Annotated in this window: 31 protein-coding genes; 18 read left to right on the top strand and 13 right to left on the bottom strand. The window is 46.9% G+C overall.

Annotated elements, in window-relative coordinates:
• Positions 1-282: hypothetical protein (locus JNN12_07635; GenBank protein ID MBL7978198.1), on the bottom strand; the 282-nt coding region annotated here is incomplete at its 3' end.
• A gap of 64 nt (positions 283-346) precedes the next feature.
• Here JNN12_07635 and JNN12_07630 point away from each other — a divergent pair.
• A complete protein-coding gene (locus JNN12_07630; protein MBL7978197.1) occupies positions 347-523 on the top strand; it encodes a hypothetical protein in 177 nt (58 codons plus the stop codon).
• A gap of 93 nt (positions 524-616) precedes the next feature.
• On the opposite strand, the gene JNN12_07625 is transcribed toward JNN12_07630, so the two are convergent.
• A complete protein-coding gene (locus JNN12_07625) occupies positions 617-2,551 on the bottom strand; it encodes a cation:proton antiporter (protein MBL7978196.1) in 1,935 nt (644 codons plus the stop codon).
• A 204-nt stretch (positions 2,552-2,755) separates the two neighbouring features.
• Between JNN12_07625 and JNN12_07620 the strand changes: the two genes are divergently transcribed.
• Complete coding sequence (locus JNN12_07620; GenBank protein ID MBL7978195.1) at positions 2,756-4,318, top strand: choice-of-anchor B family protein; 1,563 nt, start codon at positions 2,756-2,758, stop codon at positions 4,316-4,318.
• Positions 4,319-4,324: 6 nt separating this feature from the next.
• Positions 4,325-4,675, top strand: a complete 351-nt coding sequence (locus JNN12_07615; protein MBL7978194.1) for a DUF971 domain-containing protein — start codon at positions 4,325-4,327, stop codon at positions 4,673-4,675.
• Here the strand turns inward: JNN12_07615 and JNN12_07610 are convergent.
• Complete coding sequence (locus tag JNN12_07610; GenBank protein ID MBL7978193.1) at positions 4,662-5,657, bottom strand: DUF4249 domain-containing protein; 996 nt, start codon at positions 5,655-5,657, stop codon at positions 4,662-4,664. The genes JNN12_07615 and JNN12_07610 overlap by 14 nt on opposite strands.
• 211 nt (positions 5,658-5,868) lie before the next feature.
• Between JNN12_07610 and secA the strand changes: the two genes are divergently transcribed.
• The 3 genes from secA to lepB (JNN12_07595) all read left to right on the top strand — a co-directional run bounded on the left by secA (position 5,869) and on the right by lepB (JNN12_07595) (position 11,583).
• Complete coding sequence (secA, locus tag JNN12_07605; protein MBL7978192.1) at positions 5,869-9,267, top strand: preprotein translocase subunit SecA; 3,399 nt, start codon at positions 5,869-5,871, stop codon at positions 9,265-9,267.
• A 244-nt stretch (positions 9,268-9,511) separates the two neighbouring features.
• Entirely contained in the window at positions 9,512-10,471 is a 960-nt protein-coding gene (lepB, locus tag JNN12_07600) for a signal peptidase I (GenBank protein MBL7978191.1), read from the top strand.
• A gap of 74 nt (positions 10,472-10,545) precedes the next feature.
• A complete protein-coding gene (gene lepB, locus JNN12_07595) occupies positions 10,546-11,583 on the top strand; it encodes a signal peptidase I (protein ID MBL7978190.1) in 1,038 nt (345 codons plus the stop codon).
• Here the strand turns inward: lepB (JNN12_07595) and JNN12_07590 are convergent.
• Together JNN12_07590 and JNN12_07585 are read right to left on the bottom strand one after the other, a co-directional pair.
• The gene (locus tag JNN12_07590) at positions 11,580-12,965 is read right to left on the bottom strand and encodes a hypothetical protein (GenBank protein ID MBL7978189.1); all 1,386 of its coding nucleotides are present in this window, start codon (positions 12,963-12,965) and stop codon (positions 11,580-11,582) included. The two genes, lepB (JNN12_07595) and JNN12_07590, sit on opposite strands and share 4 nt — an antisense overlap.
• Before the next feature lie 10 nt (positions 12,966-12,975).
• On the bottom strand, positions 12,976-14,760 hold the full coding sequence (locus JNN12_07585; GenBank protein ID MBL7978188.1) for a S8 family serine peptidase: 1,785 nt from the start codon (positions 14,758-14,760) through the stop codon (positions 12,976-12,978).
• Between the two features lie 320 nt (positions 14,761-15,080).
• On the opposite strand from JNN12_07585, the gene JNN12_07580 reads away from it, so the two are divergent.
• Together JNN12_07580 and JNN12_07575 are read left to right on the top strand one after the other, a co-directional pair.
• A complete protein-coding gene (locus JNN12_07580; GenBank protein MBL7978187.1) occupies positions 15,081-15,731 on the top strand; it encodes a C40 family peptidase in 651 nt (216 codons plus the stop codon).
• Between the two features lie 126 nt (positions 15,732-15,857).
• On the top strand, positions 15,858-16,475 hold the full coding sequence (locus JNN12_07575; GenBank protein ID MBL7978186.1) for an FHA domain-containing protein: 618 nt from the start codon (positions 15,858-15,860) through the stop codon (positions 16,473-16,475).
• Between the two features lies 1 nt (position 16,476).
• Here JNN12_07575 and JNN12_07570 read toward each other — a convergent pair whose 3' ends face one another.
• The 7 genes from JNN12_07570 to JNN12_07540 all read right to left on the bottom strand — a co-directional run bounded on the left by JNN12_07570 (position 16,477) and on the right by JNN12_07540 (position 24,298).
• A complete protein-coding gene (locus JNN12_07570) occupies positions 16,477-17,343 on the bottom strand; it encodes a DUF547 domain-containing protein (protein MBL7978185.1) in 867 nt (288 codons plus the stop codon).
• Positions 17,344-17,374: 31 nt separating this feature from the next.
• Positions 17,375-17,923: a dihydrofolate reductase gene (locus JNN12_07565; GenBank protein MBL7978184.1), complete on the bottom strand. Its 549-nt coding sequence runs from the start codon at positions 17,921-17,923 to the stop codon at positions 17,375-17,377.
• Complete coding sequence (locus JNN12_07560) at positions 17,923-18,870, bottom strand: alpha/beta hydrolase (GenBank protein ID MBL7978183.1); 948 nt, start codon at positions 18,868-18,870, stop codon at positions 17,923-17,925. Before JNN12_07560 ends, JNN12_07565 begins: the two co-directional genes overlap by 1 nt.
• Positions 18,871-18,897: 27 nt before the next feature.
• Positions 18,898-19,353, bottom strand: coding sequence for a GatB/YqeY domain-containing protein (locus JNN12_07555; protein ID MBL7978182.1), 456 nt, complete (start codon positions 19,351-19,353; stop codon positions 18,898-18,900).
• A 90-nt stretch (positions 19,354-19,443) separates the two neighbouring features.
• A complete protein-coding gene (locus JNN12_07550; GenBank protein ID MBL7978181.1) occupies positions 19,444-20,205 on the bottom strand; it encodes a hypothetical protein in 762 nt (253 codons plus the stop codon).
• A gap of 5 nt (positions 20,206-20,210) precedes the next feature.
• The gene (locus JNN12_07545; protein MBL7978180.1) at positions 20,211-21,413 is read right to left on the bottom strand and encodes a PQQ-like beta-propeller repeat protein; all 1,203 of its coding nucleotides are present in this window, start codon (positions 21,411-21,413) and stop codon (positions 20,211-20,213) included.
• A gap of 11 nt (positions 21,414-21,424) precedes the next feature.
• Positions 21,425-24,298, bottom strand: coding sequence for a PD40 domain-containing protein (locus JNN12_07540; protein ID MBL7978179.1), 2,874 nt, complete (start codon positions 24,296-24,298; stop codon positions 21,425-21,427).
• Positions 24,299-24,649: 351 nt separating this feature from the next.
• Here JNN12_07540 and JNN12_07535 point away from each other — a divergent pair, with 351 nt between their 5' ends.
• The 3 genes from JNN12_07535 (at position 24,650) to JNN12_07525 (ending at position 28,954) form a co-directional block, all read left to right on the top strand.
• Positions 24,650-25,558 (top strand): universal stress protein, encoded by a 909-nt coding sequence (locus tag JNN12_07535; GenBank protein ID MBL7978178.1) that lies wholly within the window; start codon positions 24,650-24,652, stop codon positions 25,556-25,558.
• 256 nt (positions 25,559-25,814) lie between these two features.
• Positions 25,815-26,462: a hypothetical protein gene (locus tag JNN12_07530; GenBank protein ID MBL7978177.1), complete on the top strand. Its 648-nt coding sequence runs from the start codon at positions 25,815-25,817 to the stop codon at positions 26,460-26,462.
• 83 nt (positions 26,463-26,545) lie between these two features.
• The gene (locus JNN12_07525; GenBank protein MBL7978176.1) at positions 26,546-28,954 is read left to right on the top strand and encodes a TonB-dependent receptor; all 2,409 of its coding nucleotides are present in this window, start codon (positions 26,546-26,548) and stop codon (positions 28,952-28,954) included.
• 160 nt (positions 28,955-29,114) lie between these two features.
• On the opposite strand, the gene dnaK is transcribed toward JNN12_07525, so the two are convergent.
• Positions 29,115-31,013: a molecular chaperone DnaK gene (gene dnaK / locus JNN12_07520; protein MBL7978175.1), complete on the bottom strand. Its 1,899-nt coding sequence runs from the start codon at positions 31,011-31,013 to the stop codon at positions 29,115-29,117.
• A 257-nt stretch (positions 31,014-31,270) separates the two neighbouring features.
• On the opposite strand from dnaK, the gene pgsA reads away from it, so the two are divergent.
• The 7 genes from pgsA (at position 31,271) to ccsA (ending at position 41,691) form a co-directional block, all read left to right on the top strand.
• Entirely contained in the window at positions 31,271-31,861 is a 591-nt protein-coding gene (pgsA, locus tag JNN12_07515; GenBank protein MBL7978174.1) for a CDP-diacylglycerol--glycerol-3-phosphate 3-phosphatidyltransferase, read from the top strand.
• A gap of 151 nt (positions 31,862-32,012) precedes the next feature.
• Positions 32,013-34,235 carry a PEGA domain-containing protein gene (locus JNN12_07510; protein ID MBL7978173.1) on the top strand — a complete coding sequence of 741 codons (2,223 nt, stop codon included), beginning with the start codon at positions 32,013-32,015 and terminating at the stop codon, positions 34,233-34,235.
• Between the two features lie 74 nt (positions 34,236-34,309).
• On the top strand, positions 34,310-34,948 hold the full coding sequence (locus JNN12_07505) for an orotate phosphoribosyltransferase (GenBank protein MBL7978172.1): 639 nt from the start codon (positions 34,310-34,312) through the stop codon (positions 34,946-34,948).
• Positions 34,949-34,972: 24 nt separating this feature from the next.
• Positions 34,973-36,250, top strand: a complete 1,278-nt coding sequence (locus JNN12_07500; protein MBL7978171.1) for a competence/damage-inducible protein A — start codon at positions 34,973-34,975, stop codon at positions 36,248-36,250.
• Between the two features lie 46 nt (positions 36,251-36,296).
• Positions 36,297-36,803, top strand: coding sequence for a hypothetical protein (locus tag JNN12_07495; GenBank protein MBL7978170.1), 507 nt, complete (start codon positions 36,297-36,299; stop codon positions 36,801-36,803).
• A gap of 544 nt (positions 36,804-37,347) precedes the next feature.
• Positions 37,348-39,033 carry a ribonuclease Y gene (gene rny, locus JNN12_07490; protein ID MBL7978169.1) on the top strand — a complete coding sequence of 562 codons (1,686 nt, stop codon included), beginning with the start codon at positions 37,348-37,350 and terminating at the stop codon, positions 39,031-39,033.
• Positions 39,034-39,186: 153 nt separating this feature from the next.
• Positions 39,187-41,691 (top strand): cytochrome c biogenesis protein CcsA, encoded by a 2,505-nt coding sequence (ccsA, locus tag JNN12_07485; protein MBL7978168.1) that lies wholly within the window; start codon positions 39,187-39,189, stop codon positions 41,689-41,691.
• Positions 41,692-41,972 lie beyond the last annotated feature (281 nt).

Raw genomic sequence — 41,972 nt, 5'->3', positions numbered from 1 at the left:
AACCACGTCTAATTTGGGCTTCCGGCCCTGACCCGCCTTGTTATGCAAAACCTGAAGACCTTCCGTTTCGTAACCTTCTTTGTAACGCCGAACCCATGCATTAATCTGGGTTTGGCTTTCAATCCCTACCATCGCTGCGATGTCTTTGCTAAAACGACTTTCCGATTTTAACAAAACCATCTGGCAACGCTGACGAAATGCGTGGCTCTTGCCATTTCGATAGCCATGTTCCAGTTCTGCACGCTGTTTTGCGCTTAAATTGATCTCTAATTTTCTACCCATGTATTTTTAGGGGTATTAAAATAGTAGTCAATTATTTTTGTCCCCGTACTTAGACAAAAACATCATGGATAAAAGCGAAGTCATCGAAATGCTTAAAATGTATCGTTTCAATTCTTTGGTGCAAAAAGCGGAGCTTAGCGATGATTTTGAAGCACTTAGCGAAGAAATTAACGCAACATGGTGGGAAAAGAATAAAGCACGGCTTTTGGGTGAAGAAAGATTCCAGGGTTTGGGCGCATAAACAAAACGGCAAATGGGGAACAATTTGTGATTTTGTGTCCAATTTATACCAATGCAGGCATATGGACAAGTCATCCAGATAAACCAAAAGCGATCAATACCCCAGCCGCATCGTCACCAAATCCAAGTCTTCTGGATGGCCAATAACCGTCATTTCATCTCCGACGCGGATGCGGGTGTAGCCATTGGGAACCATCACGGCCTCCTCACGGATCACATCCAGCAACAGCACATCTGCTGGGAGGCGCAAATCCCTTACCAAGGTATTGTCTATATTGGTATTGGTTACTTTTATTTGCCGGATTTGCCGCTGTGTGTCTTCGTGCATGAGCAAGGCGGTGGACTGAGGGGCCACGACTGCTTGTTGGATAAGGTTTACCATGGCCGAGGTCTGATCCAAAACAAATACATTGAGCGAGCGGAATTGTTCTGCCACCGAAGCAGAGTGTAGGCGGACAATGAGCCGGAGTTCAGATTCTTCGCGCACCCATTTGCAAGCCCGTAAGTTCTCTCGGTCGGTCTCTAACATCACCACAAAGGCATCTGGGGCTTTGGAAAGAAGCCGCTCGATGGCCTGTTTGCTTAAAAAAGACATGTGCTGCGCTTCGATCCCGGGTTGGATGGATTTTCCCGACACCAATTGCACCCGAACCGAATCGGCATCGCACATCACAACTTGCCATCCACTTTGTACCAACTGCCGCGCCAACGTGATAGATTGCCCATCAATCCCCAGAATAGCGGCCCGTCTTTGGGTGGGCTTTTCCTTCACATCCGAAGGTTCGTTGGCCTCGCCCACCATCCGAAGTACATTTTTAAGGAAAAGTGGGCCAAAAATTTCATTCAGCAAAATCACCGAGACAATCAGGGTTTGGAAAGCAATGCCCAATCTAGGGAAGTGCATGGCGGCTTCTGCCGAAAGCCCCAGGGCAATGCCTGCTTGCGTGATAAACGCCATCCAAGACAAGGCGCTAAACTGCTTCGGCGCGTTGGCCAATCGCCCCCCAAGGTTCGATCCTATGTAAATGCTCAATGCACGGGTAACGAACAATAGGGCTGCAAAAGGCAACATGGCCCAAAGCAAGGAGGCTTCGAGTACCAAGCCCGTTAGCGTAAAAAATGCCACATAGACCGGCACACTGAGGTCGTGCAGCAATTCCTCAAATAAATCGCGGTGCGCCGTAAAGTTGGTCACATAAATCCCCGCAATCATCGCCGTCAACAGCGGCTCAATATGTATTGGGAAAGGTCCCTGAGCAATGGTATAGCCCTTAATGGTTTTCGACATCCAAAAAATGGCATAGCCCAAGAACAAAATGAGCGCCATTTTACTGGCATTCGGAATTCGGAATAACAAGACTTGTTTCAAGACAAATCCGGTCAAATATCCAACACCCAGAGCAAGCATTAAGTCCAGTATAATCAATAAAATAAACCGAAGATCAATACCCTTACTTGCATCCAACAGCGGTTCTACAAAGTTTACACTAAGGGCAAAACAAAAAACGATGGCCACATCTATTACCACCGTGACACTTAGTGCCGTCCGTGTAAAGGGTCCTTTTGCACGCACTTCCTTTATCACAGCAATGGTTGATGGGGGCGACAAAGCCAGCAAGATGGTGGCCCCCAATAAAGCAACAGCCCATTTGGAAGAGGCATCAAAACCTTGTGTAAAAGGAATATAGTGACTGAGCAAAAAGATGAGCGGGCTTCCCACCAAAAGCATCACACTGATGATGCCCGCCGCAATCAGAACGATGGTTTTGACCTGTTTTCGGAGTTCTCTTAGATAAAGCTCGCTCCCTGCAATAAATGCAATCAACCCTAAGGCCGCTTGATTGATAAAGAGTAATGATGCATTCGCTTCGTGGGGCAACAGACCCAAGCCCGAAGATCCTACCAAAGCCCCGGCAAATAAATAACCCGTGATATAGGGCAAACGGAAAGCCGAAAACAACTTTCCGATATAGTGTGCAGAAAAGCACAATACAACAAAGGATAAAATGTATTGGAGGTTGATCGGCATGGAAACATCGTGAGGTTGGCGAAAGATACGTCAAATTTGCTGGTAAAGCATCTTCCGTTAAGGCAATGTTTTTAGCGTACCGCCCGCTATAAAACAAAACAGCAAGGGGGATGTCCAGAAAATTTGGCAACCTCTTTGGAAACACCGTAGTTTATGGGTTTGATACAAAAATAACAAAACCGATCCCCGATTCACGTTGCCGCTATGAACAAATTCCGATTTATTGCCATTATTCTCTTGTGCTTCGGCGCACATCGCCAAACCCTACCCGCCCAGGGCCTTACCAGTCCGATTCTTGGAAAAGTTTCCTGTAACAACGAATTTGCCTCTGGATACCCATGTAAAAATATAGACCTACTTGCTTATCTTCCTAGACATGCAGTGGGACTAAAGGTAAAAGATGGCACTGTGGAGGGCGAATTGTCTGGTAGTTGGGGTTGGACCGATCCTGGGTCGGGAAGAGAGTTTATGCTGGCAGGAACGTCTGACGGGACCTCTTTCATCGAGATTACCAATCCGGAAAAGCCTGTTTATTTGGGTATGTTGCCTATTCCCACTGGTACGATACCCAATATTTGGCGGGAAATCAAAACCTATCAGCATTATGCCTTTATCGTGGGAGATGCAGCAGGGCCACATGGAATGCAGGTTTTCGATTTGCATCAATTGCTTGGCGTGCTAAGCCCACCGGTAACCTTTAGCGCGTCTGCACATTACACCGGAGCCGCCAATGTACATGACATTGTGATCAATGAAACTTCTGGATTTGCTTATCTGGTAGGAACGAATGGTTCCAGCCCCAGTTGTGGAGGCGGTTTGCATATGGTGGATATCCGAAACCCACTCCAACCCCAGTTTGTGGGGTGTTTTTCGGAACCCAGAACCGGAGGGGCGGGAACGGGGTACATCCATGACGCCCAATGTATCCATTACCATGGACCGGATACCCGCTATACTGGACGAGAGCTATGTTTTGCTTATGCCGAAACGGCTGTCAATATCATTGATGTTACAGATAAATCCAACGCCAAATCCCTCTCTGTCACCACGTATCCGAACGTCGGATATGTTCATCAAGGCTGGATCACCCCAGACCACCGATATATTTTTATAGACGACGAGTTTGATGAATCGAGAGGTTATACGGGCAATGCCACCCGAACCATTATCATGAATGTAGAAGACCTCTTGCGGCCGGTTCTCGCAAAGGAGTACTTTAGCTTTTCATCTGCCATTGACCACAATCAATATGTAAAAGGCCGTTATTTATATCAGGCAAATTATACCGCAGGGTTAAGAATTTTGGATGTCATAGATCCAAACAATCCCAAAGAAATAGGTTATTTTGATTGTGTACCGGAAAATGATTCCCCCGTTTATGATGGCGCTTGGAATGTGTATGCTTTTCATAAAAATGATGCCATCACCATAAACTGCATCAACCAGGGCGTCTTCATTGTCCGACCAAAGAGCAATTTGGTTGACAATGAACAGGAGGTTCCATCATCGTTTGGTCAAATTTCGGTCTTCCCCAATCCTTTTTCCACACAAGCACAACTGCGGCTGACCCTTGATCAGGCGCAGCACGTTGGTGTGGCAATCTTTGATGTACTTGGCCGCGAAGTCGGCACACTTCAAACTGGCTATATGCCCTCGGGTACACATGAATGGCCGATTCGCGCCCAAAATTGGCCTGCCGGACTATACCTATACCGTATTCAGGCAGGGCCCACAGTACGTACAGGCACGTTTCAGGTTCGTAAATAGATGCATATGACAACATTCACTCCCCGATCGGTAAAAGTTAAAACTTCGGATCAAGTATTAGAAATTATCTGGACAGACGGCCATAGCAGTGTTTACCCATTAGATGGCTTACGGCGAGAGTGTCCTTGTGCCGGATGTCGTGGCGGGCACGAAAACATGCGTGACTCGTTTGACGTGATACTCTTCCGGTTGCCCGCACTACAAGTTCATTCTATTTCAAAAGTAGAACCCATCGGTCATCACGCGATGCGGATTACTTGGGAAGATGGACACAATGCAGGCATGTATCGCTGGGATTTATTACGAACGGCTTGCCCCTGCGACGCCTGTTTTATACCTCCGGCTACTGAACCGTGATAGACGTTCCAGCATAACCAGCAAAGACACCAATTCCATCACTTATATTGGAATATATTGGAACAGGTTCTACGATAGGAACATCCGAGAACGTCCGCTGGTCTATCACCGAGCGCTCATACAAGTACAACTCAGGGGAGAGACGGGCAATCATTATCCGGTATTTCATGCGGTCGGTAAACAATTTGGCTCCATCGGTGGTCTGGGCTTCCCGATATCGCAGGGTATAACCAGAAAATGTAATAGGAATTTTGATTTGCTGCCCTTCCATCCCCGTATCTAAAAAGGGCGCGATGCGCCTTCGGTCTTCGTCGCCGGATAGTTCGTCGTTAAACGCACCAGAGGTCGCCAACCATTCACTGGTTGTTTTAAAACGATAACCTGTAACCACTGTCGGAAACGTATGATTCCCCGATGCGGTGTCTGTTTCCTGCGATATGGCAATCATATACCGATCACCCACCACAGGCGAATCGGTAAAGGTCATAGCGACCAAAGCCGATAATCGCCGATTTACGGTATTTTGTGGCCCCCGTTCGGTCGAGTGGCTCATAACAACCGTCTCTTGGTCTAACGTCAACCGTTGTGGAAGTTGGCTAAAGGCTGTTGCGGTAGGATATCCCGAAGCGGACACTTCCAGACGATACCCCACTCCGGGCTGCGGTTTTTGGGAGGAAGAACGATAACACGCACAGGATACGACAAAAGGAAGCGTTTCTACCAATTGGTCATTCCCAAAAATCCGAACGGTAGCATCTGCAAAATACGACGTGGCGGTATCGTCTTCAAACCGCTCCTTCGGAAGAGTGACAGATACTTCCCAAAACGTATCTGGAGAAAAAATACTATTGATAATCAATAACTTCGGCAAAGGCAACGCATCGAGCGTCACCGGCTGATTAAATTGTTCGCACCCCATACTCCCCCCAATGAGACAAGCCAACCCAACCAGTTGAACCATGTATAACAATACCTGTTGCATCAATTTTAGGGGTTAAACGGTGGAGCCTCCCGCCTGCCACACATGAAAAAACCGTCTATTTCAGAAGGCCGCGCCGGAAGAATGGAACGTATCGGCTAAAATTACGTCTTATGGGCTTTATTTGAATCCAAATTTGGTTTCATTTTTCTTATTTTAAAAGACTGTATTCAAAATAATCGCTCTGGCGATGACCATTCGATAAAGATTCAACATGTTAAAATTCATTCAAAAGGTTTTTGGCGGTTCGCCAAATGAACGGGAACTCAAGAAACTTTGGCCCCTTGTGGACGAAATTAACGACCACTATAATACACTCCAAAACCTAACCGATGAGGAATTGCGGGCCAAAACCGTCGGGTTCAAATCCGTCATCCGAAAGGCCCTTGAAGAGATTGAAGCCGACAAACAAGCCATTGAGTTGCGCCTACGCGGGATGCTGGATAGTAGCGGCGATGGCGCTCCCGTAGCAGAATTGTCTTTGGAAGACCGAATGGCCTTGTATCAGGAAATCGAGAAATTAGACAAGGAATGGCAAGATACCTTGCAAATAACCTTAGATCAGATCCTACCCGAGGCCTTTGCAGTGATTAAAGAAACCTGTCGGCGTTTTGTGGGGAAAGAATGGATGGCTGGCGGCACCATGATCCGGTGGGACATGGTACCCTACGATGTTCAGTTACTCGGTGGTATTGTCCTTCACAAAGGACGGATTGCAGAAATGAAAACGGGTGAAGGCAAGACCTTGGTTGCCGTTGCTCCTGTTTATTTAAATGCACTTTCGGGGCGTGGAGTACACCTTGTTACGGTTAACCCATATCTGGCTCAACGGGACATGGAGTGGATGCGTCCCATTTTCGAGTTCCATGACCTTAAGGTTGGATGTATTGACCAAAGTGAGCCTCATTCGGAAAGCCGTAAAGCGGCCTACGATGCGGATATCACCTATGGAACGAATAACGAATTTGGTTTTGACTATCTACGGGATAACTCTTTTGTGGTTGAGCCCGAACACTTGATGCAGCGAGCGCACAACTTTGCCATTGTGGACGAAATTGACTCAGTATTGATTGATGAGGCAAGAACACCACTGATCATCTCCGGACCAGTTCCTCAAGCCACCGAAGGCCAATTTGCGCAATATAAACCTTTTGTACAAAAACTTGTAGATGCCCAAGTCCGATTGGTAGCACGTTTTGTGGCCGATGCCGAAAAACACCTCGCAGCCAATAAAACCGATGAGGCTGGCTTGGCCTTGTTACGTGCGCACCGAGGATTTCCCAAAAACAAAGCCCTCACCAAGCTAAAGACAGAATCTGGCGTTTCTCCACTTCTACAAAAAACCGAGTATTTCTACTTGCAGGACAATGCTAAGCGCATGCCAGAGGTAGATGAAGCTCTATATTATGCCGTTGACGAGAAAAACCACTCGTTAGAAATGACCGAAATGGGTCGGAAGTATGTGGCACAATTGGCCAATCACGACGAGAACTTCTTTGTACTCCCCGATGTAGGCGAAGGCATTGCCCGTATTAAAGCCGAAATTGAGGTTGAAATCGCTGCCGCCGACAAAGACTGGACCGATCTCGAGGGCGAAGAACGGGACAACGTCCGACGAGAAATCCTGCGGCGGGCCGAACTAAATCGTCAGGAAAAGGAACGTCAATTGTATGCCGAGGTCTCGGAAAAGGCAGACCGCATACATGCCATTAACCAATTACTCCGCGCATATACCTATTACGAAAAAGACGTTGAGTACATTGTAGAAGAAGATAAAATCCTGATTGTAGATGAACAAACCGGACGGGTTTTGCCCGGACGCCGTTACTCCGATGGATTACACCAAGCAATAGAGGCCAAAGAGAATGTGAAGGTACAGGCGGCTACCCAAACCTATGCCACCATTACGCTGCAAAACTATTTCCGGCTCTATGCCAAACTTGCGGGTATGACAGGTACCGCCGAGACCGAATCAGCTGAATTCTTCTCTATTTACAAGTTGGAAGTAAATGTTATCCCGACCAACCGCAACATTACCCGTAAGGATTTGGAAGACTTGGTTTTCCGGACCAAACGCGAGAAGTATAACGCGGTATTAGACAAAATTGCGGAATACCAACAACGCGGGCAACCCGTTCTTGTCGGTACCACTTCGGTTGAAGTTTCCGAAATGCTTAGCCGTTTGCTTACGCGTAAAGGCATTAAACACAATGTTTTGAATGCAAAAGTGGATCGGGCCAAAGCGGAAGCGCTCATTGTTGCAGAGGCTGGCCAGCGTGGTGCAGTAACCATTGCCACCAACATGGCGGGACGGGGAACGGATATAAAATTGGCACAAGGTATTTCCAATTTGGGTGGATTGGCGATTTTGGGTACCGAGCGCCACGAAAGCCGTCGAATAGACCTCCAATTACGCGGACGTTCTGGGCGCCAAGGCGATCCGGGGGAGAGTCAGTTTTATGTCTCGTTAGAAGATGACCTCATGCGGCTTTTCGGACACGACCGAACGGCTAAGGTGATGGACAAAATGGGCATGGAGGAAGGAGAGGTCATTACGCACCCTTGGGTGACCAAGAGCATAGAGCGTGCACAGACCAAGGTGGAACAAAACCATTTTTCTACCCGGAAGCGTCAGTTGGAATTTGATGATGTTTTGAATGCACAACGCCATGTAATCTATGACCGTCGGATGCACGCCTTAAAAGGGGAACGGCTACGAGGCGATGTTTTGCAGATGCTTCAAGATACCTGTGACGAGATTGCCCGCCAATATGTGCCCTCGAAAGACTTCGATGGCTTGCGCGATGAAGTCTTGCGACAGTTTGCCCTTATCTTGGAGTTAGACGCGGCTACATTCCAAAGCATTACCGAAAAAGCCCTCGCGCAATCTGTCTATAAACAAGCAGAAGCGGCCTACCATGCCAAACGCCAACTGCTAGCCGAGAGTTTTCATCATGGCGTTCAGCAAATGATTAAAAATGCGGTAGAACCACCAGAAAAGATTGTGGTGGACTTTACCGACGGGCTAAAAATCCTGCGGGTGGTGGTGGACGTAGCACAAGTGCTGGCTACTGGTGGCCAAGAAGTGAACGATGCACTGGAACGTGCTGCCATTCTTTCCACCATTGATGACCGTTGGGTGGAACACCTCCGAGAATTGGATGACCTGAAAGAAGGCATTTACCTTCGTGCCTATGGTCAGAAAGACCCCTTGGTTGAATATAAAGTGGAAGCTTTTAGCCTCTTTTCCGACTTGTTAAACGACCTGAACAAACAAGCACTCAGTATTGTATTCCGTTCTGGCCTGTTGGTACAAGAACGGGAACGCGCCGAAACGATTAGGAAAACATCCCGTCTCGATAGTAAACGCGCAAAGGCAACGCAAGCAAAAGCAGAAAGCGGCTTTGGGGTAGGCGCCGATGATGTGTACAAGGAAGGTCAGGCAAAAGAAGACCCAACCGTTAAACAAGCCCCTATTGTTCGGAACAAAGAAGAAAAAATCAGCCGAAACGACCAAGTGAAGGTTATGAACCCGACAACCGGTGAAGTAGTAGAAGTGAAGTACAAAAAGGCCCAGCAAATGATTCAGAAAGGATGGAGCTTAGTCCGGTAAGCCCTTTATTAACATGCAAAAGGGCGTACTTGTGTGCGCCTTTTTCTTTGTTACACGCGGCTACTCTATCAAGAAAACAGCCCAGACGATCCATCTTGTGCAATAGGTCTGTCGGTCTGGAATTTACGGAGCGGCCTACCGATTATAACGCCCCTATATGCTAACCCACAAAACCGAACCACCTATTCCAAAGAGGCCCTTCCTGAGGGATCTTCGCAGATCCTTCAGGATAGCCTTGTTTTTTTTGCTGGTGTCTTTTCTAGTGCGGTTGTTCCTGTTTGTCCCTTTTGGCGTTTCCTCTTCTTCGATGTCTTATAGTTTGTTAAGTGGAGACCTGATTCTGGTCTCGAAGGTGGCGTATGGTGCCAGACTTCCCCAATCCCTGTCGGTTCCTTTTACCAATTGGGTGTTGTCGGAGGATGTTTTGCCTTATTTCCGTTTGCCAGGCTTAGGCAATATCCAGCGTAATGACATCATTGTCTTCAATTACCCGCCCGAAAACCGCACCACAGACCTCAAAACGGCCTATGTTAAACGGGTGGTGGGGATGCCCGGCGACTCGCTACAGATACGTGAAAAGCAACTAAGCATCAACGGAAAGCCTGTTCCACTTACGTCTCTACAAACGCAAGAATGGCTCGTCACACTTATTGACGAAGAAACGGTCCTTCCTCCTGCACGTATCGAAGCGTTGGACCTAAAGATTCGTTACCGCATTTCGCCCAATGTTTTACTGGTCTCGGCATCGGTGGCCGCCATCGAATCCCTCAAAAGATTGCCCTATGTCTCGATGGCCGCTCCATACATTCGAAAAGCCTTGCCAGACCAGATTTTCCCCGCACATTCGGGGTTCTCATATGATGAATATGGACCCATCAATATCCCACGTAAAAATCAACAAGTAGAAGTAGATAATAATAATTGGCCCTTGTATCAAGCCATAATTACTCGGTTTGAGAGAAACAAGAAGGTTGTTTGGAAAAACCAACAACTGTGGATCAACGGCAAACACATCCGAACATACACCTTCCGTCAAAATTATTATTTTGTCTTGGGTGACAACCGCGACGCTTCTTCTGATAGCAAGTCTTGGGGATTTGTTCCGGAAGATCACCTTATCGGAAAAGCAACACGGGTATTGTATTCGTCAGATTCGCAAACAGGAATCCCTCGAATGGAGCGTATCTTCCTGAAAATCGAGTAACCGAATGTGCAACATTCTCGTTCGTTTGCGTAAGCCGAACCATTGTTTAATGTACATAAAACTTTTTTCTTCTGATGTCAACCCCAAATAAGACCAAAACCCCAACCATCTCCCGCCGCCAATCAAGGGAAGCGGAAAAAAACCAACCCAAGAAAAGTGTTCTACGCGAGTGGGTTGAGACCATTGTTTTTGCCGTTACGTTTGTGGTGATTTTTCGAAATCTGCTCTTCGGCTTTTTTGTCGTCCCGACTCCCTCGATGGAAGGTGAGGTAATGGCGGGCGAGTACATCATTTCCTCCAATTTGCACTATGGCCCACGCCTGCCCATGACGTTGGGAATTCCCTTGATAAATATCCCCATAAAATCCATCACGTTCCCCTATTACCGTTTACCCGGCTTCAGTAGCATCAAACGGGGTGATGTGGTGATTTTCAACCTGCCCCCTGAAGAAAATGTTGTGGACTACAAAACGCCCTACCTTAAACGCCTGATTGGTATGCCCGGAGATTCCCTGAAAATCGAAAATAAGCAGGTGTTTATTAATGGCAAGAAATTGAACCAGCCCTTAAATATGCAACAAAAGTGGACCATTAATTATCAAGACGGCAATAAAACCACTTTGGACGACAACATGACGTGGAATGAAGCACAAAAAATGATTCAGGATGGTTACATCACCTCGGTGACACCTGCGTTATACGAAAAAGATGTGGCCATGCCCTCCATCATGTTTCCCAAAGGCAATAACTGGAATCCACACCAATTTGGTCCAGTCTGGATTCCTAAAGCTGGCTCAACCATTACCCTGACGGAGGAAAATTGGTTGATGTTCTACCGCGTCATTACAACATATGAAGGCCATCAACTTAAATACCTTGGCAACAACACCTTCGAAATAGACGGGGTAAAAACCAATCGTTATACGTTTAGCATGAACTATTACTGGATGATGGGGGATAACCGCGACGACTCGGAAGACAGCCGTTTCTGGGGATTTGTCCCAGAAAACCACATCGTGGGGAAAGCTATTTTCATCTTGTTCTCTTGGGATATCGAGAAAGCCCGCCCTCGATTCGACCATTTCTTCCGCATCATTCGGAACGAGCTTTAGGACGAACGGGGGACGTCCTCATACCACGAATTAAAGGGCAAGGGCTTTCGTTCTTGCCCTATTTTTTTATCCTTATGTAGGGTAACCCGCACCCCACCAAACAAGACCGCTAATTCCGACACCAGCCCCGAAACATCTGCGGGCGGATGTTCTAGCCAGCGAATAGAAATCTGTACGTCCAAATGTTGGTTTTGGTATAATGAAAAAGCCACCACTGGCCAATAACGGATAATTTTAGAGACATCCACTTCGTTCACCAATGTTCCGTTTTTATGGAAAAGCGGAACGGCTTTGCGACCTTGTAACCCATATAGTCGGGGCAAGTGACTGCCACAAATACACCTTCCCGTCACGTACTGCGCCCTATCTCCCGTTCGATAACGCAATAGCGGCAAAAAATCATTCCCGCCACCCGTAACCGTCACTTCGCCGCATTCCTCCTCCCCCACAGGCACACCCAAATCATCCAAAACTTCCACAAATAGATCCGGCATACATACATGAAATCCTTGATCATTCGGACAAGCAAAGGCAATCGGCCCTGTTTCGTTCATCGCATAAAAATCAATCACAGGGCATCCATAGCGATCGGTAAGAGCATTTTTGAGGGAAGAAGACATCTGGAGCGCCGTAGAAACAAAGACCTTGGGACGTAAAGGTATCGCTAACCGCAACAACTCGGCAAAGGAAATGGGGTCTCCGGTCAAAACAGGTGGATCATATTCGGTCAAAAATGCGATGCGGTCAGAAGGGTGTCGCCAAGCATTATCATGGAGGTTAACCTTCATATGAATGCTGCTTCCCCATGTTGATAGCGGAGCCGCATACATAATGGTATTTCGCTGTGCGCACAATAGCGCATTGCCCACCGTTCCTGCATGAAATGTAAGATCTATTCCATATGCCAAAAAGGCGCATTGAAGGGCCAACTGATAGCGAGCAACAGCATAAGGCGTCTTAGGGATCAATAACGGCGTACCCGTTGTACCGGAACTTCCGTAAATCATCATTTGATCGTATGACACATCTTCCGCAACCCACTGTGCCAGATGCGCTACCAGGTCGCCTCGACTGGAAGTGGGTAAATCCATCCAATGAGTTAAGACACCAAAGCCCACAGGGATTCGTTCTTGCAAAGCAGGTGTTACCTCCCGCTTCTCCAATAACCAAGACAAGAGCCAATCTGGCAGAAACGGCAAATCCGCAGTCTTTCTATCGGCATACATCTGCATTTTTTGCCCTAACATCCGTAAGGGTATTGCATCGGAAGGGGTTAATTGGTCGGAACAGGAAAAATTCCACTTTGGCGCCCTTGGATGTCCCAACACTTCTGCAAGCCGCGCTTGCAACCAATCTTCCGAAACGACGGTTTGCGGCCCCATGTCCCTCTCATTATTTAAGCAGTGTGGCCGATCGGACGTGCGATTGCGTGGTGCCCGTTGCACGAATGAAGTAAAGGCCATTCGCCAAGTTCTCGGCTTCAAACAAAAAGGACTTGGTTTCCTGTGCAGCCAATACGCCATTAAAGAGTTCTGCTACTTTCCGACCAAGCGCATCAAAAACCGACACATTTACCCGTTCTGCCTTTTCAACCGTAAGGGTTAATCGGGTAACAGGATTAAATGGATTGGGATAAGGAGGCGTAAGGACAAATTGCTGAGGCTGCTCTTCGGTTTCATTAGCAACCAAAAGGGCCTTATTTACTGCCGCTAAGGCGTCTATTCGCCCATATCCAAAAACCGGATTGGGGATTTGCGAACCTGGAACACCACCACAGATCTCGGTAGTTGTATGGGGTACGGCTGTCTCTTTAATAATTTGTTCGATCTGATCCACATGTCCCGCCAATTTGGGATTCGCCGAGATCATCAATGCAACCATGCCAGCCACATGCGGACCCGCCATGCTGGTTCCACTAAACGCCGCATAAGCATCGCCTCTAATACTAGAACGCACATTGTGTCCGGGTGCAGCAATATTGGGCTTCATCCGGTTGCTGGCATCAAAAGTGACCAATCCACGTGAACTAAAAGAAGCCGCTTCGTTGTTCACATTTGTTGCAGCCACACTAAACGATTTTTCAAAAATAGCAGGGCCATACTGGACCGTCCCGCAGGTGGGGCCAGAGTTTCCGGCAGACACCACCACCATAACACCCGATGAACGCAGGTTATTTACGGCAGCCTCGAACGGAATCAGTTCAGTAAGCGACGGACACCCTTCTTCCGGTGCGCAGTACCACGAATTATTAATCACGTGCGGGGCTTTGGAAGGGTCTGGATTTTGGCCATTTACATCGGTAGGCGCCAGCATCCACTGGAAACAAGCCAGATAAAAAGAAGGCGCTCCCCATCCACGTTCCATATTACGACAGGCCACCCATTTCGCTTCCGGCGCCATTCCAATCACATTTTCACCATCCAATCCAACCATCGTGCCCATCGTATGCGTGCCGTGATTGTCGTCATCGCAAGGTACTTTAAGGTCTAATCCGCATGGATTGGAACCGCTTGTATTCAAAGGACTGTTCTGCTTAACACCATCAAACCAGTTATAGTCATGTGATGCGTTTACCCCATCCCAACCTCGGTATTGCAATTTGATTGCCGGATGGTCCCATTTAAAGCCTGTATCTAATCCACCCACAACCGCTCCTTTTCCCTTAACACCTAAGCTGCTCCAAACTTGGTCGGCACGAGTCTTGCTAATGCCCCATTCTATGCCCGTAGGGGGAGCAGCAGGCTCCATCTGGACGTTGGCCATATGAATTCCCGCCCGATCACTGGTAATGTGCTGAACTTCGGGGAATGCGGCTATCTGTTCTAATTGTTCACGGTTAACCGTCACCGAAAGGGCATTAACCACCCAAAATGCCTTGTATGATAATTGGTGTAGGTCTAACCAAGCCTTGACCACCTGCTGCGACTGGTCTGCGGCCAACCGGAGGCGGGCATATACCATCTCGGCCATTGCCTGCTTGGTGGGCAATGTTGCTACTTCCGAAAAGTCTGGCACTTCGCGAAACAATACAAGTACATCAGCGGCATCATCCTGTATATCTGTCAAAACCATATCCGTGATTTTAGTGGATGAAGCCTGACCGTATAGAAAGGGGGTACCAAAGAAAAACAGGGCAATGGTCCAGAGATAGCATGGACGAATTAAACGCATTATCATAAGATTTTAGGAATGGATATAAGCGAATAGCCGCGAACGGCCAATACAAAGTAAAGGACAAACACGAAAATGTTGCGGATGAAGGATCGTTCTTTTGCAAATTTCCGGCCAAGATTTAATTAATTAGTCCATTTTCAGTGAAGAAAACATGAACCATCTCCCCTTAATCGTCTTGTGGATTTGGTTTAGGTTCCCGAAAACGCCTATCTTTGCATATGTGTTTTAAACCCCATTATTAAGACCAGCAGTCTAAATCGTTTCCTTACACCGATGTTCCACGTGCAGTCATCTTCATGTGGATTGTCAAAAACTTATTTTTTATGGATTCATCCCGATTATTGTCTGCTCTCAGTCTGGTTGTGTTGGTGGCCTTCTCAAGCGTTGGAACTTCTTCCGCCGCCGTTGTTGTAACAAATCGTGCAGTTAATGGATTGGTCATGGAAATGCCCGGCCCTAAACCGATGCCGATCTCTCGTGCCAAGGCAATGCTTCGTACAATGCCGGATAAATGGCGCGGTGTTCCGTATCGTTTTGGGGGAACTTCCCGGCGTGGTATTGACTGTTCGGCGTTTGTTCAACAAGTGATGCAAGATGTTTTTGACGTTTCGGTACCCCGCAACACCAGCGGACAATCTGGCGCAGGCGAACGTGTTTCCAAAGGTCAACTTCAGCCTGGTGACCTCATCTTGTTTTCTTCCCGCTACAGCAGCAGTGGCCGTCATGTAGGGATCTATGTGGGCGATAACGAATTCCTCCATATCTCCTCAACCCGAAATCGGGTGGTTATTGCAAATCTGGACAGCTATGGCAACTCGCCCGGCCTCCGTTTTTCACAAGCACGCCGTGTTGTGAAGTTGGATGCCGACGAACCAAACTTTGAATTGCCAGAAGAAACCAACCCCTTGGCCCTCCCGATGATCGCTACCAAAACGATGCAACGGGTAGTTCTTGCGGGAAGCGCTGCTTTCTAAAAGGACCCATCCAGCCTTCTAAGAAGATCGTTCATTCCACCAATGGGCGATCTTTTTTTTATGCTTGCTAAACTATGGCATGAGATTTGAATCTTATTTGTTTGCTACCAAGGAATTTCTGCTGATATGTTACTGAAATATACGCTGAATGGCCTTCTTCAAGAGGTTCAAATACAAAAAGAAGTGGTTACGCTGGGCCGATCGGCACAATGCGAAATCCAGCTTGATGACCCTGGATGCCTGCTCAGCCGTAAACATGCCCGCATCTATTTAGAAAACGAACTCTGGCATATTATGGACTTGGGGAGCCATAACGGTACTTGGTTGGATGGAAAACGTCTGACACCCCATCTCCCATACCCCCTAAACCCGCAATCGGCTATCGTTTTGGGACGCATTCTGATAGAGCCTATTTTCCTCCAAAAAACATCTCCTGTGCTGTCTAAGCCAATGCTCATGACCCCTTCCGGCGATTCTTTGGGGACCTATCAAGCGATCAATACCGCATCCGAAGCACCACTCCATCAAACAGTTGCCCACTGGATCCAAGAGCAAGACCCTGCCTCCCCTGCTACATTACATGGTAAGCAACTTCGAGATTTATTAAACGCCATTAACGAATATGCAGCAACTTTAGACGAGGATGCCCACTTGGCGTACCTGATCGAAGTATTTACAGACGGGACGCAAGACATCCGGGGTGGTGAAATTGGGCGGTTTTTGCGGGCTGTACTCCGTCGCTAAGTCATTCCTTGGCGCGATTGGGCTGCCAATTATAGTCGAAGCGAACTTTTTTTCCCTCGAATTGCGTTAAGGCCGCAAGGGTTTTTCCCTCTTTTCCAGAGAGCATTTTTTTCAGAAGGACATAATCTGAACGATTAGAAGACATAAACCCTATCAAAAAATCTCCCGCTTTTTTACCCGAAAGATCGAAGTCCGGCCCAAACCATTGAACTAACGAAGTAACAACCCATTCGTTTTTTTGTCTGTCCAATCGAAAATGCTGCGGACTATTTACAAAAGCAGCCATTGCTTTTTTGAGTTGTAACTCCATTGGTCCCTTACTTAGTGGGGCAGGCAAAAAAGCCGGACAAGACAAAGCCCCACAATTCAAAACCACATGAAGACGTGGATCTACTTTTCCTACACGTAGGTACGCTGGCACCTGGCTGCTTGCTTGTCTGCGCAAAATTCCATGCTCAATCTCGTCTAAACTCAACCCCATTCCCCCCACCAAAAATGGCGTTTTAAAAAAAGCATCGGCCTTGCCCGAACGGACAATATCGGCAATATGGGGCGACTCAAGTAGGTTCTTAAGCATGAGCACATTATACGCATCTGCCCAAAAAGCCAATTTCTGCTCATCTGTACGGAGTTTTAGGGCATCATAGGTTTCGATCGCACGTAGCACGGAATGGAAAACGGTTGTTTCTTTTTGGAGAACCTGGTAACGAATCAACCCGTCTTTCGTGACGATCTTTGTCAACAAGCCTTCGTAATCAGACACCCACTCTTTGCTTGCAGACACCCCATTTGCCCGGCTTTTGGGCTGCGAAGAGCTACTTTCGGCAACCACGACCCATAGCAACACGATCAACCAGATTTTTTTCATCAGATGCTCCGTTAAAATCTGCAAAAAAGAATTAAGTAGCGACATGATACATCAACTGAACCACCCCATTTTGATAGGATATAACCTGATCCAGATGCCACGACGACGCTTGAGGCGTGCCTTGAGGTGTGCGCAGAAATAAGGGCCTTCCTTTGCCCAAGAGGATGGGAATGAGGGTAAGGATCATTTGGTCAATAACTCCTTCTTCCAGACAATAGGCGTTTAATTCACCCCCGCCCACGAGCCATATATCTTGAATGGCTTTTTCTTGCAAGCCTCTTAGAAAGTGCCCTACCTCCGAGGTGACCACCTCCGTATGCGGCGTATTAACCTTAAAAAAACCATTTCGAGAAGCCACATAGGTTTTCTGTTCTGGATAAGGCCAATCAACACCTAAAGACAAAATGTGCTCATACGTTTTCCGTCCCATAACCACCGCCTCTACGCCAGACAAGAAATGGACATAGCCATAGTCTTCTTTTTCCGGATTCGGGAATTGTTCTAACCAGTTCATTTCTCCTTGTTCGCCCGCAATATAGCCATCTATGCTGGTGGCGATGTACAATACGACTCGGCCCATTATGGTCGTGCGGATTTAGGTGTCCCCAGTAGGAAAAGAAGCGGAAGATGAAATCTTTTACGCCATGCCCGCTCCGAATGATCCTCGCCTTCAAATTTCAGGGTTTGCCAGTTTTCCGAGTTGTATCCTTTTGCTTTTAAAATCGCATCCGCCTTTTGTTGATACGGCTCATATAACGCATCCAACGTAGCGGTTCCAAAATCAAAATATAATTTGTGTGTTTGGGGCGAGGGTAGCTTTTCCTGCATATAAGCCATAAACGTCGCGGGTATCGGATTCATTTCCGGCGCAAAAGCCCCCGGCCAATGGGTGGAAATACACGCAGCACCACCAAAAACATGCGGGTATTCACTGATGGCGTAAAAGGAAATAAGACCACCCATACTCGAGCCAGCAATAAAAGTATGCGCCCGTCCTTTGTATGTAGAAAACCTACGGTCTATAAACGGCTTTAACTCATACACCAAAAAACGAAGATATTGATCGGATTGTATTTTTGCGGAGAAAAGCGTATTCCCGTTGGTTCGGTTAGACGCATAAAGAGAGTCTTGACGCGCTTTCGGCATAGACTCAAAAGGCTTTTGTGGGAAATATTCACTATGGCGCTTAGAGCCATTATTCCAAATGCCTACCACAATGGTTTCACGAATTTTTTTACCTCGGATCAGTTCACTCATGGTTTCATCAACCCCCCATTCCTGTTTATTCCAAGTAGTGGTGGAATCGAACAACATTTGCCCATCGTGCATATACAAAACGGCATATTTCTTCTTCGGCGAATATCCTTCCGGAAGCCAAACCGCAATAGGTCGCGGATCCACATACTTGGAATTGAATTTCGGAAAATGGTGTATCTTTCCCTCCGAAACTTGTTGGGCGCGCATGGTTACAACACTTCCCAGCAATGCGAAAAGCAATAGAAAGGAGGAGCGGGATAAGTTGTTCATATGGGTGTTCTCTGGATTGATTCGCCGTTACGAAAGCAACGACTTCACCGTTGCCTGTATGCGTTTACCATCCGCCTTGCCTTTCAGTTTTCCCATCACGGCCCCCATCAACTTACCCATTTCTTTGGCCGATGAAATACCCAATGTGTTCATGGTTTCTTGAACCACCTGAGCAATTTCTTCGTCGCTCAATTCTGCAGGTAAATACGATTGGATGATCTGAAGCTCTTCTTCTTCGGTTTTAGCTAAGTCCTCACGTCCGGCAGCCCGAAATTGGGCGATAGAGTCGTTGCGTTGCTTGGCCTGTTTTTGGAGTACGGCCAATTCTTGTTGCTCCGTCAAAACCGCCTCGCCGCCTTGCCGATCTTCTATTTCTTTTAGCTGTAACGCCGAAATGAGTGCCCGAAGGGTGCGGAGTTTGGCTTGGTCTTTGGCCCGAAGCGCCTGTTTGAGTTCTTCTGAAAGTTTGGCTTTTAAGCTCATGGTATTTGGTTTTTGGTATTGGCTAACGATGGGGAGAAAAGGTGGTTCCGAAAAAACACATCTTCATATATTGAATGAACATAGTACCGCTCACTTCAAGACAAGCCTTATCGCAACCACAGCCAATCCAGTTTGAGCAATGGCCAAACCCCAGCCCGCTTTAGTATCTAATGCTTTAATTTGGGGCCGCAAGGCGGGATCTCCGCTTACCTTATATAGGTCATACAGGTCGTCTGCCTTAAACTTATTTTGAATCGAATATACCAATCCGGCAATGGTAGCTGTTCCACCTAAAACCGAGAGCCAGCGGTATTCTTTGGTAGGTATTTTTTGCAAAAGAGAAATCTTTTGGGAGTCTATAGGCTTTTTTTGAAGGTTTAATGTAGTAGTTTTACAAGGAGACAATGTGGCTTCTGCCGGAATAAATCCTTTTTTTTGTACAGAGACGGGCAACGATTGGAGTTCTCTGATAAGAGTCATAGGCGTTGTGCCCAAGTATTTCCAGCCCGAACGCACCTCTGCCCCAAATGGAAGGCTTGCGAGTTCAAAACGACTAAACCGATGGGCTTGTAGCACCGCCTCTTCATTTTCTACCAATCGGATTGTGTAATCAAACGTTATGATCGCTTCGTTTTCAACCAAAGTCCCCCCACATCGCACCCATACCCCTACCGGATAGGCTCCGGTGGGTACGGTAAGCACGGTATCGCGTTCAATCCTTAGGCTTTTGTCTGGAAAACGGACAAAGACCACATGGGTACTGCTCGCTTGGATCGAAAGACGGCTCATTTCTTGTGCTTGTAGCCGCTCTAATCCTGCAAAAATCAGGATCCATACCAAAATGTATTTCATATTATTTAATCTGGATTAGCGGACCGAGATTTCTGGACGGGGCGCCCGATTGCCACCAACTGATTAGGCTCAAACGACACAAAAAGCCGTCCATCGTGCAATATAGGAACCGACTTTATGCGGCCCTTCAATACCAAGCGGTCTATCAATTCGCCCGAAGCAGCCAAAATCCGATACAAGGTTTTGTCCTGACACCCCGCAAACACCTCGGTTCCGGCCCAAAACAGCGGCGCCGTACAAGCCCCTTCGGTTTTTAACGTCCAGACCAAAACTCCATTTGTGATGTTTAGCTTGCGAATCTGCTCATCACTTCCACCGAAGACCAGGCCATCCGGCCCAAGTGCGGCAGTCCCCAACCGAACCGCTTCGTTATGTAGGTTGTATTGCCAGATTTCTTCTCCGTTGTTGACGTTCAAAAAGTATAAGCGTCCGCGCATGGTAGAAACCGCCACTTTTTCTTTTTGCACCGAAAGTGCTGCAAAAACAGGTTGTTCCACCTTTTTTTTCCACAGAACCTGACCTGTTTCGGCATTTAAAGCCCCAATTTCGCCAGAGGCCGAGGCCAGCAGGATTTTCCCACTTTCCAAAACGGGGGTTCCATAGATGGCGGCGGGTTGTGTTAACCATGTGGTTTTCCAGATTTCGCGTCCGTCGGTTGGGTCTATTGCATACACGGTCCCATTCGCGTCCACAAAACACACCTTGTTTCCAACTTTTAGCAGGCCTGTTTCGCTTTTCAGTCCTTTCCGCCTCCATTTTATGGCAGCACGGGTGTATTGGTATGCTGTCAGATGATACCGTCCACTGGTACCAGCCACCAACATCAGGTCATCAGCCAAAATGGGCATCCCACGAATGCCTTCTCCAAGGGGTACATACCCTATTTTTCTCCCGCGTTCTGTACCAATGGCATGTACCTCTCCCTTCAGTGTAGCAGCCAATAAAACCCCACCTGAAGCCATTATTGTAGAGGGCCCCATGCCAGAGGCGATATTATATTGCCAAGCCACTTCTAATGGGCCGTTAAATGCCCCTGCGGTATAATAACCCGCCTCCGGCCCATCTTCCTTGATCCAGTCTCCATTCTTCAGGTGTACATCCGGTATTTTTACATTTGCACAACCGGACAAAGCCCATAGGACAAAAAGAAACACGAACCATAGGTGGGAGACGTTCGGCACGATAAGATGCTGTTTAAATAGACGCATGATGCTTGTCCTCAAAAATCCCAACCGAATAAAAACTGACGAAACCATTGTTTTTCCCGAAGGGCTTCATTTAGCCGCCAACCGAGATCGTAGCGCAGCAACAAACCTCCAAAAAGGTTTAGCCGAAATCCGAAACCCGTTGAAAAATGGGTTTTTCCTGTAAGCAGTTGAGATTCCTGAAACCGGTAGCCCTTATTCCATGCGTGGCCGGCATCAAAGAAGAGGGCGCTTCGCAAATTTGCAATACCAAAGGGCGCCAAAACAGGTGCAACAACCTGAGGATTTTCGAGAAGTGGGAACCGCAGTTCCGCAGAACCAAACCACGTTTTGCTGCCCCGAATATCAAATAAGGGGTAGCCGCGCAAGTCCCATGACCCACCCATATAAAACAGACGGGCTTCGCGCCCTTCGTTCATTCGCCCCATACCCCGAATGGCAAACGTGATGCTTGGTGTAAGCCGGAAATACTTACGCACATCGGCGATTAACGTATAATAACTCACATTAGAGCGCCAAACATCGGTGGTATATCCAGCTGACAGGTTGGCACGAAAACCATCTATCGGGCCATTCATCCCATACAACGCCGAATCGTGAACAAAGGAAACCGCATTCGAGAGCAACAACGCCTTTCGGCGGAGGTCTTTGGTTAAAACTTGTTTATCACTCCAGTTCAATCCGGTAACAATCTCGAAACGGTCAAAAAAACTGATCGGGTACGAAAGCGCGCCATAGCCACCCAATTCGTTCTCCCAAACAGCCGGATAGACCGCCGCCGCATCTGGATCGGTGAGGTCGTAGCGCAACCCCCCATTCCGGTAAATCCCATAGGCCGTGCTCGTGCGTTTTTGGAATTGATAACGGGAAACGGAAAAACTCATGGAACGCAAAAAGTCTCGCTGATTTCTGGACGTATTGTATAAGGTTACAAGAAAATAATCGTTCCCCAGCATATCGGAAAACACCATATACCCTCCGCCATTGGTACCATACAAAGCAGTCTGATTAATGACCGTTTGTGCTGCATCAAGGCTATATCGGCGACGATATGGACTATTGGAGACCTCGACTTGTCCAGATTCCAGCTTTGCCCATACAGGGGATGGTAATGCCTTGGTTACTGGTCGTAACAAGGGACCCTCTTGCACTTGGAGCAGGGAATCTATCTTCCCAAAAGCCCGAACTTGAAACCGGAAACCATCCATGGCTGTCGCCAACAACTGTCCATCCGAGGTCCAATAGGGATCAAACAAAACCGATGTGGTATGGGTGAGACGTGTTTGCCGCCATTGCTCCTTCACCGAAACCACCCAAGCATTCTGTGCTTGCCATTTTTGTTGCTCTTTCTCGGTTCGGATAAACACCACCGACTGACCATCTGGGCTAAACCGAGGGCTAAGGTCTAATTGTGGGCCTTGCGTTAAATATTGTATTTGACCCGATGTGGGTTCTATCAAAAACAAATTATAAGACCCCTTCCCGTATCCAGAACGATCACTGGAAAACACAATGTGCGCACCATCCGGCGCCCAGTCTGGATCGCGGTCATCATGTGAATCGTGGGTTAGTTTATGGGTTTCGCCCGTTTCCAAATGATAAGTATAAATATCCGAAAAACCACTTTTCTCTATACCAGTCATAACCAATTGTTTGCCGTCAGGATGCCATGCCGGGGAATATATGGCCACCAGTTCCGGAATTCGAATGGTATTTATTACGGCGTTCCGGTTTACGTCCATCACATGCACCACGTCCTGTTCCCCGCTCTTGGTCACAAACGCCAATTGTCCTTTTTTGTTGACCGACATCCGGCTTTCAAAAAAATGAAATGCCTCGAACCGCTCGTTCCTTTCCCCTTTAAGGATCACCGAGGGCTTCTTTTCAACCACATAACGTTCATTAACCTTTGTTTTAAAAAGGCTACCCGTAGATCCTGAACTCCCATTTGCCAGTACCCAACGTTGGCCTTTTGCATCGGTATAAGCCACTGGTTTCATAAAATAGCCCCGCCAATAAACAGGTACCGAGACCCGTGAGGCCGGTAAGTTGGACTGTAGTTCTGGGTAGTATTGGGCTTTTAGCCATGCCTCCCAATCCTCACCAAACTTCCGATACGGGATCTTTAGGGTGCGCTCAATTAATTTGTCAAAATAAGTTTCCTTCCAAAAATCTTCGATCAGGCGAAGCAAATATTCGTCCCCCCACTTTTCGGCGATGAACCGACAAACCGATTCGCCTTGTTTATACATCAAATACGTCCCATAAATCCGGTCTATGTCTTCGAGCGGAACCAAAGCATTTGAGGCAATGGCATCCCGAATCATCATCTCGTGTTGGTGATCGGCCTCCCCAGACCAAAACTCGGCCAGTCCTTCTGTAAACCACAGAGGCGGCAAGCGATCCGGCGGCTTACGATAATCTCGCATGACCCTGGCTAATTTATTAAACGTAAATACATGTACCAATTCGTGCCGTATGACCCTCCGAAATCGGTTCAAATCTCCATTTGCTGGAATAACCACACGGCCTTTCATAAATTCAAAAAAGCCCCCCACCCCATCCGGAATAAAGCCATCTATGGTATTGGTCTGCCGGAAATGCAAATTGGTGGCATAAAAAATCATTGGGACCCGCGTGGAGAGCGAGAAATTGAACTTATTCTGTAATTCTAAATAGCATTCTTCCGCAATGGCCGCCCCTACCTGAGCCAATTCTTCCATTTCGGGATAATAATAAAAGTCAAAATGCTCCGTCTTTAAGATTTGCCAGTTAAAGTCGGTATATCGGATTTTATTCCTTCCAAACGTATAGCCCACCTGTGCCGGAGATACATCTGGCAGGAACATCAAAAGGAGCCACATGCCCCATAATAGGATTTTCTTCATATGCGCGGTAACTTGATGCAGCAGGCACGAGTGCTTTATTTACGAACTTGATGAACCTATTCGCCCTTTATCGCATAAAACTTTTTGAAAATGGGATGGTGTACAAAGTTTTTGTATTTGGTTTTGCCTACATGCCGCCCAAGATAAACAAATCCACCCCTATCCGGAACAGTCCTTCCCCGAAACGATCATTTGACGGGTTGAACGGTTGTAAGAAAAACGCTTACAGATTTTATGGGTGATATGTAGTACGCGCAAATAGAGATTGGCATACAGCGAACCTTTTTCCAATTCCGCATCTTACTCTCAAAAGATCACCCCAGATCCATAAACCTATAAGCCCCCAAAACCATGTTGAAGATCAACAAAATCCTCGTCCCGACCGACTTCTCTACGAACGCAGACTTTGCACTCAATTATGCCTTAAAAGTCGCACATACGCTCGACGCGCAAGAGATGCATTTGGTGCATGTGGATCTGTATGGTGAAGTCACGAATGACGATGAACTGATGGACAAACTGAAGCATGTAGAAAAACCTGCCAACGAAGTCCTTCCGTTCACGTATCGCCTCATCCAAGGCCACATTCATGCCGCTCCTGCTCTTGCCGAATATGCGGCTGAAAATGGCATTGATTTGATTGTGATGGGTACCCACGGCCTACGTGGTATGCGCCGCTTCCTACTCGGATCGGTTGCTGAAGAATTGGTTCGCACCGCAACTTGTCCGGTTATTACCCTTCATGAAAATCAAAAAGGCTCCGCAGAAATCAAACGAATCATTGTTCCGGTTGATTTCTCGGATCACAGCCGTACCGCACTCACGCAAGCCAAACACTTGGCTGCTGCTTATGGTGCTATGGTAGATGCCTTGTATGTCATCGAAGAATGGTATTATCCACATATCTTTGGAATGCAATTGCCTTCCTTGGCCGAGACCAATCCGGAAATGAATCAAATGGCAGAGGAATCCCTAAAAAAATTCTATGCCTCCACACCAGGACCAGAAGTTGAACATGCTCTTTCGGTTCATTTTGGAACGATTGTCAATAGCATTCGGGCACACGCTGCCGAAGTCAATGGAGACCTTGTGGTGATCGCCACACATGGAGTAACCAGTGAATGGGAAGAATTGATCGGAAGCGTAACTGAAAAGTTGGTACGCACCAGCGATGTCCCTATGTGGACGATGCGGCCCGTAAAAACGGGCAACAATGACGATACATGGCTAGGGGGTACTACCGCAGCGCATGTTGCTTAATCGGGTATGACGTTTTCTTCAAAAGGAGCCTCCTATTATGGGGGTTCCTTTTTTGTATCGCAAGTGGTCATATTCTGGTAGTTTACTTCTTATATTGGAGACGATGTTTCTAAACGACGGTCGTATGACCTAACCAAGACCGAGGATCTGATTAAAAATCCTATACAAAAGGGCCAAATAGAGAACGCATAATTACCCTTTACCTGATCATCTTACCTTTTAGGCCAAGTTGTACGCCAGAATCCTTTTCCTTAAAATGTATAACCCATTACTTGAATATTTTCTCAAAAAATTCCAATATATTATAGATAAGATATATAAAAAAATATTAATTTTCGACTTTAAGTGTAAAAACATTTTTCAAATTAATATATTTTATTCAATATTATATTTTCTTATATTACTCATCGTATTTTTTCCAACCACAACTCTTTGGATACTGCTTTATCACCAAAAAAGCATCATTAGACAAGAAGTTCAGACACTTCGCATACATGGTATCCAAGAGAAAGAATTGGTTTTATTAAAATTCACCTCTTTAGAACAAAAAAGAATATTACGATGGGAGCATGAAAGAGAGTTTGAGTATCGAGGAAACATGTACGATATTATAAAAACCAGCGTGGAGGGGGATACTACCTATTATTGGTGTTGGTGGGATGAAGAAGAGACAGAGATCAACAACAAATTAAATTCCTTAGCCCTATATATTTCTAAAGAAAAACAAACTGATCAACAAACGGTTGTTCAGATTTATCATTATCTAAAAACCCTTTACTTTCCTGAAAGTACCGAATGGATTTTTTTTAACAAAGCAGATTATCCTCAACTATTTTCCTGGAAAGTAACCCTGTACCAATCCTTCTTTATATCTCCCGCTGTTCCACCGCCTGAAGCAGTTTAAACAGTTACGATTAGATTACTGTCCACTTTTCCGTGTAAAGGTGGACTATAATTGTATTGCTTAAACGTAAAAAAAATTGACACATGAAACACATATTCTATATTACATTCTTCGTCTTTTCGGCCTGTGTAAGTTATGCACAAACCCTCACCGTTAAAGACAAAGAGACCAACGCACCCATAAATCTGGCAAGCCTCAGTAGTGAGACGCCTAAGGGCTATGCCCTGACCAATGTAAATGGTCAAGTAGATATTTCTGGTTTTAAATCCTCTTCCAAAATAGAGATCCGCGTTATCGGATATAAGACCGAAATCGTTACTTATGCGGCATTAGAATCTATGAATTTTGAATTTTTTTTAACCACTTCCGCTACAGAATTGGATGCAGTGGTGGTTTCTGCTACCCGATGGCGCCAGGATGCGAAAGAGATTTCAGCCAAAATTTCTCACATTTCTGCCGCTGATGTTGCTTTGTATAACCCACAAACGACGGCGGACCTTTTGGGTACATCGGGAGAAGTATTTATCCAAAAAAGCCAGCAAGGCGGAGGAAGCCCAATGATTCGAGGCTTTGCCACCAATCGGTTACTTTACACCGTAGATGGTGTCCGGATGAATTCGGCCATTTTTCGAGCTGGAAACATTCAAAATGTCATTTCATTAGACCCGCTTGCTATCGAAAACACCGAAATCTATTTTGGGCCTGGGTCTATTATTTATGGGAGTGATGCGATTGGCGCGGTAATGAGTTTCCATACATTATCCCCACAACTTTCATTAGATCAAAGTGTGTTGATATCAGGAAAAACAGTATCTCGTTTTTCTTCGGCCAATCAAGAGACCACACATCATTTTGATACCCGTATTGGTGGGCAAAAATGGGCATCGGTGAGTAGTTTTACCTATTCTAAATTTGGAGACCTTAAAATGGGTAGGAATGGGCCAGATCAATACCTAAAAACATTTTATGTAGAACGCATTGACCATGTAGATAGGATGGTAGAAAATTCTAATCCACTGACTCAAAATCCAAGTGGGTATTCACAAATAAACCTAATGCAAAAAATACAATATACCCCGGCATCTAAATGGGATTTACACTATGGTTTTCATTATTCCGAAACCTCCGAATACGCAAGATACGACCGATTAATTGAAACGTCTAGTGGTTTGCCCAGTTCAGCCGTTTGGAAATATGGTCCTCAAATCTGGCGAATGAACCAGCTAACCATTACCCACAACAGCTACAACAAGGTCTATGACCGAATGTCCACCCGATTGGCCGAACAATATTTTGAAGAAAGTCGGATAGATCGGCGGTTTAATCATTTCCGATTACGTACCAATTTGGAACAAGTTAAAGCCTATTCCGCAAACCTTGATTTTGAGAAAAATATCCAAAAGAATCGAGTATTTTATGGTGTGGAATATGTATTAAACCGGGTCACTTCTACCGGAACGGCGGTGGACATTCGCAGCGGCATACCGATTTTGGTTCCCGATCGGTATCCAAAATCCGACTGGAAAAGTTATGCCCTTTATGTAAATTTCCAGTTTGAGGTTTCCAAACGGTTGATGGCACAGACTGGTATCCGGGCAAATGTATTTGATATTTTTTCGGATTTTACCCGCCATCTTTCTTTTTTCCCATTCGATTTCACGCGCTCGTCCATACACAATGCGGCCACAACGGGGAGTATAGGAATGGTCTTTAGTCCTGATCCAACCTTAAAAGTCAGCGCCGTTGTCAGTACTGGATTCAGGGCACCGAATGTGGATGACATTGGGAAAATTTTCGACTTTGCCAGTGGCGAAGTGGTGGTGCCAAACACCAATTTAAAGGCAGAATATGCCTATAATGCAGAGTTGGGCCTCGCAAAGCAATTTGGCAAACTGGCTAAGTGGGATATAACTGGTTTTTATACGTACTTAGACAATGCAATGGTACGGCGTCCATTTACGGTAAATGGCCAGGGCAATATCCTCTATAATGGGCAACCGAGTACAGTATATGCCATTCAGAATGCCGCATATGGCACTGTTTATGGGATACAAACCGCGTTAGCAATTAAATTGCCCGCAGGTTTCCAATGGACTTCTCGGTATAATTACCAATTGGGCAAAGAAGAAATGGACAATGGCAACCTAAGCGCCTCACGACATGCTGCCCCGGCCTTCGGCATCACCCGCATCTCCTTTAACCGAGGGAAACTGACATTGGAAGGCAGCCTTGCATATTGCGCAGAAGTTTCGTACCAAAACCTAAACGAGGAAGAGCGCCAAAAACCAAGCCTTTATGCCAAAGATGCTGATGGCAATCCATTTTCCCCTGCGTGGTACACCCTCAATTTTAAGGCCATTTATCCATTTCATACAAACTGGACGGTTAGCGCTGGCATAGAAAACCTCACAGACCAACGCTACCGCCCATATAGTGCCGGATTGGCTGCACCTGGTCGAAACCTTTTGTTTTCATTACAAGCACACTTCTAAGTAAGGTATTTGCCAACAGAGAACGTCAACGATAAGCGGGATTTCACGTGTCTTCTATGGTAAAATGGTATTTTTCGGACATCCGATAGGCATAAAGACTTATAAACAAAAAACGCCGAAGGAGCGGGTCTTTCGGCGTTTTCATTTGAGTGCGGAGTGATTATTTCACTTCGGTAAAGTTGGCATCTTCTACTCCTGCATCACCCGGAGCATCAGCAGGTTCAGTTGTTGCGGCTTGTTGTGCTGCCGCTTCTTCTGATTGTGCCTTGTATAACTCTTCGCTGGCGGCACTCCATGCCTCGTTAAGGGCATTGACGGCGCCTTCCAATTCACTACCATTACGGGCTGCATGGACTTCCTTCAACTTCGCTAAGGCTGTTTCTATTGCCTCTTTTTTATCCGGCGAGATTTTGTCTCCATAATCCTTCAGGTTCTTTTCCGAAGAGAAAATGAGGGTGTCGGCACCATTGAATTTTTCCACTTCTTCTCGGCGTTTTTTGTCCTCTTCGGCGTGCTGGGCGGCGGCATCCCGCATTTTTTGGATTTCTTGCTCAGAAAGACCCGATGAAGATTCTATCCGAATATTCTTTTCTTTGCCCGTTGCTTGGTCTTTTGCTGTTACCGACAAAATTCCGTTAGCATCAATATCGAAAATCACTTCGATGGCCGGGATACCTCGTGGCGCAGGGGGAATCCCTTCAAGGTAAAATTTGCCAAGAGACTTGTTGTCTATGGCCATGGAACGATCCCCTTGCAAAACGTGAATCTCTACCGAAGGCTGGTTATCGGCAGCCGTCGAGAAACGTTCTGATTTTTTGGTAGGGATGGTGGTATTGGCCGGAATCATTACGGTGGCAACACCGCCTAATGTTTCAATACTGAGGTTAAGTGGGGTTACGTCTAACAATAAGATATCTGTAACATCCCCCGACAAAACCCCCCCTTGAACCGATGCGCCAATGGCCACCACCTCGTCTGGGTTAACCGAGCGGTCTGGTTTTTTGCCAAAGAAGTTTTCCACCACTTCTTGTACTTTTGGAATACGGGTAGAACCACCTACCAAAATCACCTCATCCACTTCCGTTGGTTTTAACTTGGCGTCGGCCAAGGCTTTCTTCATCGGATCGAGCGTCCGCTGAATCAAATGGTCCACCAATTGCTCAAATTTGCCCCGGCTCATTTCCATATTCAGGTGTTTGGGGCCATCGGCAGTGGCTGTAATAAACGGCAGGTTGATAGAGGTATTGGTGGCAGAAGACAATTCGATTTTGGCTTTTTCAGCCGCTTCCTTCAACCGTTGAAGGGCCATTGGGTCTTTCCGAAGGTCCACGCCCTCTTCCTTTTTAAAGGTATCGGCCAAGTAGTCTATGAGAACTTGGTCAAAGTTATCCCCCCCAAGATGGGTATCGCCATTTGTCGAGAGTACTTCAAAGACGCCGTCACCCAACTCCAAAACCGAGATATCGTAGGTTCCACCGCCCAAGTCATAAACAGCCACTTTCATATGGCTTTTTTTCTTGTCTAAACCATATGCCAAGGCGGCAGCTGTCGGCTCATTAATGATACGCTTTACCGTCAATCCGGCAATTTCACCCGCTTCTTTGGTGGCCTTACGCTGCGAGTCGTTGAAGTATGCAGGTACAGTAATTACCGCCTCGGTTACTTTTTCACCCAAATAATCTTCTGCCGTTTGCTTCAATTTTTGGAGGATCATCGCCGAGACTTCTTGAGGTGTGTAAATTTTTTCCTCAATTTTAACCCGTGCGGTGCCATTATCGCCCCGTACTACCTGATAAGGAACCTGTTTGAGTTCTTCTCCCACTTCATCGTACCCACGTCCCATGAAACGCTTGACGGAGAAAACTGTATTTTGTGGATTGGTAATAGCCTGACGTTTTGCAGGCGCACCCACGAGGCGCTCGCCATCTTTTTTAAATCCTACAACCGAAGGCGTGGTGCGTCCACCCTCGGCATTCGCAATTACAATTGGTTCGTTACCTTCCATTACAGCCACAACCGAATTGGTGGTACCGAGGTCAATTCCAATGATCTTTCCCATGATATTGATGTTCTGAGGTTGATTGTTATACAAGTTTATGATTTGCACATATCTCTCCCAAGCAGTGTGCCGATTCTCTTTTTCATGCCAGAATGTCACACCCCATTTATTCTGTTTGATAATTCTTTACAACTCCGCAACTTGGTATGACGAAAAAGTATTAGCTTTAGCAGATAGTATGTGGAATGACGCCTGAACAAAGCAGTACTTCTGCCATAAAAGCACCCTGACAGCATCAACCAGAATGACCTTATCCTGTGACCAAAAAACTTCCTAATTTTTTAAGCCTCAGCCGGATTGTGCTGACGCCCGTTTTTATTTGGCTGATCCTCACCCCGACGTTGGAAAAAAGACTTTTGGGCGGTATGGTGTTTATTATTGCAGGATTATCAGATTACTGGGACGGCAAATTGGCACGTCAATGGAAGGCGAAATCGCGTTTTGGTCAGTTTTTAGACCCGTTGGCGGATAAAATATTTGTTCTTGGCACCTTTCTGGTACTGCCTTTTTTAGTTCCAGAGATTCCTTGGTGGTTTGTGATCGTGATTGGTATTCGTGACCTCTCTGTTACGGCACTCCGTTCTTGGGCTGAGGCCCAAAGCACCTCCATTCCCACATTATATAGCGCAAAAGTAAAAACCACCCTTCAATTTGTTTATCTGGGATGGGTGCTGGTTTGGTTGATTTGTACCCATATTCCTCCCATTGCAGGCATCAGTAAATACCTACTTACCCAGTGGCCGATGTCGCTTTTGATGTGGGTCACCCTCCTTTCCACCGTCGTTACGGGGCTTCAGTATGCCCAATATGCCCTAAATCCTTTACCCTCGCAAGAATCATCGCCCTAATAGCTCTTTGGAGACTTTTTCGTGTTCTTTACGTTTAAGATTTATATCGGCGGGATGGATTCATGTGCCACGTTGCCGTATATTCCGAAACCTTCGCAATGCTGGTTTCCTGCATGTCATTATTTCTTTCCACCATATCGTTCCTTTAGCCATGGACAGTCTATTTGAAGACGTTACCCCACGAAGCGATCAGGCGCTCCCCCTCAATACTACCCTAAATGGCGAATATACAGTAGGTCGGGTACTTCGGCAGAGTGGCAATGGATTTACCTACCTCGCAAAAGACCCCAATGATCGGTTGGTGGTGGTTCAGGAATTATTCCCCAAACACCTCGTCTCCAGAAACTTAGGAGAAACCGAAGTCAGACCTATGACTACCCAAGCGGTGTTTGACCTTTCGGGCGGGATCGAAATGATGCTTCGGGAAGGAGACGCCTTACAACAAGTAAACCACCCCAGTGTTGCAAAAATTCAAGAAACTTTTGCCTCCAACTCGACGGCCTATGTCGTGAGTGCTTACTACGAAGGGCGCACGCTTTCCGACTTAATCATGAAGCATGGTGGGCGTCTTGCGGAACGCATGGCGCTAGAAAATGCCCTACTGGCCCTTACAGGTCTAAAAGCCATACACGACCGAAAAGTGGTCCATAAAGGCATTAAGCCGGAACAAATTTATATGCCCGCTGCCGGAAAAATGATCCTTGTGAACGATGGACTGTATGATCCGGTTTTGCCGCACCCCTATGCTTCTACTGGATATGATGCGCCAGAGCTTTTTCATAAAGGAATGGAACAAGGACCATGGACGGATTTATATAGTTTTGGCGGGATCCTCTATACCGCCCTAACAGGCCAGCAACCTGCTCCCGCCTCCGAACGGATTCCAGTAGATAACCTCACACCGCCGCGTTCGCTGAATCCGGAAATTTCGGAAGCCTTGGAAATGGTGATTATAAAATTGTTATCTCCCGAACCCAAAGACCGTTTTGCCTCGGTAGGTGAATTTGCAAAGGTTCTTCAGCCCATTTATAAGGCAGTGATTCAAGGTCAGATACCACCCAAACCCACCTTTCTGGGTGCTTCAAGCCCAGTGGTTTTGTTGCCTTTTCCACAAACCAAACCGTCTGGAACGGCAGACACTCAAGCTGCTATACCAGCATTCCGCGAAGACTGGAAATCAACTGGGCGTCAACCGTTGCCAGCTATGGATGCACCCATAACACCGCCAATTCAAACCGCTCCCCAAATTCCGGCTTTTACCGAACCACCCCCAAGCGATTGGGACGAGCCCCCCGTACCGACGAGCCAAAACAACTGGGAAAAGCCTGCATCCGGCGCGTGGAATACCCCTTCATCGGCTCCACCCAATACCCCTACAGAATGGCAAGCGAGCAAGTCCACTTCAGGGTTAACATCCGAGGATTTGGGAGGACGCCTCTTTCCGATGGATACGGTTGAAGCCAAGCCCATTCCGGATGCAGTACCGAAGGTAGCTACCCCGCCGCAGAAAAAGAAAAACATCTGGCCGGTCTTTTTGATCCTGCTGCTGGGCATTGGTGGTGTCACCGCAGGCGGTTGGTGGTATCTTAATCACAACAATAAAACCCAAGTGGTGTTAGGTACCAATCCGGTTACAGGTGCAAAACTCAATATACGATCTGTAGAAACAGGCGAAACATTCAGCACCCAATCTCCTGCAAGCCTAATGCTCGCGCCTGGTAAATATCAAGTTTCTGCCTTTAAAGATGGATTCGAGGACTTGAATTGGCTTTTGGTAGTGGCCCAAGGTCAGGGTAGTACCCCTCAAAAAGTCGCACTGAATATGACACCAATCCTCCCAAATGAGGTATCTATTCAGGTGAACTCCATTCCGACTGGTGCCAGTATTACCCTTGATGGAACCGATACTGGCAAGATAACGCCCACACAACTTACGGTTTCTGCCCGATCGCACACCTTGATCTACACCCTGAATGGGTATGACGCGCTAACAAGGGAATTTGATGCCCAAACCACAACCGTTTTAACCGACTCCTTGGTCAAGACCAAAAAAGCCACGGTCGTAATACCCGCAGCCCCCAAATCCACAAACCCTGGCGTGGTCAACAAACCAACAATACCTCCAAAATCCAATACCACTTCGCGACTAAAGCCTTCTACAAGCAATACACCGAAACCAGTTGCACCGTCGGTTCAGCAGTCCAAACCTGTTCAGCAAAAACCAACGGCCTCGCCCACACCGGTTCCTTCACCTGCAACACCCGCACCACAACCCACACAAACGGAACAGCCCAAACCGAAAAAAACCGTTTTAGAACGTTTACGGGACCGCATTAAGGGCAATAAGGAAGGTAACCAGCCGCCAAATAATTGATTTTGCCAACCCGCAACATTGCCCTTAAGAGGGTAACTTCCGAACATGTTAGATGCCAAAAACAAAACGATAATATGCAAGATATCAGCCAATCGCTCGCCGAATCCTTGGTTAACATCAAGGCCGTATCCTTCTCGATGGATCAACCCTACACATGGACTTCCGGCATTAAAGCCCCCCTATACTGCGATAACCGACTCACAATGGGGTATCCTGAAATCCGTACCCAAATTGCGGACACATTCGCCGAAATGGCCCGCGCCTTTGAACAAGTAGATATAATCATTGGTACAGCCACCGCTGGCATTCCCCATGCAGCATGGCTCGCCGATCGCCTATCGTTGCCGATGGCTTATGTGAGGGCTTCCGCTAAAGAACATGGTAAAAACAATCAGATAGAAGGCGTCTTCCAAAAAGGCCAAAAAGCCATCGTAGTAGAAGACCTTATTTCGACAGGTGGATCTGTTTTGCAGTGCATAACCGCTTTGCAGGAGGCTGGCGTGGAAGTATTGGCCGTTTTTGCGGTCTTCTCCTATCAACTACCCGTTGCCGAGGAGAAATTTGAATCCATAGGCATTCCTGTTTATACCCTTACCGACTTAGACGCCCTCCTTGATTATGCGGATCTAATGGGAACATTGCGCTACTCCGAAGAACAGGAAGTCCGAGACTGGCAAAACGATCCATTTAACTGGATGCCTTCTGGCCTCTAATCTAAAAACCTACCACGTAACCGTATGAAGGCTCATTTGGTCACCGTTGGAGACGAAATCCTCATTGGTCAGATCAATAATACCAACGTGGCATGGATGGCCACCGAGTTGAACCAGATTGGTATAGATGTGGTTAGAATGGTGACCGTCGGAGACACACCAGCCGACATTCATGACGCCCTACGTACCGCTTTTTTGGAAGCTGAATTAGTACTCACAACAGGTGGCCTTGGGCCGACCCACGACGACCTGACCAAACAAGCAATTGCCTCTTTTTTTGGCAAAGACCTCGAATACCAGCCTCCGATTTTTGAACACATCCGCCAGCTTCTGGAAAGCCGTGGCCGCAAAACGTCCGAACTAAACCGGGTTCAAGCCTTGGTCCCACAAGGATTTGAGGTAATTCCGAATTCTATGGGGACAGCTCCCGGATTGTGGTACGAATTTGAGCAAAATGGAAAAAAGAGATACTTGGGGATGATGCCCGGTGTACCATTCGAGATGAAGGCCATCATGCAACAATCTTTCCTCCCCCGACTGGCCGCACACGCACAAGAGGTGATTGTTCATAAAACGTTGCTTACCGTAGGGATTGGTGAATCGGACTTGGCCGAAAAAATTGGAGACGTTCGTACTTTTTTGGGCAAAGGGGCTACACTGGCCTTTTTACCAGGGCCCAAAACAGGCGTAAAACTTCGCCTTTCTGTTCGTTCAGAAACAATGGCCAAAGCAGAAGCGGTCTTGGGGAAAGGGGTGGCCCATCTTTGGGAGCGTGCCCACCACTACATCTATGGCGAGGGTAATACACTCCCTGAAATAGTGGTTGGGGAGCTCCTCCGAAAACTAAAAAAAACCATTGCCACCGCCGAAAGTTGTACTGGTGGACATATTGCAGACCGTTTGTCGGACATTCCCGGATCTTCTGCATATCTACTTGGCGGTGTGGTGGCTTATTGCAATTCCGTTAAAATGAACCTCCTCGGTGTTTCGGAAGCCGATTTGTCGCGCTTTGGGGCCGTTTCTGAAACAGTGGTTAAGCAAATGGCTGAAGGTATTCGGACCCTGACCGGAGCAGACATCGGAATCTCGACTTCCGGTGTGGCTGGCCCGGATGGTGGGACACCTGACAAACCAGTGGGAACTATCTGGATTGCACTGGCTGATGCGAACGGAACAGAGGCGAAAATGCTTCGTCTATTTAAAGACCGCGTTTTGAACAAGGAATTTACCACTACCCTCGTGCTTGACTTTGTCCGAAAACGGTTAAACCTATTAGATGTAGATGGCTCTGTAACGTCTTAGACCCCACATACGTCTGAGGATAAATTCGTTTGAACTGCCCAAAATCATGAAAAGACTTTTTGCGATCCTGCTGCTTGCTCTGGTACTGCTGTCAACCTCTGGTCTGACGCTATCCAAACGCCATGACGTACATGCAAGCTATGCAAAAATGGCAATAGAGGGCAAAAAAGCGTACCTAAGCATCCGCGTCTTTAGCGATGACATCACCTTGGCGCTCCAACAATTCCACAAAGACCCCTCCATTGCCCTTAAATACAATGAAGAAACCATGAGGTATTTTCAGAAATACCTGAATTGGAAGTTTATCATCAAAAAGAATGGGAAACAAATCTCTGGAAAAATTATTGAGGTGTATGAGCAAGACATCATGACAGTTTTTGTGGCAGAATACTCGGCAAGCCAGCCTATCCACCGGTTCGATCTGGAGTACATTGTCCTCATGGAGGTATTCGACGACCAACGAAATGTTCTGAAGTTGGTCAAACTTCCCAGCGATACGGAACAGTCCCTCTTTTTTGGTGCAGGTGTACGCCATCAAACTGTCATTTTATAAACATTTAGGCAATTCCATTAAAAAGAAAGGGGCTATTGGTTACACTTCTTTAAAAAGCATTTTGCGACGAAGGGTTTATACATTAATTTACTTATGTGGAACAAGTATTGCATCGGGGTATTAAAAAGCCTCGTCGGTACTACCGTCCATGGTAGCTTCGGCTGCAACACACAGGCCCGAGACTCATAAGAACCTTACAATTTTGATTCTCGTGGGTGCCACCCTTCGGATTCCAACTACAGGCCGCAGTTTGTTTGTCAAATTTCTGCCTTCGGGTGTGAGCCGCGGAAGAAGGCGGGAAACGAGGCGTACCCCTTGTGTATATGAAGCAAGGTTCTTCATAGCGCAGGGTCTGTGTACCCGTTTTAAAGTACCCTGATTTAGGTCTCGCGACGCAAAAATCGGGGTATTTTGAAACGGCGGACAGGTCAGTTGATCTGATTCGTTACAACTATTATTCGCCATTTGGCTATAGATAGATCTCTGCTCTTCTCCGCTATAAGACCGCAGGCCATCTTAGCCAGTATTACAAATTTTTACATACATGATATATGCGATCCTTGCAACAGCGGTGATCGCGGCTATCCTCGGATTTTCTATTGGAAGATTTCTGAAAATTAAAATTGGAAACCAACGTTTGGCGGAAGCCAGCGTGGAGGCCGATAAACTTTTGGCAACAGCGCGTGATGAAGCAGCTCAGTTAAATGCCAAAACGGTTCAGGAACTACAAACGGAGTTTAATGCCAAGCGTAAACAATTTGAACAAGAAATTTCTGAGGCAAAAGCCGCACTCAAGCGCAACAAGGAACGGCTAGAAATTAGCCAATCCAAACTTAATAACCGTATCCAACGCGTCAATGAGCGCGAAACGGTACTTCAAAAGGCTTCCGAGGCCATCGAAGCCCTTCGGCGGCAAACCGAAAAACAACAACGAGAAACCGAAAAATTAGTTCAAAACGCCCAAACACTCTTTGAAGATGGCAAACGCCAACTTGCTGGCCTCGATAAAAAAGAAGTTGAATGGGTCAAGAAAAAAGAGGCTTTGGATCAGAATGAAGCGGAACTACAAGCGCTGATCCAACAAAGCCTACAGAAGTTAGAAGACCTTTCTGGCATGACCCGAGCCGAAGCCCGCAAAATGCTGATTGACGAGATGATTGGCGAGGCGCGCTTAGAATCTGCCGCAATGGTAAAGGAAGTGCGGGACGAGGCCAAACTACAGGCAAGCCGACAAGCACGGAAGATCGTTCTTACTACCATCCAACGAACCGCAGCCAGCCATGCCATCGAGAACACTGTTTCGGTGGTGGACATCAAATCCGACGAAATGAAAGGCCGCATTATCGGGCGCGAAGGCCGGAATATTCGGGCATTCGAGGCTGCAACGGGCGTGGAGGTCATTGTAGATGACACGCCGGAAGCGGTTATTCTATCCGGTTTTGACCCCGTTCGCCGAGAAATTGCCCGCATTTCTTTGTTGAAGTTGATTCAGGATGGCCGGATTCACCCTGCACGGATTGAGGAGGTTGTCGAAAAAGTGACCAAAGAAATTGAGGATGAAATCATTGAAACGGGAGAACAAACCGCCATTGATTTGGGGCTTCAGGGACTCCATCCGGAGTTAATCCGATTGGTCGGACGGATGCGCTATCGTAGTAGTTATGGCCAAAACCTGCTTTCCCACTCCATAGAAGTCGCCAAAATATCCTCCATCATGGCATCCGAGCTTGGTATAGATGCCAAAAAAGCACGACGCGCCGGGTTATTACACGACATCGGGAAAGTGGTTGAGGGCGATTTGGAAAGCCCCCACGCAATCGTAGGGATGGAATTGGCCAAAAAGTACAAAGAACATCCGGATGTATGTAATGCAATTGGTGCACACCACGATGAAATTGAAATGACCAGCACCATTTCTCCCATCATCCAGTCTGCCGACGCCATTTCGGGCGCACGTCCAGGGGCACGCCGCGAAGCATTGGAGAGCTACATCAAGCGTCTGGAAAAATTAGAGGAGTTGGCAGGTGGTTTTAAAGGTGTTGAACGGGTCTATGCCATTCAAGCAGGCCGCGAAATCCGAGTGATTGTCAACCATCACCTTGTGAATGATGCCCTTGCCGAACAATTAGCTTCGGACATCTCGAAGAAAATCGAAAATGAAATGCAATATCCCGGCCAGATCAAAGTGACCGTCATTCGGGAACTCAGGGCCGTCTCCTTTGCAAAATAACCGCAATGTTTTAATATTTGTACTAAAACGGCTGTCTATATGGCAGCCGTTTTTCATTGGAGAAAGTCCTCTTTGGAAATCCTCCGTGAAGACGGAACCACCCCGTAGGTTGCAGGCTTATTTGGTTTTCCCTTTTCACCAAAAAAAGTCACTATGACCATTGGAACGATTGGCTATTTAATGCTTACAATAGCCTTTGTTGCCGGTTTGCTCTCCGCGGTTTCCTATTTTTTCGCAACCAGAGCCTCTAACGACCCACAATGGCGTGCCTTAGGCCGCTGGAGTTGGGCTGTTATGACTGGAGCCCTTTTGGTTTCTACTGGGCTATTGCTGTATTTATTGGCCACACACCAATTTCAATACAGCTATGTATTCCGTTATTCCTCTAAAGACTTAAATCTCAATTATTTACTCTCAGCGCTCTGGGCAGGTCAGGAAGGTTCTTTCCTGATCTGGTTGTTATGGACAGCCATCTTAGGACTACTTTTGATGCGAAGTGCCCGCTCATACGAGCCTTATATCATGAGCATCATTGGATTGTGTCAAATATTTCTACTCGCAATGGTAACGGGCTTCAAATTCGGTACTTTTCAGATTGGCGCGTCTCCGTTCATCACCACAGCCGATGCTTTTCCTGAGGCACCCGTACTACAAACACCTGGCTTTATACCAAGTGATGGGCAAGGTTTAAACGATTTATTGCAGAACTACTGGATGATGATTCATCCACCTACCCTCTTCATAGGGTTTACCCTGATGATCGTCCCCTTTGCCTTTGCCATCGCGGGCCTCTGGCGCCGAGAATATACGCAATGGGTGAAACCAGCACTTCCTTGGACGATCATCGCCAACTTGGTTTTGATGATTGGCATTGCAATGGGTGGATATTGGGCATATGTAACCCTTTCTTTTGGTGGATATTGGGCATGGGATCCGGTAGAAAATGCCTCTTTGGTTCCTTGGCTCATCGGCGTGGCTGGTTTACACACCATGATTGCCCAAAAGCGGAGTGCTAGTAGCCAAAAAGCGTCCATTTTCCTCAATATTCTCGCTTTTATTCTGGTCGTATATTCCACCTTTTTAACACGAAGCGGCATACTTGGCGAAATCTCGGTACACTCCTTTGTGGATCTTGGCCTCTACAACCAATTATTGCTATGGATATTGACTATGGCCGTGTTGGGATTTGGTATGATGGCATACCGGTGGAAGGAATTGCCGCGCCCCCAGCAAGAATCGGAGGTAATGTCACGAGAATTTATGATTTTTTCTGGGGCAATGGTACTTACGGCACTGGCAGCCGTCATCATCTTAGGCACATCAGCACCCATAACCGGACGCTTATTTCGAGACAGCCCCTCGGCTGTACCCATCGAGTTCTACGATGCTTGGTCGCTCCCGCTGGCCATTATACTCGCCTTTTTGGCGGGAGTCGGGCAATTGTTTTGGTGGCACAAGATGAAGGTAGAGAGCCTAAATCGGGTGTTAATGAAACCGATGCTGTTGGCAATGATAGCGACCTCGGCGGTCTTGCTACTGACCCCATTCGTTAGAGAAACTGTGCGTCCGGTACAAGCAGCCGTCCAGTCGGTTTCACAAGCGGGAATGTTGGCCAATCTCGGCATGATGTGGGACCAATACGGCCAAAGTTTGTTGCTTATGCTTTTGGTGTTCACTTCATTTTTTGCACTATTTGGGAATGGCATGGTTTTATGGCGCATTGGTCGCGGCAACCCACGCTTGGTAGGAGGCGCGGTCACACACATTGGTCTGGCACTGATGTTATTGGGCATCATCACCTCTTCCAGTTTCAACAATGCCATCGTTGGTGATGAAAACAATAGCATACCCGTAGAAGGCTCTACCCAACGCAACAATTTTGTGGTCAGCCGAAATCAGACCATTCAAGTGGAGGGCTATAAAGTACGGTATGTAAAGCACTTCCCGAACAACGACGGCCATACCACCTATCAACTAGAGATGACCGATGCACGCGGGCGCCAATTCACGGTCTTTCCGGTTGCCTATAAAAGCCGTAAAAATCAGTGGATTTTACACCCCGACATCAAGCCATTTTTCGAGAAAGACGTTTATGTCGCAGTGACACCCAGCCAAAGCGTTTTGGAAAACCAAGAAAGCGGTAATAAAACAGCAGGTGAGCTTAAAATGGCGATGGGCGATACCAAAACCATTGATAATGGGAAGTATGTCATCCGTTTCCAACGCTTCGACTTACAGCCCGACCCCAAAATGGTAGGGAATGTTAAAACCCAAATTGCGGTCGCTTCTGTCTTGAGTGTGACCAACACCCAAACCAAAGAAACCAGAGAACTCAAACCCATTTACATCATCTTGGATGATGGTAAAAATACCCAACAATACATCCAGAACAAAGTAGCGGACTGGGGCGTCACCTTCACCTTTGCAGGAATGGAACTCTCCAAAGACGGCAAGAATGGGCAAATCAGACTGGTATTGGAAGGCGCAGACGTAACTTCCGCCGAAGACTGGCTGATTGTACAAGCATACGAAAAACCTTTCATTAACCTGCTCTGGCTGGGCTGTCTTATCCTTTTTGCAGGGTTTGGCATTGCCTATTACCGCCGCTGGCAAGAACAGAATGAACGAAAAAAAATGGGACGCGCCATTTCAGAATGATTCAATTCAAATAGAACGAGGTGGTGTGGTAATCCTTAATCCTTATGTCATACCACCTTTTTCGTATCTGTCCACCAGTCATCATTATGTTCTTTAATGCTAAAATTTGCGTTTTTTCTGGATGCAAACATCATTTATTTTTTGTATCTATTTAGGAGGTCAGGTTTGGATGTGTCAAGAAAGTGTGTCCTTGTAAGGCATATTTGAGTTGTAGAAAGACATTATGCTTTTGTTTTCGTGCGGTTTGGATAAAGGATTCGATACGGGCATAGCGTTTCGCA

The sequence above is a fragment of the Bacteroidetes Order II. bacterium genome (genome assembly GCA_016788705.1).
GTDB lineage: Bacteria > Bacteroidota > Rhodothermia > Rhodothermales > UBA2364 > UBA2364.
Note: the sequence above shows the minus strand (reverse complement) of the source record. Positions and strands in the feature narration are given on the sequence as shown.

Coding starts and splice junctions, on each gene's coding strand:
- JNN12_07630 (MBL7978197.1), top strand. CDS start 347: ATGGATAAAAGCGAAGTCATCGAAATGCTTAAAATGTATCGTTTCAAT.
- JNN12_07625 (MBL7978196.1), bottom strand. CDS start 2,551: ATGCCGATCAACCTCCAATACATTTTATCCTTTGTTGTATTGTGCTTT.
- JNN12_07620 (MBL7978195.1), top strand. CDS start 2,756: ATGAACAAATTCCGATTTATTGCCATTATTCTCTTGTGCTTCGGCGCA.
- JNN12_07615 (MBL7978194.1), top strand. CDS start 4,325: ATGACAACATTCACTCCCCGATCGGTAAAAGTTAAAACTTCGGATCAA.
- JNN12_07610 (MBL7978193.1), bottom strand. CDS start 5,657: ATGCAACAGGTATTGTTATACATGGTTCAACTGGTTGGGTTGGCTTGT.
- secA (MBL7978192.1), top strand. CDS start 5,869: ATGTTAAAATTCATTCAAAAGGTTTTTGGCGGTTCGCCAAATGAACGG.
- lepB (MBL7978190.1), top strand. CDS start 10,546: ATGTCAACCCCAAATAAGACCAAAACCCCAACCATCTCCCGCCGCCAA.
- JNN12_07590 (MBL7978189.1), bottom strand. CDS start 12,965: ATGGGGCCGCAAACCGTCGTTTCGGAAGATTGGTTGCAAGCGCGGCTT.
- JNN12_07585 (MBL7978188.1), bottom strand. CDS start 14,760: ATGATAATGCGTTTAATTCGTCCATGCTATCTCTGGACCATTGCCCTG.
- JNN12_07580 (MBL7978187.1), top strand. CDS start 15,081: ATGGATTCATCCCGATTATTGTCTGCTCTCAGTCTGGTTGTGTTGGTG.
- JNN12_07575 (MBL7978186.1), top strand. CDS start 15,858: ATGTTACTGAAATATACGCTGAATGGCCTTCTTCAAGAGGTTCAAATA.
- JNN12_07570 (MBL7978185.1), bottom strand. CDS start 17,343: ATGAAAAAAATCTGGTTGATCGTGTTGCTATGGGTCGTGGTTGCCGAA.
- JNN12_07565 (MBL7978184.1), bottom strand. CDS start 17,923: ATGGGCCGAGTCGTATTGTACATCGCCACCAGCATAGATGGCTATATT.
- JNN12_07560 (MBL7978183.1), bottom strand. CDS start 18,870: ATGAACAACTTATCCCGCTCCTCCTTTCTATTGCTTTTCGCATTGCTG.
- JNN12_07555 (MBL7978182.1), bottom strand. CDS start 19,353: ATGAGCTTAAAAGCCAAACTTTCAGAAGAACTCAAACAGGCGCTTCGG.
- JNN12_07550 (MBL7978181.1), bottom strand. CDS start 20,205: ATGAAATACATTTTGGTATGGATCCTGATTTTTGCAGGATTAGAGCGG.
- JNN12_07545 (MBL7978180.1), bottom strand. CDS start 21,413: ATGCGTCTATTTAAACAGCATCTTATCGTGCCGAACGTCTCCCACCTA.
- JNN12_07540 (MBL7978179.1), bottom strand. CDS start 24,298: ATGAAGAAAATCCTATTATGGGGCATGTGGCTCCTTTTGATGTTCCTG.
- JNN12_07535 (MBL7978178.1), top strand. CDS start 24,650: ATGTTGAAGATCAACAAAATCCTCGTCCCGACCGACTTCTCTACGAAC.
- JNN12_07530 (MBL7978177.1), top strand. CDS start 25,815: ATGTATAACCCATTACTTGAATATTTTCTCAAAAAATTCCAATATATT.
- JNN12_07525 (MBL7978176.1), top strand. CDS start 26,546: ATGAAACACATATTCTATATTACATTCTTCGTCTTTTCGGCCTGTGTA.
- dnaK (MBL7978175.1), bottom strand. CDS start 31,013: ATGGGAAAGATCATTGGAATTGACCTCGGTACCACCAATTCGGTTGTG.
- JNN12_07510 (MBL7978173.1), top strand. CDS start 32,013: ATGGACAGTCTATTTGAAGACGTTACCCCACGAAGCGATCAGGCGCTC.
- JNN12_07505 (MBL7978172.1), top strand. CDS start 34,310: ATGCAAGATATCAGCCAATCGCTCGCCGAATCCTTGGTTAACATCAAG.
- JNN12_07500 (MBL7978171.1), top strand. CDS start 34,973: ATGAAGGCTCATTTGGTCACCGTTGGAGACGAAATCCTCATTGGTCAG.
- JNN12_07495 (MBL7978170.1), top strand. CDS start 36,297: ATGAAAAGACTTTTTGCGATCCTGCTGCTTGCTCTGGTACTGCTGTCA.
- rny (MBL7978169.1), top strand. CDS start 37,348: ATGATATATGCGATCCTTGCAACAGCGGTGATCGCGGCTATCCTCGGA.
- ccsA (MBL7978168.1), top strand. CDS start 39,187: ATGACCATTGGAACGATTGGCTATTTAATGCTTACAATAGCCTTTGTT.